Source organism: Peribacillus kribbensis DSM 17871, assembly GCF_000430765.1.
Classification (GTDB): domain Bacteria; phylum Bacillota; class Bacilli; order Bacillales; family DSM-1321; genus Paraperibacillus; species Paraperibacillus kribbensis.
In genome coordinates this window covers 1-57,671 of sequence record NZ_AUMQ01000022.1, presented here as the reverse complement: position 1 = coordinate 57,671, position 57,671 = coordinate 1, and the positions used below count along the sequence as shown (strand labels likewise).

The window sequence follows — 57,671 nt, the reverse complement described above, 5'->3', positions numbered from 1 at the left end:
ACTAACGGAAAGACAACCACCAGCCATTTGATAGAAAAGATCCTTCGTGATGCCGGGGGCAAGACAGGCTTAATTGGAACCATGTACACAAGAATTGAAGATGAAACCCTGGAAACTAAAAATACGACTCCAGATAGTCTCACCCTGCAAAAAATCTTTGGGCAAATGGCCGGCCGCGGTGTTACCGATGCGGTCATGGAGGTTTCTTCTCACTCATTAGAGCTGGGAAGGGTTAACGGGTGCGATTATGATATTGCAGTCTTTACGAATTTGACTCAGGACCACCTGGACTTTCATGGAACGATGGAAAACTACAAATTTGCCAAGGGCCTGCTTTTTTCCCGTCTTGGGAACAGCTATGACGAGAAGCCTAAGTTTGCGGTGCTGAATGCTGATGACCCTGCTTCCGGGGATATGATGAAGTATACGGCTGCACATGTCATAACATATGGCATTGATCAGGAAGCGGATGTAAGGGCCTCAGATATTGCCATCTCTGCTTCAGGAACTGTATTTACCCTGCATGCGGGGGGCAGACAGATGGAGATGAAAATCAAGCTGGCAGGTAAATTTAATGTATACAATACGCTTGCTGCCCTTGCTGCCGGACTCTGTGCGGGTCTCGGCCTTGAGGAGATGAAAGCCTCCCTGGAAGCCGTTCCAGGTGTATCAGGGCGTTTTGAGCTTGTGGATGAAGGACAGGAATTTGCGGTGATTGTTGACTATTCACATACCCCGGATTCTCTGGAAAATGTCATCTCAACGGTTAAGGAATTTGCCAAAAAGAGAATCTTTGTCGTTGTCGGCTGCGGGGGAGATCGTGATAAAACCAAGAGGCCCCTCATGGCAAGGATTGCTTGCAGCGAGGCCACAGACGCTATCTTTACCTCTGACAATCCACGGAGCGAGGATCCGCATGAAATTCTGAAGGATATGGAAGCGGGCGCTGCCGGTGACGATTATAAGGTCATCCCTGACCGTAAAGAGGCAATCGGGTATGCGATATCTAATGCGGCTGCGGGAGATGTAGTCATCATTGCGGGTAAAGGGCATGAAACTTACCAAATCATTGGTAGTCAGGTCTATGACTTCGATGACCGCCTTGTCGCAAGAGAATTTCTTTTGAACAGTCAGTAACTTTTGAAGAGCTTGACTATGAAGCAGAAGAAGCTGCGATCGGTCATTCAGGATGGATTTACAATCCAATTTCTTTATATTATTCTGAACAAAGAGAGCGAAACATATCTTATTCTTGGTAACTTTGATTTATTGAGAAGGAAAGAGGGTACCATTTCATGTTAGTGCAAGTGTTACTATTTACAATATTATTGGGATTCATTATAACGGTCCTTCTCTCTCCGGTATTTATCCCTTTTTTAAGAAGGTTAAAATTCGGACAGAGCATTAGGGATGAAGGGCCAAAATCCCATCAGAAAAAGTCGGGAACCCCAACGATGGGCGGGATCATGATTTTGGCTGCCGGATCTGCCGCAGCTCTTATCATGGCATCCAAGTTCTCTGAGATTACAGTGGAGATCTATCTGCTCCTGCTTGTGACTCTTGGGTTCGGACTTTTAGGGTTTTTGGATGACTTCATTAAAGTGGTCATGAAGAGGAACCTTGGTCTTACTTCCAAACAGAAATTGCTGGGACAGATCATTATAGCTATCATTTTTTATCTTATCTTTAAAGGGACCGACCGGTTTACGCCCGAAATTTCCATCCCAGGTACAGAGGTTTCTTTTAATTTGGGCTGGCTGTACATAGCGGTCGTCATCTTCTGGCTAGTCGGGTTCTCCAATGCAACCAATTTAACAGATGGCCTTGACGGCCTTCTGTCAGGAACGGCAGCTATTGCTTTTGGTGCTTTCGCGGTCCTGGCGTGGAACCAATCCCAATTTGATGTCGCCATTTTCAGTATTGCCATGGCAGGGGCTGTTCTTGGCTTTCTGGTATTCAATGCCCATCCCGCAAAAGTGTTTATGGGGGATACGGGCTCGCTGGCTCTGGGAGGAGCTTTGGCGACAGTCGCGATGCTGACAAAGCTGGAACTGCTTTTAGTCATCATCGCAGGGGTATTTGTAATAGAAACCCTTTCAGTAATACTTCAGGTTATTTCATTTAAAACGACAGGGAAGAGAATTTTCAAAATGAGCCCCCTCCATCACCATTATGAGCTCGTTGGATGGTCTGAGTGGCGAGTGGTAGTTACCTTTTGGTCTGTCGGCTTTTTATTTGCAGTTTTAGGAATCTATTTAGAGGTGTGGTTATAAGTGAAAGAAGTAACGGCATATTTAAGAAAAAAAATCCTAGTGCTGGGGCTGGCAAAAAGCGGTGTCAGTGCTGCTTCACTGCTGCATAAGCTGGGAGCGTTTGTGACCGTAAACGATAAGCGGCCCGTTTCCGAAAATCCGGAAGCCCAGGAGCTGGTTGAACAGGGAATCAAGGTGATCTGCGGCGATCACCCTATCGAACTTCTGGACGAGGGGTTTGAATTAATTGTTAAAAATCCGGGAATCCCTTATTCCATCCCTCTTGTAAAAGGAGCTATGGAGAGAGGAATCCCTGTGATCACGGAGGTCGAACTTGCGTACCAGATTTCCGAAGCACCGTTTATCGGAATAACTGGGACAAACGGGAAAACGACTACGACCACGATTATTTATGAAATACTGAGGGAAGGGAATAAAAATCCTTTGATTGCCGGGAACATCGGAACAGTTGCCTCCGGCGTAGCCGAAAAGGCATCCAAGGACGATACCATTGTGATCGAGCTGTCATCCTTCCAGCTGATGGGGATTAATGAATTCAGGCCGCGTATTGCTATCCTGACAAATATTTATGATGCCCATCTGGATTATCATGGTACCAAAAAGGAATATATGCAGGCAAAGGCAGCTATTGGGAAGGCTCAGACTGAGGATGACTATTTTATCTTCAATGCCGATCAGGAAGAAGTGATCGGGCTTGCCCGTCAGTCAAAAGCCATTCAGGTTCCATTTTCCACTCAGAGAGTCATGCTCGATGGTGCATATATAGAAGATGGATATATGTGTTTCAGGGGAGAAAAAATAATAGAATTGTCTAAGGTGGCACTTCCGGGCAAACACAATCAGGAAAACATTCTTGCCGCCATCGCTGCTTCCAAGCTTAGCGGTGTATCAAATGAGGCAATTGAAAGCATCCTCACTGCGTTCACAGGAGTGAAGCACCGCCTGCAGTTCGTTAAGGAAATCAACAGAAGAAGATTTTATAACGATTCGAAGGCTACCAATATCCTTTCTGCAGCCGCTGCTCTGCGTTCTTTCAATGGTCCTACAATCCTTCTTGCAGGGGGGCTTGACAGAGGGAATGAGTTTGATGAATTGATACCTGCACTGCAGAATGTTAAAGCTTTGGTTACTTTTGGGGAAACAGCTCCGAAAATCGAGCGCGCAGCAAGAGAAGCAGGAATAAGTATCATAAAACGTGTCCATAATGTAGTGGATGCGGTTCCTGCAGCATATTCCTTCTCAGAGGAAGGAGATACAATCCTTCTTTCCCCAGCTTGTGCAAGCTGGGACCAATATAAAACTTTTGAGGTCAGAGGAGACATGTTTATGGAGGCTGTGCATAAACTTAAGTAAGAGCTTGGTTACAGAAAAGAAGCAGATTCCGGTTCCTTAGAGCTGCTTCTACTCCTCCTTTGAATAGCATCGGATTAACTAAGACGATAGAGTTCTGCTTTATCGTCTTTTGCTTTGTCCAAACCAGTCAATGCTTACAGCTTGCCGGCTCAAATTTATCAGCCAGAGGGTGTATTCCATGCCTTATAAAAAGTCAAACCCGGATTTCATTTTAATCATCGCAGCCCTGGGGCTGCTGGCTGTCGGCCTGATCATGGTATACAGTGCAAGCGCAATTTGGGCAGACTACAAATTCAATGACTCGTTTTTTTTCGCAAAGAGACAGCTTCTCTTTGCAGGTGTAGGGATTCTGGCCATGTTTTTTATCATGAATATTGATTATTGGACATGGCGTTCATGGGCCAAAATTCTTTTGATCATCTGCTTTGTCCTTCTGATCCTGGTTCTGGTCCCGGGAATCGGCATGGTCCGCAATGGATCGAGAAGCTGGATCGGCGTAGGGGCTTTTTCCATTCAGCCGTCAGAATTCATGAAGCTGGCCATGATCGCCTTTCTTGCAAAATTTCTTTCAGAAAGGCAGAAATACATCACTTCATTTAAAATGGGACTGCTGCCAGCTTTGGCTCTTGTATTTACTGCCTTTGGATTCATCATGCTTCAGCCTGATCTGGGGACAGGCACGGTTATGACAGGGACCTGTATCGTAATGATCTTTGTATCAGGAGCCCGGCTGAAGCATTTTGCCTGGCTTGGCTTGTTGGGAGCCGGAGGGTTTGTTGCGCTGATTGCGTCAGCACCCTATAGAATTAAAAGGATCACCTCCTTCCTAGATCCGTGGCAGGATCCTCTTGGAAGCGGTTTTCAGATCATCCAGTCTCTGTATGCTATAGGGCCGGGCGGCTTGTTTGGGCTAGGCCTGGGACAGAGCCGGCAGAAATTCTTTTATTTGCCGGAACCGCAGACAGATTTCATTTTTGCTATTCTTTCAGAGGAGCTTGGCTTTATCGGAGGTTCTTTCGTCATCCTTCTTTTTGCCCTGCTGCTCTGGAGGGGGATCAGGATTGCCTTGGGTGCACCGGATCTCTATGGAAGCTTTTTGGCGGTGGGAATTATCGCTATGGTGGCCATCCAGGTCATGATCAATATCGGGGTGGTCACAGGTCTCATGCCAGTTACAGGAATTACCCTTCCGTTTTTAAGTTATGGAGGTTCTTCACTGACGCTTATGCTGATGGCCATAGGAGTGCTGCTGAATATCAGCCGGTATTCGAGATATTGACCCTTATCAGGGGCTTTCATACTGTTTTTTTTCAAACAAAGAGCCCTGCAGCTTACTGCAGGGCTTCTTTACTAGGACTAAAATTGCCTGTCAGCAAATATAAGGAAAGCCTGCCATAAGTTAGACAGATAAATAGTCATATTTGAGTTGGAAATGAAGCTCTGTTTAGAATATAGTAGAATAGGGTAAACCGACAAAGCTGCAAGATTGGCCAGACTCCCCAATATGCGGGACAGATTTTGCCGGGCATAAGAAAAAGCATAAAATATTGGGTTCTTAATACATATATTTCATATCCTTATCCAAACAACATTTTAAAAATGATAGGTAATATTGTATGATAATGAAGGTGTAAATTTATATGAGGGTTCAAGCCACTTGGCGCTGCTGGAAGCAGCATGGGGTAGGAAACTATACTCAGGCCTTCTTAAAACTCTAGAGGTGACATTGATCAATGAAAATAGCTGTGAGCGGCGGTGGAACAGGAGGACATATTTATCCTGCACTCGCTTTAATCAGGGAAATAAAAAAAAGGGACAAGAATGCCTCGTTTCTTTATATTGGAACAGAAAATGGACTTGAAAGCAATATCGTCCCGAGAGAGGACATTCCTTTCAAATCCATTCATATTACAGGCTTCAAAAGGAAAGTATCCTTTGAAAATATCAAAACAGTATTAAGGTTTTTAAAAGGAACAAGGGACTCAAAAAGAATGCTGCGTGAATTCAAGCCTGATGTGGTAATCGGTACGGGAGGGTATGTCTGCGGACCTGTCGTGTATGCTGCAGCCAAACTGGGAGTGCCGACCATCATCCATGAGCAGAACAGCATCCCTGGCCTGACCAATAAATTCCTGAGCAGATATGTCGATAAAATCGCTGTCTGTTTTGAAGAAGCTCGGCCCTTCTTTCCTGAAGGCAAGACCCAGCTCACTGGAAACCCCAGGGCTTCTGAGGTTGTTAACTATAAGGGGAAAAGCGGAATTACCGCTCTGGGACTCGATCCTGCAAAAAAAACCGTTTTGATCTTTGGGGGAAGCAGGGGTGCGCGTCCAATCAATAATGCAGTCATAAAAACGCTTGGCGAGCTTAGAGGAAAACCGTACCAAATCCTATACATCACTGGAGATGTACACTATGAATCCATCCTTAAAGAAACAGAGCTCCATTCAAATCCCGAAAATGTGGTGATCAAGCCGTTTGTACACAATATGCCGGAGCTCCTGCCGGGAATTGACCTTGCTGTTACGAGATCCGGGGCAACCACGCTGGCAGAACTTACAGCGCTTGGAATTCCGAGCATTCTTATTCCCAGCCCATATGTAACAGAAAATCATCAGGAAAAAAACGCAAGGGCGCTAAGCAATGAAGGGGCCGCCGAGCTTATCCTGGAAAAAGACCTGACTGGCGGCAGCCTGGTCAATGCCATTGATTCGATCATCCTGGATCCTTCCAGACTGATGGAAATGAAGCAGGCAGCCAAAAAGATGGGTGTGCCTGATTCGGCAGACAGGCTCTATACATTGATGAATCAGCTGATAAAAAAATAATGGCAGAATAACCGGAACACCCGGGCTGACCGCCATCATAAACTAGAGTACTTCATGCCCTGCCTGGCTGACAGCTGGTAAATAAATGAAAGTGCCATACTTTGGATGAAGCAGATGTTTCTCTGAGCCATGGGAAATGAGAAGCTCTGCTTTTCCTATGGCATCGCAAAGGAAAACAGCTTTAGAAAGGAACGAAGATAAAATGAATGAAATCATTCAAGAGCTTTCGGACTTAAATGTTGGCAAGGTGTCCGAAAACGAACCTCTTGCAAATCATACAACGATGAAAATTGGCGGACCTGCGGATCTTTTTATTGAACCATCGTCAGTAGAAAACCTTGAAAAAACCATGCATGTCATCAGAAAACATCATATACCCTGGAGGGCCATAGGCCGCGGCTCCAATCTTCTTGTCAGTGATAGAGGAATTGAAGGGGCTGTCATCAAGCTTGGAACCGGGATTTCCGAATTGGAGATATCCGGATGTGAAATCAAGGTATCAGGTGGATTCTCTTTAGTGAGCCTGGCGACACAAATAAGCAAAAAGGGACTGTCCGGAATGGAGTTTGCCGGCGGTATTCCTGGTTCAGTCGGAGGAGCTGTCTATATGAATGCAGGGGCTCACGGCTCTGACATTTCCAGGATTCTTGTGAAAGCCAGGGTGTTATTTGATGATGGAGAAATCAAATGGCTGACAAATGAAGAAATGGAGTTCTCATATCGAACCTCGGTTCTTCAGACTAAAAGACCCGGCATTGTGATTGAAGCGGTATTCCGCCTTGAAGAAGGTGACAAAGAAAAAATTGTCCAGGAAATAAAGGGGAATAAAAATTACCGCAAAGATACACAGCCATATAATCTTCCTTGCGCAGGGAGCATCTTTAGAAATCCCCTTCCCAAGTATGCAGGTCAATTAATACAGGAAGCTGGACTAAAGGGACATTCTATTGGAGGAGCAAAAATCTCTGAAATGCATGGCAATTTCATTGTCAATGCAGGAGGAGCTTCTTCAGAAGATGTGCTTGCCCTGATTCAGCATGTGAAGGATACCATCTTTGAAAAATATGGTGTGCGAATGGAAACTGAAGTTGAAATCATTGGAAGAAAATAGCGGAGAAGGGCCAAAACAACAGGGAATTGTGCTATAATTCATTGAATCACTTTTTTCTGAAAATAAACCTGATAAATGAATATGAGTGCTAGTCGAAAATATAGATTTTATGATTCAGCCTTCGTTTTGGGAGAGGTGGAATAATTGGAGAAAGGCAACATTGTGTCAATAGAGGACCGCATTCCCAAGCTCAAGCAAGTCCGAAAAAGGAAGGCGAACAGGCGCCTTACCTTGCTGCTTTCGTTTTTCTTCCTTATGATTGCAACCGTCATTTATCTTCAATCTCCCCTGAGCCATGTAAAAGAAATTCGGATCGATGGAAATAAGTACATAGCGTCTGAACGGCTTATTAAGGAGAGCGGAGTGTCCAAAGGGGAAAATATCTGGAAGGTGGATAAAAACGGAGTTCTCAAACGGCTGAAAGCCAATCCGCAGATTAAATCTGCGAAGGTCTCCGTGACCTTCCCAAACTATATCTCCATTTCGGTGAAAGAGTATAGACGTATCGGCTATCAGGCAGATGAATCACGGTACTCTCCTATACTGCAGAATGGAAAGCAGCTTGCTCCTTTGAAAAAAGGAGAACTTCCAGGCTATGCCCCGATCCTGATCGATTTTAAGGAAGGGGGCACACTGACCCAGCTTGTAGGGGAGTTGGCCAAACTTCCCCAGGAAATATTGAATTCCGTCTCCGAGATTCATAATGATCCGACAAAAACAGATCCTTATCATTTGATTATCTATATGAATGATGGATTTGAGGTAAATGCCACAAGCAAGGGACTTGCGGACAAGCTGGTTCATTATCCTTCGATAGTCAGCCAGCTGGACCCTGGAGTGAAGGGAGTCATCGACCTTGAAGTGGGTTCTTTTTTCAAGGCATATGAAAAGAATGCAGGAACGGGGAAAAAAGAATAGCAAAGATTGAAAGGGGAACGGCGGAAGTTGAAAATTAGGAGCAAGCACTTTGTCCTTTCCCTTGTCGCTCTTGTATTAGGCTTTATGGTTGCTTTTTCTTACAGCCTGACAAAAAAAAACACGGATAGGCACAAGCTTTCTGATCAGAGCTGGGACCGGGAATATAGTTTGAGGAAGAAGCTGGTGGAAGAGGAAGAAAAGACCCGGAAGCTGCAAAAGGAGCTGTCTTACAGACAGGCGGAGATCACCAGGGTGGAGAACCGATTTTCCTCTTCTGAACAGAATTTTGCAGCCATTACAAAAGAAGCCGAAAAATATCGGATGTTCTTAGGTAAGGTGAAGGTCAAGGGGGAAGGGGTAAGGGTTACCCTGGAAGATGGCGAGTATAGGTCCGATAGTGATGTGAACAGTTATATCGTCCATGAACAGCATATTTTTAAGGTTGTGAATGAACTCTTCATATCAGGTGCAGAGGCTGTCGCCATAAATGGACAGAGGTTTACCCGCCGTTCTTATATTGTTTGTAACGGTCCGGTCATCACAGTTGATGGCAGCCAGCATCCGGCTCCCTTTGAGATAACGGCGATCGGTGATCCGGATGTCTTGGAGGCAGGCTTGAACATCAACGGAGGAGTTAAGGACCAGCTGGTCAATGAAAATATTACCTTTTCCATAGAAAAGGAAGATGAGCTGGAAATGAATCCTGCCCTTGGCGGCAGCTAGCGGGCCGCAGGAAAGTTGGTGAATAGGATGAATAAACAAACAAAATGGGGAGTCACCGTCATCTCTGTCATTGCTGGATTCATGCTTGCTGTTCAGTTTCAAACAATGAGGTCACCGAAATTAAAGGATAACAGAGATGCGTGGGAGCTTCGTTCAAGTATCCTGGATGAACAGCAGAAGCAGTCAAAAATACTTGCGGAAACAACCAGGCTCGAACATCAGCTTGAAAACTATGATGTGAAGCAGAATACAGGCAAAGAACAGGCTTTAAAACAGACGCTGGCAGAACTGAAAAGAGAGGCTGGTTTAACCGAAACTGCGGGCGGCGGAATCCTGATCCGTATCAGCCCTCTTAAGGAAGCAGAGCTCTTGGGTGAAGATTTCCATTCCATCTCTCCTGATCTCTTGAGGCGGTTAATCAATGAGCTGAATATGTATGGTGCTGATTCAATATCCATAAACGGCCAGCGGGTCATTAATAATACGGTGATCAGGGATATAAACGGCGAGCCAAAAATCGACGGCTATTCACTTAAGAATTATCCGATTGAAATCAAGGCAGATGCCGAGGATGCACAGTCGCTTTATGACCGAATGAAAGTATCGGAGATTATTGAACAGTTCTTCGTTGATAACTTAAATGTAGAGATTTCCTCTCCAATCAAAAACCTGGTTATCCCTGCCTATAAAAATAAGCTGGAAATTGATGGCATGGAGCCATCAGAACAGGATGAAAAGGGGGATTCTTGATGTGGCTTCCCATTTTTGGATTAATAGTAGGAGTGTTTTTAGGGCTGATGACAGATATCCGGATTCCAGCTGAGTATTCCAATTATCTTTCAATTGCTGTTTTGGCAGCGTTAGATACTTTGATTGGTGGAATGAGGGCCTATCTCCAAAACTTGTATGATGAAAGGGTATTTGTCTCCGGTTTCTTTTTTAATATTATATTGGCCGCAAGTTTAGCTTTTCTAGGTGTTCATCTTGGTGTAGACTTGTACTTAGCTGCCGTGTTTGCCTTCGGAGTCAGACTCTTTCAAAATATAGCAGTCATAAGAAGGATTCTGCTGGCAAAATGGTCTAAATCACCAGAAAAAAGTTTATAGAAATAAAAGGGTTTATACTGCTTTTGACGAATTGTTTTTAATAGTAATTTATTAGCGTATATACTATTCTATATATTATATAAATCAAGTTTGTTGTTCGAAAAAATACTTTTTCTATCAAAGGAGGTGCCATAGAATGAACAGCAATGAAATATACGTAAGTCTTGACATCGGTACATCCAGTGCAAAAGTTATCATTGGTGAAATGGTCAATGACACATTAAACATAATTGGCGTTGGGAACGTTAAATCCGAAGGGATAAAAAAGGGTTCCATCGTAGATATAGACGAAACAGTTCATTCTATTCAAAGAGCTGTTGAGCAGGCTGAACGAATGGTAGGTATTGAAATTAAACGGGTAGTCGTTGGAATCAGCGGCAATCACATCGGCCTTCAGCCATGTCACGGTGTAGTAGCTGTCTCCAGCAGCAACAAGGAAATAACAGAGGAAGACGTGGCACGGGTAAGAGAGGCTGCAGAGCTTCTGACTATTCCTTCTGACAGGGAAATCATCGATGTGATTCCCATCCACTATAAGGTCGATGAACTGGACGAAATCAGCGACCCGCGCGGCATGATCGGTGTTCGTCTTGAGATGAAAGGCATACTTATTACAGGATTAAGAACATTACTACATAACACACTGCGCTGTGTAGAAAAAGCGGGCCTTGAAATCACAGATATAGCCCTGCAGCCGCTGGCAGCCGGTTCTCTGGTTTTATCGAAAGATGAAAAAGAGCTTGGAGTTGCATTGGTTGATATCGGGGGCGGATCAACAACTCTTGCCCTATTTGAGCAGGGGCATTTAAAATCAACCTTTGCCATCCCTATCGGCGGTGAAACGCTGACAAAAGATCTTTCTATTGTATTAAGGACAACAACAGATGATGCGGAAAAGATTAAAATCACTCATGGGCATGCATTTTATGATGATGCTTCTGAAGATGATATATTCAATGTTCCAATCATCGGCAGCGATCAGCTTCAGCCATGCAATCAGCTGATGATTTCTGAAATCATTGAAGCAAGGCTTTCTGAGATATTTGATCTGATCACGGATGAAATCCGCAGGATGGGGTATCAGGATCTTCCCGGCGGTTTTGTATTGACTGGAGGAGCTGTTAAAATGCCAGGAGTCCTGGAGCTTGCACAGCTTGTGTTCCAGAACCGCGTCCGAATGGCAGAGCCTAACTATATAGGTGTTCGGGAACCTCAGTACACAACGGCTGTCGGCCTTATAAAGCATGCCTGCAGAAAAAGCAGAATGCAGGGAACCTCATTAGGTACTCCTGTGGAAGCAGCAATCCCGGCGGAAAAATCAGAAAGAAGATCCCAAAAGCCTGCCCAGCCGAAAGAGCGCGTTGAAAAACAGCCGGCTGAAAAAGGGGATTCCAAATTTAAAAAGTTCCTCGGCTACTTTTTTGAATAGGCTTATAGCCAATAAGTAATGATACATCTTTGTAGATCGTTAAAATAGGAGGATTGTTATGTTAGAGTTTGATAGTAATTTAGATTCGTTAGCAACGATAAAAGTCATTGGCGTAGGCGGCGGCGGTAACAATGCCGTTAACCGAATGATAGAGCATGGGGTCCAGGGCGTGGAGTTCATTGCAGTTAATACAGATGCCCAAGCCTTAAACTTATCAAAAGCAGAGATTAAGATGCAGATAGGCGGTAAATTAACCCGCGGACTGGGTGCAGGTGCAAACCCGGAAGTCGGCAAAAAGGCGGCAGAAGAAAGCAAAGAGCAGATTGAAGAGGCTCTCCGCGGCGCGGATATGGTATTCGTAACGGCCGGAATGGGCGGCGGTACTGGAACCGGTGCAGCCCCCGTTATTGCTCAGATCGCAAGGGACTTAGGTGCCCTAACGGTCGGTGTTGTCACACGTCCGTTTACCTTCGAAGGCAGAAAGCGTGCCACGCAGGCCCAGGGCGGTATCTCAGGCATGAAAGAAGCAGTCGATACGCTGATCGTTATACCGAACGATCGTCTGCTTGAGATCGTAGACAAGAGCACTCCAATGCTTGAAGCCTTCCGTGAAGCAGATAATGTACTTAGACAAGGTGTTCAGGGTATATCTGACCTTATCGCCGTTCCTGGTTTGATCAACCTCGACTTTGCAGATGTTAAAACCATAATGTCAAACAAAGGTTCAGCGCTCATGGGTATCGGTGTGGCAACTGGTGAAAACCGCGCCGCTGAGGCAGCCAAAAAAGCCATTTCCAGTCCGCTTCTTGAAACGTCCATTGACGGCGCTCAAGGCGTATTGATGAACATTACCGGCGGCACCAACCTAAGCCTGTTTGAAGTTCAGGAAGCAGCCGATATCGTTGCTTCAGCCTCAGACCAGGAAGTAAACATGATTTTCGGATCTGTAATCAATGAAAATCTTAAAGATGAAATCGTCGTGACTGTCATCGCGACCGGATTCAGCGAAGCTGAGATCCAGCAGCAGTCCAGGCAGCAAAGACCTTCAATGAACCAGCAGCAACAGCAGCAGCCTTCATCTTCTTACAGCCAGCAGCCTTCTTTCGGCTCACAGCGCCAGCAGCAGCCGATAAAGCGCGAAGTGAAAAGAGAAGAGCAGATGGAAAACAACAGGCAGCAAGGTGAAGATGCATTGGACATCCCAACATTCCTGCGAAACAGAAACCGCAGAAGATAATAACCAAACTAAATCCGGCTCCCATCGAGGAGCCGGTTTATTTTTTTCGACAATGGGATTCAGAATTCTTACATTCTGAATCCCTTTATTTTATTCTGTGGTAAATCAGAGGGGCTTTAATTATTTCTAGTTTGAAAGGCACCGCTTTCCGCTTTTCTTGATGTCCAGCTCCAAGCTGAGACCCTCGAGTCATAAGTCAGACAGTCTATGGGGAGAAGGGCACTCCCCACAGCCTGTCCGCCTTATGCTTGTCGGGTCTCTGCCTTTCAAATGGTATAAGTTTTTGAATAAGATTTGTAAATCATAGGGGCTTTAATTATTTCTAGTTTGAAAGGCACCGCTTTCCGCTTTTCTTGATGTCCAGCTCCAAGCTGAGACCCTCGAGTCATAAGTCAGACAGTCTATGGGGAGAAGGGCACTCCCCACAGCCTGTCCGCCTTATGCTTGTCGGGTCTCTGCCTTTCAAATGGTATAAGTTTTTGAATAAGATTTGTAAATCATAGGGGCTTTAATTATTTCTAGTTTGAAAGGCACCGCTTTCCGCATTTCAGTTGACAAGAACCGGAAAAAAGTCTAAAAAAAACTGTTAAATCCATCTCAAAAAGTGACAGATTTCAGAAGGGATGTACGATATACTTTCTTAAAAACATACCGGATTTACGTTTAGCGGGGTGGTAGGTTTTTGGTTATGTATGCGGATGTCATCTGGCTGTTGAATTGGTTATTTGACACCATGCTCCTTGCGGGCACAGCCATCCTGTTAAAGAGGAATTATTCCCTGATCAGGGCGGCTGCCGGTGGGTTCATCGGCTCTATCATAATTGTATTGAACTTCTCCCCATTGTATGCATGGGCAGAATATCCACTGATTAAGCTTTTATTTTCTGTGCTTATGATTCTTGCGGTTTTTGGTTTTAAGAGGTGGAAGTACTTTATCAAGGGACTGCTGGCATTATATCTAATTACGTTTCTAGTAGGGGGTATGATGATCGGAGTTCACTTTTTCTTTCAATCCAATTGGACATCTGTTGAGACCAAGGCCGCTTATCTGATGAAGGGCTATGGAGATCCGGTAAGCTGGCTGTTCGTCATCATTGGGTTCCCTATTGCCTGGCTGTTTTCAAAGAAGAACCTGGAAAGCCTTGAGATGACTAAGATTAAATATGATCAATTAGTCAAGCTGAAAGTAAAGCTGGGCAGCTTTGAAGCAGAAGCTTTGGGACTGGTCGACAGCGGTAATCAGCTGTACGATCCCCTGACGGGTGCACCTATCATGTTCTTATCAATTAAAGGGATGGAGGAGCATCTTCCGCCCATCATCTTTGAACTGCTGGCGCATCCGGAAGACATCATGGAAATTGCAGAGGATCCAGATTTTCCATGGAGAGACAGGCTGCGTCTCATACCAAGCAAAGTAATTGGGGTGGATCAGCAGCTTCTTCCGGCATTTAAGCCGGACTCTGTCCGTATTTTCATGGATGGAAAACCAGCCCCAATTTCAAAGTGCCTGGTTTCGTTTACTCTTCAGCAGCTTTCCCCGGATTCTGAATATCAGGCCATCCTGCATCCTAAAATGATCGCTGCCGCTGCTGGAAAAAGTGCTTCATAGTCCCATATTGAAGGAGGAAAAGAGATTGAAAAAGTGGCTGCTTCGACTGCATTACTACTGGTATAAATTATTAATGAAACTGGGTTTAAAGACCGACGAAATTTTTTATATCGGGGGAAGTGAAGCACTGCCGCCTCCTCTCAGCAAGGAAGAAGAAGAAATTTTGATCAATAAGCTTCCTGGAGGCGACGAGGCTGCAAGGTCCATGCTGATTGAAAGAAATCTAAGGCTTGTCGTTTATATTGCCAGGAAATTTGAAAACACGGGCATCAATATTGAGGATTTGATCAGCATTGGGACAATCGGTTTAATTAAGGCAGTGAATACATTTAATCCCGAAAAAAAGATTAAGCTTGCTACATATGCATCCCGCTGTATTGAGAATGAAATTCTTATGTACTTAAGGAGAAACAATAAAATACGGTCTGAGGTAAGCTTTGATGAGCCTTTGAACATTGACTGGGATGGCAATGAACTGCTCCTTTCCGATGTATTGGGCACCGAAGAGGACATCATTACAAAGGACCTGGAAGCCAATGTGGACCGGAAGCTTTTGACCAAAGCGCTGCTGCAGCTGTCTGATAGAGAGAAGCAGATCATGGAGCTCAGGTTCGGTCTTTTAGGCGGAGAGGAAAAAACGCAGAAGGATGTTGCGGATATGCTTGGGATTTCCCAATCATACATTTCACGGCTGGAAAAGAGAATCATCAAAAGATTGAGGAAAGAATTTAATAAAATGGTCTAAAAAAATATTTTTCCTAGTGAAAATCCCTTAATAATACTGGCTTTATATGGAAGTGCACCCCATGCAGGCATTGGCTGGGGTGCATATTTTTCCCTCCCGGGGAGATACTGTTTTTTGTACAGCAGCTCCTGTTAGGAGGGAATGGATTGACTAGAAATAAAGTTGAAATTTGTGGTGTGGATACATCCAAATTACCGGTTCTTAAAAATGAAGAAATGAGAAAGCTCTTTAAAGAAATGCAAGAAGGGGATGACTATGCCCGTGAAAAACTGGTAAATGGAAATCTCCGGCTTGTTCTAAGTGTGATCCAAAGATTTAATAACCGTGGAGAATATGTGGATGACCTGTTTCAGGTTGGCTGCATCGGATTGATGAAATCCATTGATAATTTTGACCTGAGTCAGAATGTGAAATTTTCTACGTATGCTGTGCCGATGATTATCGGAGAAATCAGAAGGTATCTAAGGGATAACAACCCAATCAGAGTTTCCCGTTCATTGAGAGATATCGCATATAAGGCTCTTCAGGTAAAGGAAAGGCTTATGAGCGAGGCATCGCGGGAACCGACTGCTGAAGAAATTGCAAAAGTGCTAGAGGTGCCACACGAGGAAATTGTATTTGCCCTGGACGCCATCCAGGACCCTGTTTCCTTATTCGAGCCGATCTACAATGACGGCGGCGATCCCATATATGTAATGGACCAGCTCAGTGATGAAAAAAATAAGGACAACCTCTGGATTGATGAGATTGCCCTAAAAGAAGGCATGAGAAGGCTGAACGAAAGGGAAAAAATGATCCTTCGAAAAAGGTTCTTCCAGGGGAAAACACAGATGGAGGTTGCTGAGGAAATTGGGATTTCCCAGGCTCAGGTTTCCCGTCTTGAAAAAGCAGCCATCAAACAAATGAATAAAAATATCCAGCACTAATATAAATATCCTTCTGAGAAATGTTTTGCTGCCTTATGGGGATAGGCAGGACAGTTTTAAGAAGTCAGGAAGAATCATCCAATTATAAACAAGCCCGCCTTGATGTCCGATCATGGCTTTCCTTTTAGGGAAGCGGTGATTGGACATTCATGAGGCGGGCCTTTTAATGTACAAAACAGACCCCCGATTGTTTTCATGCCTGCATTTATTGGAGCATATACATGATAAAAAGCCTGGAGGGTGCCGCCATGTTTAGAATTTCGGAAATGCAGATGAAAGACATTATTTCAATAAGTGACGGGAAAAAGCTTGGTTCCATTTTAGATCTTGAAGTGGATATTGAAAAGGGGATAATCGAAGGGCTGATTGTCTCAGGATCTCAAAAGCTTAAGGGAATTTTTAAAAAAGAGGAAGATGAACAGATTCCATGGAACAGGATCATTAAAATCGGTGAAGATGTAATTATTATTAAAAATCATACATCCCTTAATCCCTTTCAAGAATAGAGGTTCCTGTATGCCCATTTATTTACAGCTCCTAATAAAAGCTTTTTAACGAAAATGTTCTGGAAGTTATTAATCCGGCCAGGTTCTGTGTTACACTAAAAAAAAATGTAAAATGAGGGTGTTTCATGACAGAACCATTTATCCTTAGGAATGAACGCTATTTCACATTAGCGGATTTCGAGGAAATATGTCCTGGAATAAAAGCAGGATTTACGACAAAGAACGGCGGTGTCAGCACCGGGGAATATCAGACGCTGAATACTGGGTTTCATGTTGGGGATTTTCCCGGGCATGCCGCCGAAAACAGGAAGCTTGTCGCGGACTCTCTCGGGTTCGGACTGGGGCAATGGGTCGGAGCAGAGCAGACGCACGAGACAAAGGTGCTGAAGGTAACTGCTGAAGATAAAGGAAAAGGATCGGCTGATTATGAGTCCGCCATAAGGGCAACCGATGCATTCTATACAGAGGAAGCAGGGATTCTCTTAACACTCTGCTATGCAGATTGTGTTCCGCTTTATTTTACAGCGAGGGGCCGCTCTATTGTGGGGGTTGCCCATGCAGGGTGGAAAGGAACCGTCGGGGGGATAGGAGAGAAGATGGTCCTTGCCTGGGAAAAGGAAGGCATCCAGCCATCTGACATCATCGCAGCAATCGGCCCGTCCATTTGCGAAGACTGCTACATAGTAGACGACAGAGTGATTGAATTCGCTAAAAACAGACTAGAAGAAACTGACAAAAAGCCCTATAATCAAATTAGTGAGGGACAATACAGACTGGACCTTAAAGAGCTGAATGCCATGATTCTTGAAAAGGCAGGCGTTCCAAGGTCGAATATTCTCCTCACGGATTATTGTACAAGCTGTCATGGCGACTTTTTCTTCTCCCATCGGAAAGATCAAGGGAAAACAGGCCGTATGCTGGCTTTTATCGGCTTGAAGGAGGACGCATCAGTTGAAGGTTAGTGAAAATTTAAAGTCCATAATTGAAAAAATCGAGGAATCCTGCCGCAAAAGCGGAAGGGACCCGAGAGACGTCAAGATTGTGGGAGTTACAAAATATGTTTCAGAAGAACGAGCAGTGGAGGCGTTTGAGGCCGGAGTCCTTCATTTTGGGGAAAACAGGGATGACGGGCTTGACAGAAAGCGGGCAGTGCTGGGCGATAAGCCTGTCTGGCACTTTATAGGAAGTCTGCAGACCAGGAAGGTAAAATCGGTCATTGGCAAGGCTGACTACATTCACTCGCTGGACAGGCTTTCCCTTGCTGAGGAAATTCAAAAAAGGGCTGCCTTGCCCCAAAAATGCTTCGTCCAGGTGAATGTATCCGGTGAAGAGTCCAAGCATGGCTTAAAGCCTGAGGAAGTGCTGGATTTTATCAGAGAGTGCAGCGAACATGATAAAATCATCCTGGAAGGCCTCATGACCATGGCGCCTTTGACAGAAGATCAAGAATTAATCCGTAAATGCTTCAGAGAGCTTAAAGAACTTCAAGAAAAGATACAGCAGCTTGGCATTAAAAATGCTCCTTGTCATGAATTATCAATGGGAATGTCCAATGACTACCAGATTGCAGTGGAAGAAGGAGCCACTTTCATTCGGATAGGCACTGCATTAGTTGGCTAAAATTTTTAAGGAGGTATCATAATGACCCTTGTATCAAAGTTCAAATCATTTTTTGCTCTTGATGATGAAGTGGAATATAAAGAAGAAATCATGGAAGAGGAATTTGAGGATAAGAGGCCGCAGAGAGGGTTTAAGCAGACTGGACAGAATGTCGTGAGCCTTCAAAGTGTGCAGAAGCCGAATGCAAAGGTATACCTTGCAGAGCCAAGAGCCTATTCGGAAGCCCAGACTGTGGCGGATGAACTGAAAAACCGACGTTCTGTTGTGGTCAACCTTCAAAAAATTGACCATGACCAGGCAAGAAGAATTGTAGATTTCCTTAGCGGGACGGTCTATGCCCTCGGCGGTGACATCCAAAGGATCGGAACCAATATATTTCTGTGCACCCCGGATAATGTTGATGTTTCAGGGACTATTACCGAGTATGCCGCAGAACAAGATTATGATGAAGCGAGGTGGTAGACCTTAATGGAATTCATTTTGAGCATCATCAGTAAATTAATCAGCATTTATTCGTATGCGCTGATCATTTATTTACTCATGTCCTTCTTTGGAGGGGCGAGGCAGACTCCTGTGGGCCAATTTCTGGCAAGGATATGCGAGCCATACTTAGAACCGTTCAGGAAGATCATTCCGCCTATCGGGATGATCGATATTTCTCCTATCCTGGCATTTATGGTGCTGAGATTTGCCTCTTCAGGTCTGCGCCAGCTCTTTTACTGGATTGCCTGAAACAGGGATATATAAATATTTCAAAAACCTTGCCGGAATAGCAAGGTTTTTTGTTGAATTGGATAGACTTCCAAAAGTGTGTTATAAAAAAATTAGTAGAATCAAGGTGAAATCATGGATATATACCAGCATTTCCGTCCAGAGGAAAGGGAACTGATCGACCTGTTTACAGGCTGGAGGGAGCAGGTTAAAGACCTGTATGCCCCTAAGCTGACCGATTTCCTGGATCCAAGGGAATTATTTATCCTCCGTTCCATCATAGGTGCTGATGAGGAGGTCCAGCTCCATGTATTTGGAGGAAGTGAACACGCGGAAAGAAACCGGGCACTGCTCTGTCCGTCCTATTTTTCCCCTTCCCAGGAGGATTTTCAGATCAGCCTGTATGAAATCTCTTATCCCAAAAAATTTGTTTCCATCGAACATCGGCAGGTTTTGGGAAGCTTAATGTCCCTTGGTTTAAAAAGGGAGAAGTTTGGAGATGTTCTGATGAACAGTGACAGGATCCAATTTATTGCTGCAAAGGAAGTGGACTCCTACCTTAGGGCTAATCTAGAAAAGATCGGTAAAGCTTCCATCAAGCTGGATGAACTCCCTTTCTCTGAGGCTGTGGAAACTGAAGAAGTCTGGGAGGAAACCTCACTTACGGTCAGCTCAATGAGACTGGATGCTGTCATTTCCGCTCTAACCAAGCTCTCAAGGCAGAAAGCCCAGCTCCTGATCGAACAGGGCAGGGTAAAGGTGAATTGGAGACAGACTGATCAGGCTTCCTTTGAAATTCGGGAGGGGGATATCCTTTCCGTCAGGGGCTTTGGCCGTCTCAAGATTATTTCCTTAGAAGGGAAAACAAAAAAGGATAAATGGAGGATCATTGGCGGCAGGCAAAAATAATTTGAAATGAAGAAGGGTTTATAAAAAAAGCTGTCGAAAATTAGTATAGTATTATATGATTATGATAGACAAAAAAGTTCTGGAGGTGCGAGAATGCCTTTAACCCCGTTAGATATACATAATAAGGAGTTTAGTAAAGGATTCCGTGGTTATGATGAAGATGAAGTGAATGAATTTCTGGACCAGATCATTAAGGATTATGAAATAATCATCCGTGAAAAAAAGGAAATGGAAGAACGGGTGGCGGGGCTGGAAGAACGTCTGAACCATTTCACCAATATTGAAAATACCCTGAACAAGTCCATTGTGATTGCCCAGGAAGCTGGTGAGGAAGTCAAGAGGAACGCCCAGAAGGAAGCGAAGCTCATCTTGAAAGAGGCTGAAAAAAATGCTGACCGGATTGTGAATGAAGCCCTTTCCAAGGCAAGAAAAGTAGCTCTTGACATCGAAGATCTTAAAAAGCAGTCCAAGGTCATCCGGACGAGGTTCAGAATGCTGATCGAAGCGCAGCTGGATATGCTGAATACAGATGACTGGGATCAGCTGATGCAGTACGAAATCGATGCATCGGACCTTGAGCTCAGCAAAGAGTAAGGACGCCTTGACTTCAGGATGATATTTATCTTATAATTTCTCAATAAGCTATTATATTAGTTTTTATTACGATGTAATTCTATATGCAGACTGCTACGATGAGAGGGACAGTATATTTCTTATGGTCATTCAAAGCGAGCCAGGGCTGGTGGAAGCCTGGCATGAACGAAGAAATGGAACATCACCCTTGAGTACCGAATTGAACCTTAACCGGAAGTAAATGAGGCGCTTCATCCACGATAAGGATGCTAAAGAGGACAATGTGTCATTGTCTATTAGGGTGGTACCGCGGGAAATCAAGCCTTCTCGTCCCTTTTTGGGATGAGAGGGCTTTTTTATTTGCCTGTAAATAAGGACTGCACGTGATCTGCTTTTAAAGTATGTATTGAATGGAGGAATAAAATATGGAGTATAAAGATACTCTCTTAATGCCAAAGACAGAATTCCCTATGCGCGGCAATCTGCCAAACAGGGAGCCGGAAATCCAGAAAAAATGGCAGGAAATCGATATTTATAAGCAAGTTCAGGAACGTACGAAGGACAGGCCGATGTATGTCCTGCATGATGGGCCTCCATATGCAAATGGAGATATCCATATGGGCCACGCTTTAAATAAAATCCTTAAGGATTTTATCGTCCGCTTTAAATCCATGTCGGGCTATCAGGCTCCATATGTTCCTGGCTGGGATACACACGGCCTTCCGATTGAGCAGGCTTTAACTAAAAAGGGAGTTAAAAGGAAAGAAATGAGTGTGGCTGATTTCCGCAGGCTTTGTGAGGAATATGCCTATGAGCAGATCAACAGCCAGCGCGAACAGTTCAAACGCCTTGGAGTAAGAGGAGACTGGGAAAATCCATATATTACCCTGAAGCCTGAATACGAAGCACAGCAAATCAAGGTATTCGGTGAAATGGCGAAAAAGGGCTATATCTATAAGGGACTTAAGCCGGTCTATTGGTCTCCATCCAGTGAGTCTGCTCTTGCCGAAGCTGAAATCGAATATTATGATAAGCGTTCAGCATCCATCTATGTAGGCTTCCCTGTTAAGGATGGCAAAAATGTTCTTGAAGAAGGAACGGAGATTGTCATCTGGACAACCACTCCTTGGACCATTCCAGCAAACCTTGGGATCTCTGTACATCCTGACCTGGAGTACAGTGTAGTGGCTGTCGACGGAAAGAAATATGTCATCGCAGAAGCCCTTCGTGAGGAGGTAACAGAAACCCTTGGCTGGGAAAGCCCTTCAGTTGAAAAGAAAGTGAAGGGTTCTGATCTCGAATACATCATTGCCAAGCACCCATTATATGGCCGTGATTCCCTTGTCATGCTTGGTGAGCATGTAACGACAGAAGCTGGAACAGGGTGTGTCCATACGGCTCCGGGCCACGGGGAAGATGACTTCATTGTCGGACAGAAATACAATCTGGATGTTCTTTGTCCGGTTGATGAAAAAGGGGTCATGACAAAAGAAGCTCCTGGCTTTGAAGGTTTATTCTATGATGAAGCCAACAAGCCAATTACCCAAAAGCTTGAAGAAGCGGGGGCATTACTGAAGCTTAACTTCATTACCCACTCCTATCCGCATGATTGGAGAACCAAAAAGCCGACCATTTTCCGTGCGACCGCACAATGGTTCGCTTCCATTAAAGACTTCAGATCTGACCTGCTGAAAGGCATCGAAGATACAAAATGGGTTCCTGCATGGGGCGAGACCAGGTTGTTTAACATGGTCCGCGACCGTGGTGACTGGTGTATTTCCCGCCAGCGTGCATGGGGTGTTCCAATCCCGGTATTTTACGCCGAAAATGGTGAGCCGATTATCACAGACGAAACGATCCATCATGTTTCTGATTTGTTCCGCAAGAACGGTTCAAATATCTGGTTTGAAAAAGATGCAAAGGACCTCCTGCCAGAAGGATTCACACATGAAGGCAGCCCGAATGGAACGTTCACGAAAGAAGTGGACATCATGGATGTATGGTTCGACTCAGGTTCATCCCATCAGTCCGTTCTGGAAGAGCGGGATGACCTGCAGCGTCCTGCAGACTTATATTTGGAAGGCTCTGACCAATACCGCGGCTGGTTCAACTCATCTCTCTCCACAGCCGTTGCGGTGACAGGAAAACCGCCATATAAAGGCGTATTGAGCCATGGATTTGTATTGGACGGCGAAGGAAGAAAGATGAGTAAATCAATAGGCAATATTGTCGTACCAGCCAAAGTCATGAATCAGCTTGGTGCAGATATTCTTCGGCTATGGGTTGCTTCTGTGGACTATCAGGCGGATGTGCGTGTATCCGATGCGATCCTGAAGCAGGTTGCTGAAGTTTATAGAAAAATCCGCAACACATTCCGCTTCCTTCTTGGGAACCTGGCTGACTTTATTCCTTCCAGGGACTCTGTAGAGTATGATTCACTTCGCGAAGTGGACCAATTCATGCTTGTCAAGCTGAATAAGCTGGTCAAGCAGGTGAAGCAGGCTTATGACAACTATGAGTTTGCAGGAATTTATCATGCGATTAATAATTTCTGCACCCTTGATTTAAGTGCGTTCTATCTGGATTATGCCAAGGATATCCTGTATTGTGAAGCTATGGAAAACCCTGAACGCAGAGCTATTCAGACCGTTTTATATGAATCTCTTGTCAGCCTGGCGAAACTGGTGTCTCCTATTCTTTCACACACAGCCGATGAAGTCTGGGCACATGTACCGGAAGCTGCTGAAATCAGCGTCCAGCTTACAGATATGCCGGAAGAAAAGGAACTTCCTAATGCACAGCAAATTGAACAGAAGTGGAATGGCTTCCTCAAGCTGCGCAATGATGTCCTAAAAGCATTGGAAGTGGCAAGAAACGATAAGGTCATTGGAAAATCTCTTAATGCGAAAGTATCCATCTATGTGGATGCTGACGGCAAAGAACTGCTTCAAAGCATTGAAGAAGATTTTGATCAGCTGTTCATTGTCTCCAAGTTTGAAATCGCAGGAAATCTCAGCGAAGCCCCAGAGAATGCCTTAAAGCTGGAGCAGTCTGCTGTAGTGGTTTCTAAAGCCGAAGGTGAAACATGCGAGCGCTGCTGGAACGTGAAAGAAGAAGTGGGTACAATAGAAGAGCATCCAACTCTTTGCTCACGCTGCGCATCCGTGATTAGTGAGATTGAATAAAACTGGCTGATTCCGATCAGTCTCAAAACTGCAGGGCAAACTCAGATGAAATCTGGTTTTCCTGCAGTTTTTTTATTCTCAGATATATTTTAGGAGCTGTACGGGGGACTTTAAACAGTGGGGTTCCATGCCGCGTACATGCCCGAGATGATTATGATCCGGAATTCTAAATATATGATCCAATCTTCCACTTTTATGATCTGTATCATTCAAAGAATGATCCGAAACTGAAAATTAATGTTCCAAACGGCAGTTGCGGAGGGTCAGGGGGATAGGAAACGATCCGGTTTAAACGATAATGCTCACAAAAAGGCCCGAATGGTCCGGCCGTTGAAACATGATAGATGAATAGTAACAATGATCCGCTCTGCACTTAAATGATCGTAAAAATGCCTGAATGATCGTCATTGCCATCTTATGACCGTTATTCTGCGGTATGGATCCAAGCAGCCATAAATGAATTGCCGCATTTGATTTACCGGCGATTGTCCAAAATTTAAAGGATATGCTAAAATGCATAAGTAGACTATAGGCATAAACGGGAGACCGAAGGCCTATTTTCATTTACAGGAGCGGGGGAGAGATTGTGGTTTACTTTTTGATAGCACTATTTGTCATTGCGCTGGATCAACTAACAAAATGGCTGATTGTGAAGAATCTCTATTTAGGAGAAAGTGTTGAAATCATCCAAAATGTATTTTATATCACATCACACCGTAATACAGGCGCAGCTTGGGGTGTGCTTGCCGGCCAGATGTGGTTTTTCTATATTATTACGATCGCGGTGATAGCAGGACTTGTTTATTATCTGCTGAAGCATGCAAGAAACAATATCCTTCTCGGTGTTTCCCTGGGCCTTATGCTTGGTGGAGCAGTCGGGAATTTTATTGACCGTATTTGGAGAAAAGAAGTAGTAGACTTTATCCACGTATACATTGTGAATTATAACTTCCCGGTTTTTAATATTGCTGATTCAGCTTTATGCATCGGTGTTGTATTACTCGTTATTTATATGCTGTTTGAAGAGAAAATTGCGAAGGAGAAAAAGAATGCCTAATTGGGATATCACGGTTAAGGAAGAACATAAAGGAGAGCGCATCGACAAGGTGTTGTCTGCCTCCAATGAGGAATGGTCCAGATCGCAGGTCCAGCAGTGGATTAAAGAAGGTCATGTGCTTGTGAACGGTAAGGCCGTAAAGACCAATTATAAATGCAGCGGGGGAGACGCAATCACAGTAGAAATTCCTGAACCGCAGGAGCTGGATGCTGAAGCGGAAGAAATGGATCTCGATATTTATTATGAAGACGCTGACGTGCTGGTGGTCAACAAACCAAAGGGGATGGTCGTCCATCCTGCTCCCGGCCACATGAGCGGAACACTTGTAAACGGCCTGATGGCGCACTGCAAGGATTTATCAGGCATTAACGGAGTTCTCCGTCCCGGGATTGTCCACCGAATCGATAAGGATACATCCGGTCTACTGATGGTCGCAAAGAATGATATGGCCCATGAAAGCCTTGTTCAGCAGCTCGTCGATAAAACGGTAACCAGAAGATATAATGCGATTGTCCATGGAGTGATCCCTCATGACCACGGCACCATTGATGCCCCAATTGGAAGGGATAAGAAGGACCGGCAGAGCATGACCGTTACAGAAGAAAATTCCAAGCATGCGGTCACTCACTTTAATGTGCTCGAACGCTTTAAAGACTTCACCTTTGTCGAATGCAAGCTGGAGACAGGGAGGACACACCAGATCAGGGTACATATGAAATATATCGGCTATCCATTGGCGGGTGACCCCAAGTATGGTCCGCGGAAGACGCTTGACCTGGGCGGCCAGGCCCTGCATGCTGCCGTCCTTGGATTTACCCATCCAAGAACCAAAGAGTATCTTGAATTCTCGGCACCTCTGCCAGAGGATTTTGTAGAACTTCTTTCAATGCTACGACAAAACTCTTGACAATATTCCAGAATAGCTTTAGGATAAATGTAACATAATATGAACCTTTAACACAGTCCAGAGAGGCTGAGAAGGAATCGTTTAGGCTGAGGTGCAGTATGCCCCTTATTCAGCCGCGGAACCCTCCTGCTCTTTCCGGCAGGAGGGTTTTTTGCGTAAATGAATTCCTGTGAAAGAAGGATGAATCATGTTAGAAAAAGCTGTTGTTCTTGATGAACAGGCAATCCGCCGCGCTTTGACAAGGATCGCCCACGAAATTATCGAACGTAATAAGGGAATCGAACACTGTGTCTTAGTAGGCATCCGTACCAGAGGGATTTTTATAGCACGGAGGCTCGCAGAACGGATCCACCAGATTGAAGGGAAAGAGATTGCTGTCGGTGACATTGATATTACCTTATACCGCGATGATTTATCGAAGAAGACAGAGACGGGCGATCCTCTAGTGAAAGGATCAAACATCCCTCTTGAAATATCAGGCAAAAAAGTCATTCTCATTGATGATGTGCTTTACACAGGAAGGACTGTGCGGGCAGCACTGGATGCCTTGATTGATATCGGCCGTCCGTCCCAGATCCAGCTTGCCGTACTGATCGACCGCGGCCATCGGGAGCTCCCGGTCCGTGCAGATTTTGTAGGGAAAAATGTACCTACCTCTCAATCTGAAAAAATCTCGGTGAAGCTTTCTGAAGTGGATCAGATTGATCAAGTAAGTATATTAGAATAAAAAAATAACCAGCCTTTAAAGACAGTCCTGTGAGACTGAAAAGGAAGGATCCATTCAGCATGAAAATTTTATGGATCCCGCCTATAACCTTACAAAAGGGCTAAAGTAGGGGGAAAATATAATGGAAACAGAAAAGAGAAACTTTGTACTGGATGTCAATGAAGTCCCAAAGGCTGGTCAATGGATTACCTTAAGCCTTCAGCATCTGTTCGCCATGTTTGGATCTACGGTGCTCGTACCGTTTTTAGTAGGATTAAGTCCTGCTGTCGCCTTGGTTTCAAGCGGACTGGCCACACTGGCCTATCTCTTGATCACAAAAGGGAAGATTCCTGCATATCTTGGTTCTTCCTTTGCGTTCATAGCTCCGATTGCGGCTGCTAAATCACTCGGCGGTCCTGAATCGGCGATGCTCGGCTGTTTTGCTGCCGGACTAATTTATGGAATTGTAGCGCTTATTATTAAAAAGGCTGGAATGAGATGGCTGATGAATCTGCTGCCTCCTATCGTAGTGGGCCCGGTCATTATGGTAATCGGTCTAAGCCTTGCCAGTACGGCTGTTGGAATGGCGATGTACAAAAATCCGGGTGCAGAGCATCAGATCTACAGCACAAAGCACCTGATCGTGGCTTTGATCACTCTTGCAGCCACCATCCTCTTTAATATGTTTGGCAAAGGCTTCATCGGTGTCATTCCCATTCTGCTCGGAATCATCGTCGGATATATCGCCGCCTGCATCGCAGGAATTGTGGATTTCAGCGGAATTATCGCAGCGAAATGGATTCAAGCCCCTGATTTCATGGTTCCATTTGCTACCTATACACCGCATTTTTCCCCTGCGGTCATCCTGGTCATGGCCCCGGTTGCCCTGGTCACTCTATCGGAGCATATCGGCCACCAAATGGTGCTGAGCAATGTTGTGGGCAGGAACTTCCTTGAAAAGCCGGGCCTTCACCGCTCGATAACAGGAGATGGTGCCGGGATTATTATTGGATCTCTTATCGGCGGTCCTCCCATTACTTCTTACGGAGAGAATATAGGAGTTCTTGCAATTACCCGGGCCTTCAGCGTATTCGTCATAGGCGGAGCAGCTGTGCTCGCTGTGGTGTTCGGATTCATCGGTAAAATATCTGCGGTGCTTCACTCGATTCCCCAGGCTGTCATGGGCGGAATCTCCATCCTGCTGTTTGGGATCATTGCGTCAAGCGGCTTAAGAATGCTGATTGATAGCAAGGTTGATTTTGAAAACAAGCGCAACTTGATCATTTCTTCGGTGATTTTGGTACTTGGAATCGGAGGAGCATTTATCAGGCTGACTGATCAGGTTTCTCTTTCAGGAATGGCTTTATCTGCCTTAGTCGGAGTGGTGCTGAACCTTATCCTGCCTGGCAGGCAGAAAGCAGGCGGAGAAGGATTAGACCAATTAACACAAGCTAAATAAGCACACCTTTTAAGCGAAGTCCAGAGAGGCTTCCAAGGGTGTAAAATGGCAGGTCCATGCAGGCTTGGCGGAAAACATTCATTGTATTCCGCGGGCTTTCGCATGCTGATGAACCCTGCATTTCACACCCTGGCTTAAAGTCAGGGTGTTTTTTTATACAAACAACGAGCAGAGTATCTAGAAAAATCCGGGAGGTAATGAATATGTCAACTGTAATAAAGAATACGAATCTCTTAATGGAAGATGGAAGCTTGGAGCCATCCGATATTCTGATCGAGGATGGGAAAATCAAACGGATAGAACAAGGGATTGCAGAAACAGGACATGAGGTCATTGATGCCAAAGGGCTGCTGGCTGCTCCGGGATTTGTGGATCTGCATGTCCACCTTCGTGAACCGGGAGGGGAGAAAAAAGAAACGATTGAAACAGGTTCAAGGGCAGCGGCAAAAGGCGGGTTTACAACCATAGCACCCATGCCGAATACCCGACCAGTCCCGGATACAAAAGAACAGATGGAATGGCTGATGGGAAGAATTAAGGAAACATCATCCGTAAGAGTCCTCCCTTATGGTTCCATAACGATCAGGGAACTGGGACAGGAGCTCACAGACTTTGCCGCCTTAAAGGTAGCTGGCGCATTTGCCCTGACAGATGATGGCGTGGGCGTGCAGTCAGCAGGCATGATGCTGAATGCAATGAAACAGGCTGCTCTCCACGATATCGCAATCGTGGCTCACTGTGAAGAAAATACCTTAATCAATAAAGGTTCTGTCCATGAAGGGGCATTCTCAAAAGAGCATAACATCAATGGTATCCCTTCGGTATGCGAATCGGTCCACATTGCAAGGGATGTACTGCTGGCCGAGGCGGCCGGCTGCCATTATCATATCTGCCATATCAGTACAAAGGAATCCGTAAGAACAGTTAGGGATGCAAAAAGGGCTGGAATTAAGGTAACGGCAGAAGTAACGCCTCATCATCTCCTATTATGTGAAGAAGACATCCCGGGTCTTGATCCGAATTTTAAAATGAATCCGCCGCTTAGAGGAAAGGATGACCAGAAAGCGCTGCTTGAGGGCCTGCTGGACGGTACCATTGATTTTATCGCCACTGATCATGCACCACATACTGATGAAGAAAAGGCAGAGGGCATGCAGCTCGCTCCATTTGGAATCGTCGGGCTGGAAACCGCCTTTCCGCTGCTATACACACATCTTGTGAAATACGGAGAATTGACATTGAAGCAGCTGGTAGATTTTCTTACCATCAAGCCTGCGGAGAGCTTCGGCCTTCCTTATGGAAGACTTGAAGAGGGCAGTGCGGCCGATCTGGTTTTAATAGATTTAGAGAATGAATTTGAAATAGATCCAGAAGAATTTTTATCAAAAGGTAAAAATACACCGTTTAAGGGCTGGAAGTGCTTTGGCTGGCCGGTGATGACATTTGCTGAAGGAAAAAAAGTCTGGGATAAACAAGGGTGAAGGAGTGTCAGGGATGAAGAGAAAGCTTGTACTTGAAGACGGAACGGTATTTATAGGGGAAGCATTCGGAGCAGATGTTGAAAAAATAGGGGAAATCGTATTTAACACGGGGATGACCGGATACCAGGAGATCCTGTCTGACCCATCCTACTGCGGACAAATTGTGACTCTTACGTATCCGCTGGTGGGGAATTATGGAATTAACCGGGATGATTTTGAATCAATCAATCCCGCTATCCATGGATTCATTGTCCGGGAGGCGGCTGAATTTCCTTCGAATTGGCGCAGCCAGCTTTCACTGGATGAATTCTTTAAGCTGAAGAAAATTCCGGGAATTGCAGGAGTCGATACTAGGAAGCTGACCAGAATCATACGCAAATATGGGACATTAAAGGGTGCCCTTTGCTCATATGAGAAAGCGGATGAAGAAATTCTTTCACATCTGAAGGCGGCCGTTCTTCCGATAGACCAGGTAAAAAGGGTTTCTACTAAATCCTCATATCCAAGCCCTGGCAGGGGAAGCCGCGTTGTATTAGTGGACTTTGGCATGAAGCACGGGATTCTCAGGGAATTAAATAAGCGGGATTGCGATGTTATTGTGGTCCCTTATAATGTGACAGCTGAAGAAATTCTAAACTTAAGCCCGGATGGAATCATGCTCTCCAACGGACCTGGGGATCCAAAGGATGTGCCTCAAGCCATAAAGATGATTCAGGAGGTTCAGGGAAAAGTACCGTTATTCGGAATTTGTCTCGGACACCAATTATTTGCACTGGCCAATGGAGCCAACACCGAAAAAATGAAATTCGGCCACAGGGGATCCAACCATCCGGTTAAGGATTTAACAACCGGAAAAATTGCCATCACCTCGCAAAACCATGGATATACCGTAGAAGAAGAGTCTATTAAACATACAGATTTAGACATTACACATATCGCCATTAATGATGGGACCGTAGAAGGTCTGAGACATAAAAAACTTGACGCCTTCACCGTTCAATACCACCCGGAGGCATCTCCTGGTCCGGAGGATGCGAATGTCCTGTTCGACCAGTTTATGGAAATGATTGAAGCTGCAAAACAGAAAGGGGTATCACCATGCCAAAGCGTACTGATATAAAAAGCATCTTAGTAATAGGTTCAGGTCCGATTGTGATCGGCCAGGCTGCAGAGTTTGACTATGCAGGCACACAGGCCTGCATCGCATTGAGGGAAGAGGGATACAGAGTCATCCTGATTAATTCTAACCCTGCAACGATCATGACGGATACAGAGATTGCGGATGCCGTTTATATTGAGCCGCTTACGCTGGAATTCGTCAGCGGGATCATCCGAAAAGAACGTCCGGATGCCCTGCTGCCGACCCTTGGCGGCCAGACAGGATTAAACCTTGCCGTTGAACTCCATAACTCAGGAGTCCTTCAGGAATGCGGCGTGGAAATCCTCGGTACAAAGCTGTCAGCGATTGAAAAGGCTGAGGACCGCGATCTGTTCAGAAGCTTGATGAATGAATTGGGAGAGCCTGTGCCAGACAGCGAAATTATCCATACACTTGAAGAAGCATATGCCTTTGTTGAACAGATCGGTTATCCCATTATCGTACGCCCGGCCTTCACACTTGGAGGGACAGGGGGAGGAATCTGCACCAATGAAGAAGAACTGATCGAGACTGTAACAAGCGGGCTTAAATACAGCCCTGTCACACAGTGTCTCCTTGAAAGAAGCATCGCCGGTTTTAAAGAAGTCGAATACGAAGTGATGCGTGATTCGAATGACAACGCCATTGTGGTCTGCAATATGGAAAACATTGATCCGGTAGGAGTCCATACAGGTGACTCCATTGTTGTGGCGCCAAGCCAGACGCTAAGTGACAGGGAGTATCAGATGCTCCGGAACACGTCCCTCAGAATCATCAGGGCACTGGAAATCGAGGGTGGCTGCAACGTGCAGCTGGCACTTGATCCTGACAGCTTCAACTACTTTGTCATTGAAGTGAATCCGCGGGTCAGCCGTTCATCCGCGCTTGCCTCCAAGGCTACAGGCTATCCGATTGCAAAGCTTGCTGCCAAGATCGCGGTTGGATTAACTCTTGATGAAATGATGAATCCTGTTACCGGAAAAACTTACGCAAGCTTTGAACCTGCCCTTGATTATATCGTATCAAAGATTCCCCGCTGGCCATTTGATAAATTTGAATCGGCCAACCGCAAGCTCGGAACACAGATGAAGGCAACGGGGGAAGTCATGGCGATTGGCCGCACCTTTGAAGAATCCATGCTGAAGGCAGTAAGATCGCTGGAGTCAGGTCTGCATCATATTGAATTAGAAGAGCTGAGAGACTTTGAGGATGCCTTGGTTGAAAAAAGGATCCGTAAAGCCGGAGATGAAAGACTGCTTTATCTAGCAGAAGCTTTGAGAAGAGGCATCACAATTGAAACCATCCATGAGTGGAGTAAAATCGATTTATTCTTCTTAAAGAAATTTGAAAATATCATTCGTTATGAATCCATACTTAGAGATCATCCGTTTGAGCTGGATACTGCTGTGAAAGCCAAGCGGATGGGCTTTTCAGATCATGCCATGGCATCCCTCTGGGAGGTGCCGGAAAGAGATGTGTACGAGTGGCGAAAGGTAAATGGCCTGATACCGGTCTATAAAATGGTCGACACCTGTGCGGCTGAATTCGAGTCAGAAACTCCGTATTTCTACGGCTCCTATGATGAAGAAAATGAATCCATCGTGACAGACAGGAAAAGTGTGGTCGTTCTGGGTTCAGGGCCGATCCGCATCGGGCAGGGAGTAGAATTCGATTATGCAACGGTACATTCTGTCTGGGCGATCAAGCAGGCAGGCTATGAAGCAATCATCATCAACAACAATCCGGAAACCGTATCAACCGACTTCAGCATATCCGACAAGCTGTACTTTGAACCGCTGACCATTGAAGATGTAATGGGCATTATTGATCTGGAAAAGCCCGAAGGAGTCATCGTCCAGTTTGGCGGACAGACTGCGATCAACCTGGCAGACAAATTGGTTGAACGCGGCGTGAAAATTTTAGGTACCACTTTAGAGGATCTGGACAGGGCAGAAAACCGGGATAAATTTGAGCATGCCCTGACTGAGCTTGGAATCCCTCAGCCAAAAGGCAAAACAGCGTTTTCTGATGAGGGGGCGGCTGCCATTGCAGGGGAAATCGGATATCCGGTGCTTGTCCGCCCGTCCTATGTGCTCGGCGGAAGAGCAATGGAAATCGTATATAAGGAAGAAGAACTCCTTCATTACATGAAAAATGCGGTTAAAGTAAATCCAGAGCATCCGGTCCTGATCGACCGCTACCTGACCGGCAGGGAAATAGAAGTGGATGCCATCTCGGATGGAAAAGATGTTGTGATTCCAGGAATTATGGAGCATATCGAAAGGGCGGGAGTCCACTCAGGTGATTCGATTGCCGTTTATCCTCCTCAGAGCCTGACGCAGGATCTAAAAAAACAGATCATCGAATACACAACCAAGCTTGCAAAGGGGCTCAATATCATCGGCCTGCTCAACATTCAATATGTGATATCCAAAAATGAAGTCTATGTGATCGAAGTGAATCCCCGCTCAAGCAGGACTGTACCATTTTTAAGCAAGATCACGAATGTGCCGATGGCAAACGCAGCAACCAAAGTCATCCTGGGACAAACGCTTTCTGAACAGGGCTATACCTCAGGGCTGGTCCCCGAAAAGACTGGAGTGTATGTAAAGGTGCCTGTCTTCTCTTTTGCAAAATTAAGGAGGGTGGATATCACGCTTGGTCCGGAGATGAAATCCACAGGTGAGGTAATGGGGAAAGACATTACCCTTGAAAAAGCGTTATATAAAGGTCTGGTGGCGTCCGGCATCAAAATCCAGGGACATGGCTCAGTCCTTCTTACCGTTGCTGATAAGGATAAGGAAGAAGCACGGTCCATTGCGGGAAGATTTTATAATCTCGGCTTTAAGCTCCTGGCAACCAGCGGCACAGCCCAGTACCTGGCGGAAGCAGGCATTCCTGTAAGCACGGTGGGGAAAATCGGCTCAGAAGGACGTACACTGTTAGATGTCATCCGGAATGGAGAGGCACAGTTCGTCATCAATACCCTTACAAAAGGCAAGCAGCCAGAGAGAGATGGCTTTAGGATCAGACGCGAATCTGTTGAAAACGGGGTGGCCTGCCTGACATCCCTGGATACTGCTGCGGCCATCCTGCGCGTCATTGAGTCCATGTCCTTTTCAACGGAAGCCATGAAGCCTGCCGAAAGAGTGAATGAGGTGATCACAGTATGATCAGGAAGGAAAAAATGGAGATCATCTCACAGAAAGAGATTGCTGCCTCCATCTTTGAACTGACTCTTGCTGGTGAACTGGCAGCAGAGATGAAGAACCCGGGTCAGTTTGTTCATATAAAGGTGTCTGAGGGCTTTGATCCTTTACTGAGAAGGCCGGTCAGCATAGCTTCCATTGATGAGGTAAACAAGCAGTTTACAATGATTTACCGGAGTGAGGGAAGAGGCACATCCCTGCTTTCAGAGAAGGCAGCCGGCCAGAAAGTGGATGTGCTCGGCCCTTTGGGAAACGGCTTCCCGGTTGAGGAGGCAGCCGCCGGGGAAACGGCTTTATTGGTGGGCGGAGGAATTGGGGTTCCTCCCCTTTACGAGCTGTCCAAAAGGCTGACGGAAAATGGAATTACTGTGATTCATCTCTTAGGTTTTCAAAATAAAGAGGCCGTTTTTTATGAAAAAGAATTTTTACAGCTTGGGGAGACGTATATAGCCACAGCAGATGGCAGCTATGGAACAAAAGGCTTTGTTACAGATGTACTCGATGCCCTTCATCCCGGCTTTGATCTTATCTATACCTGCGGGCCGACAGGGATGCTTAGAGCACTTGAAAAACGCTATGAACATGAAAGGCTCTTCTTATCCCTGGAAGAGAGGATGGGCTGCGGCATCGGTGCCTGCTTTGCATGCGTATGTCATACGGCTGATGATCCGTCGGGATTTTCGTATAAAAAAGTTTGCAGTGACGGCCCTGTATTCAGGGCAGGGGAGGTTTTGATATGAAGGGATTACATATAGAACTGCCAGGCCTGCAATTAAAAAATCCAATCATGCCGGCCTCCGGCTGCTTCGGATTTGGACGCGAGTTCAGCAGGCTGTATGACTTAAGCATCCTCGGATCGATCATGATTAAAGCGACGACAGAAGAACCTCGCTTCGGCAACCCGACACCAAGGGTGGCCGAAACATCAGCAGGCATGCTGAATGCCATCGGACTGCAGAACCCGGGCCTTGATAAAGTGTTGAACGAGGAGCTCCCCTGGCTTGAACAATTTGATCTTCCAGTCATTGCGAATGTGGCCGGCTCCAAAGAAGAGGACTATGTAACGGTGGCAAGAGAACTATCAAAAGCCCAAAATGTCCACGCTCTTGAACTCAATATCTCCTGCCCTAACGTTAAAGAAGGGGGGATCGCATTTGGGACCATTCCGGAGGTGGCAAAAAGACTTACCAGAATGGTAAAAGAAGTTTCAGAGGTTCCGGTATATGTGAAGCTCTCCCCAAATGTTTCGAATATAGTGGAGATGGCGAAGGCTGTCGAGGACGGCGGTGCTGACGGCCTCACCATGATCAATACACTGCTCGGGATGAGGCTTGATCTTAAAACAGGAAAACCGGTCCTGGCAAACCGGACTGGCGGATTATCCGGCCCGGCCGTAAAGCCTGTAGCCATTAGAATGGTATATGAAGTATCACAGGCAGTCTCCATCCCGATTATTGGCATGGGAGGAGTAGAAAGTGCCGAAGACGTAATCGAATTTTTCTACGCGGGAGCAAGTGCCGTAGCGGTAGGCACTGCAAACTTCGTGGATCCTTTCATCTGTCCAGGCATCATTCAAGAGCTGCCGGAGCTCCTGCACCGTTTAGGATATGAACATATTTCCGAAAGCAGAGGAAGGAGCTGGAATAACCATGGCCATTTTGCCTATCATCGCGCTTGATTTTTCAAATAAGCAGGAGGCAGACTCCTTTTTAGATAGATTTCAAGAAGAAAAACTGTTTGTAAAGATCGGCATGGAGCTTTTCTATCAGAACGGTCCTGATATCGTTTGGGATATAAAGGAGAAGGGCCATCAAATATTCCTTGATCTTAAGCTCCATGACATCCCAAATACAGTAAAGCAGGCCATGAAGGGTCTTGCTTCCCTTGGCGCTGATATGGTGAATGTCCATGCAGTAGGCGGCAGGAATATGATGGCCGGTGCCCTGGAGGGGCTTGATGCAGGAACTCCTTCAGGAGCTAAGAGGCCGCTTTGCATTGCGGTGACCCAGCTGACAAGCACCACTGAAGAACAGATGAATACAGAACAGCTGATTCAAGTGCCTCTGGAGGAAGCTGTCCTTTCTTACGCTAAGCTTGCCCACGAGGCAGGTCTTGACGGTGTCGTATGCTCAAGTCATGAAGTCAGGAGAATTCATGAACAGCTGGGGAATGATTTCTTAACTGTCACTCCGGGAATCCGCAATTCGGGAGATGAAGCCCATGATCAAAAACGAATCGCTTCACCCGAGAAAGCAAGGCTGCTTGGAACAAACGCGATCGTAGTAGGACGCTCGATTACAAAAGCAAAGGATCCATTCAAAGCTTATAGAGAAATAAAAACAGCCTGGGAGGGAATTAAAGCATGAAACACGAACTAGCCGAGAAGTTATTAGAAATTAAAGCTGTTTTTCTGCAGCCGAATGATCCATTCACCTGGTCTTCCGGGATTAAGTCCCCCATCTATTGTGATAACCGCTTAACCCTTTCATATCCTTCTTTAAGAAAAGAGATTGCGGAAGGTCTGTCAAGCCTCATCCAAGAGCATTTTCCCGAGGCAGAGGTCATTGCAGGAACGGCTACAGCGGGTATTCCGCATGCAGCCTGGGTGAGTGATGTCCTGAACCTGCCAATGTGCTATGTCCGCTCAAAAGCGAAAGGGCATGGAAAAGGAAAGCAGATAGAAGGGAAAGCAGAACCGGGGCAGAAGGTCGTGGTTGTGGAAGACCTCATTTCAACTGGAGGCAGCGCGATCACAGCTGTAAAAGCCCTCCGTGAGGCTGGCTGCGAGGTGCTTGGGGTTGCGGCGATCTTTACCTATGAGCTGACAGAGGGCAGAGAAATGCTTGAATCAGAACAGGTGAAGGCTGTATCGCTTAGCGACTATACCTCTCTAATCCAGGCCGCAAAGGAAAAAGGCTATATCGAGGAACGTGATTTAAACAAGCTCTCTCAATGGAGAAAAGATCCTTCAGATCTTACTTGGCTGGAGGCATAAGAAAAAAGCAAGGGGCTGCCTGAAATGTCAGGTAAACCGATTTTCTGGACAGTCCCTTTTAAAATGGGGCTGCATCTGCTGATCCTCCAATCGGTAAAATCCTAGATAGAGCAGTCAGCTGAACAAAAATAAAAGCAGGTGGAGAAAACGTTTTGTTTTTCTCCACCTGCATTATTTTAGGGACTTATGGGACAGCCGCTCTTTTTGCAGTGATTTAACTCTTAACCAGTGTGTTTCTTTTAAGCTCCATGACTTTTTCGGTCGCAGGAGTGACAAAAAGTGTCTGCTGGTTGTCATAAATGACGAATCCAGGTTTCGCGCCATTGGGTTTTTTTACATGCCGCACCAAAGTGAAATCTACCGGTACAGAACCGGATTCCTTCGCTTTGCTGAAATACGCTGCTAGGACGGCCGCTTCCTTCAGGGTCTTCTCGGAGGGACTGCCATTCCGGATCACTACATGTGAGCCGGGGATATCCTTCGTATGGAGCCAGACATCGTCACGGCGGGAGAATTTGTTCGTCAAATAATCATTTTGAGTATTATTTTTTCCTACAAATATCTCATCACCATCAGAAGACAGATATTTCTCCAGAACAGGCTTTTGGTTCTGTTTGTTTTTAGAGCCTTTTTTCTGTTTGGATCGTATATAACCGCCCTCTTGAAGCTCTTCCCTGATCTCAGCTATATCCTTGGGAGAAGCAAACTCCAGCTGCTGAAGGAGATTGTCGAAGTAAGCTATTTCATCCAAGGCAAGACGGATTTGCTCTTTTACGATTTCAACCGAGTTCTTGGCTTTCTGATATTTGACAAAATACTTTTGTGCATTTTCAGAAGGAGTCTTTTGGGGGTCAAGTTCAATGACCAGGGTTCCCCCATTTTCATCATAATAATTCAAGACCTCAATTTCTTTCATGCCTTTTTCCATGGAGTACAGATTCGCTGTAAGCAGCTCGCCGCTAAGCTGGAAATCCTTCGCTTTTTCACTGTCTGCGAGGGTTTCCTCCAGCTTGCCGACTTTCTTTTCGTTTTTCTTCTTCTCGTTCAGCATGAACCGCTCAAGGTCGTGGGCCTGCTGCTTAACGCGGTCCCGCTCGGCTTTTCCAAAGTAAAACCGGTCGAGAAGCATCGAGAGCGAAGGGTAGCGGGTCTTTTCTCCTTTGATATGCTCTAGCGGCAGGAAGTAGAAGTATTCCCTTCCCTCTGAAACGATTAGCGTTGGTTCATAATTTCCAGCGCGCACTCTGTCAATCAATTCGAAAAATGCATTAGGAAGGGTGGACCGGTTTGCCAGGCCTGCTTTAAATAGAACTTCTTTGGAAAACAGCGGTGAGATTCCTGCGAATCTGTTCATTAGCTGCTTGTCCAGACGTCCTTCATTGAAATCAAGGCCTTTAAGCAGATCATCCTCTGATGACTCCAGTGGATTCAGTTTTTCCTGGGCAGGCGGCTCCACATACGGCTGGCCGGGCAAGATCGCCCGGTACGTATTTACGGCATGGGAGATATGCTTGATGCTGTCCAGGATCATATTCCGGCTTTTATCTACAAGCACAATATTGCTGTGCCTTCCCATGATTTCAACAATTAATTTCTTGTGGGAAATATCCCCTAATTCGTTTCTTCCTTTGACTTCGATAACCAGGACACGGTCTATTCCTGTCTGATAGATATCCTCCAGAATATAACCCTCCAGATGCTTCCGCAGGAGCATGCAGAACATCGGCGGCTCAGAAGGATTATCATAGCTCTCGCCGGTCAGCTGAACCCGTGCATAGCTGGGATGGGCTGAAATCAGCAGCTTTTGATTTTTGCCGCCCGCCCGGACCACCATCAGAATTTCATTTTTTGATGGCTGGTGTATTTTATTAATTCGTCCTCCTTTTAGGAGGGAAGAAATTTCTTCGCTCATCGCTTTCGTGAATAAACCGTCAAATGACATAAAAAAACATCCTTTACATATTGCTTATTTATAGATTGGATCATTGCTTGATTTTTTAAATTCTTATAATCATTTATTACCCTAAAGTTCTATAAAGTAGCAGATTGATTTTCAATCTAGGGCCTCTGCCTTCCTAAATAGTACCCGGAAATAAGGGAATAGGATAATCATGCATCTTTCAAGAAAACACTGCTGGAAGGCACAGCTTTCCGCTTTTCTTGGGATCCAGCTCCGAACTGACACCGCGGGTCTAGCCAATCAGTCCATGGGAAGGAAAAGCACTTCCCATGCCTGCTTGTCTTATGCCTTTCAGGTGTCTGCTTTTCAATAAGTCCTATCACCCAAATAGGTTTAGATCAACATGGATCTTTCCATTATTTTTTAGTTGAAAAGCACCGTTCTCCGCTTTTCATATAATTATATCATTTTTTCTTCTCTCTCTACATATTCATGGGAGGAGAGGGACAAGTCTTTGTAATTATGAGGGGGAAGTGAGATGCTGAATGAAGTTCCGGGAGATGGATAGGGAAGAGGTCGAAGCGGCTCTTCAGACTAGTATAATGGACGGGCTTTCGGAGGAGGAGGCGGTCAGGCGCCAGCAGAAGCGGGGGTTTAATGAGCTTAGGGAAGGGGAGAAGCAGTCTGCCATCCTGCTGTTTTTTGCTCAGTTTAAAGATTTTATGGTATTGGTTCTGCTTGGAGCCACCTTGATATCCGGCCTGCTTGGCGAATATATAGATGCGATTGCGATTATTGCCATTGTCATTGTAAACGGAATCCTGGGGTTTTATCAAGAGAGGAGGGCTGAAAGGTCGCTTCAGGCCCTTAAAAGTCTTTCGGCTCCCCAGATTCAGGTGAAAAGGGACAAGGTGTGGGTAAAAATTCCTTCCAGAGAAGCTGTCGTCGGGGATATCATCAAGTTCTCAAGCGGGGACCGGATCGGTGCTGATGTAAGGATCGTGGAAGTAAGCGGCCTTGAAATTGAGGAATCTGCCCTGACTGGTGAATCTGTCCCGGTGGCCAAAAAAACTGAAGCGATCAAGCAGGCTTCCGATCAGATCGGAGACCAGGAGAACCTGGCTTTTATGGGCACCATGGTGACCAGGGGAAGCGGGATTGGGACCGTCATTGCGACCGGTATGGATACGGCTATGGGCAAAATCGCAGATCTGCTGCAGTCTGCTGAAACCATGGAAACGCCTTTACAGAGAAGGCTTGAACAGCTTGGGAAAATTCTCATCTCCGCGGCTCTTATCTTGACAGTGATTGTAGTGGCCATCGGGGTCATTCAGGGCCAGAGCTTTTATACGATGTTCCTTGCAGGAGTATCCTTAGCCGTCGCCGCCATTCCAGAAGGCCTGCCGGCTATCGTGACCGTTGCCCTCTCCCTTGGCGTTCAGAGGATGATCAAGCAGAAAGCCATTGTGAGGAAGCTTCCTGCCGTTGAAACGCTTGGATGCGCTTCGGTCATCTGTTCCGATAAAACCGGAACCCTGACCCAGAATAAAATGACGGTCACCGCTTTATGGAGCGGGGGGAAAACATGGAATGTTACGGGAACCGGGTATGATCCGCAGGGGGAGTTTATCTCGGACGGCCATTCTGTTTCAGCCGACAGGGATAAATCTTTGAAACAGCTGTTATCCTTCGGCATGCTCTGTAATCACGCTAATTTGATAAAGGGTGATTCAGGTTACATCCTGGATGGCGACCCGACAGAGGGGGCTTTGCTGGCAGCTGCGATGAAGGCAGGTTTTACGAGAGAAAGCCTGGCCAGGCAGTTCAGTATCATAAAGGAGTTCCCCTTTGACTCTGCAAGGAAAATGATGAGCATGATTGTCAAAGATGAAAATGGCCGGTCATTCGTGGTAGCCAAAGGAGCCCCTGATGTTTTGGCAGGAAGATGCTCCACCATTCTCTGGGATGAGAAGCAGCAGCATCTGTCTCCTGATCTTCATCAAAAAGTGGGGGATGCTGTGAACGGGCTTGCGGCCCTGGCATTAAGGACCATAGCGATCGGTTTTAAGCCCTTAAGGAGCAGCACCATTATTCTGGATGAAAAGGAAGCCGAATCAGAACTTACTTTGATCGGGCTTCAGGGCATGATTGACCCGCCGCGTCCTGAGGTGAAGGATGCTGTTAAAGAGTGCCGGGATGCGGGAATTAAAACAGTCATGATCACAGGAGACCATGTAACGACAGCAAAGGCCATAGCCTCCCAGCTCGGGATTTTAAAGAAAGATGACTTGGTCCTTGATGGAGCGGCACTTTCCGCCATGGAAACGGATGAACTGGAGAAGGTCGCAGACCGAGTTTCGGTATATGCCAGAGTATCGCCTGAACACAAGCTGAAGATTGTCAAGGCACTGCAGAAAAAGGGACATGTTGTAGCTATGACGGGCGATGGAGTGAATGATGCACCTGCCATTAAATCTGCAGACATTGGGATCGCCATGGGCATAACAGGGACGGATGTTGCGAAGGAAGCGTCGGCGCTTGTGCTGCTGGATGATAATTTTGCCACCATTAAGGCAGCCATTAAGGAAGGCCGGAACATTTATGAGAATATCCGGAAGTTTATCCGATATCTATTAGCCTCCAATGTAGGGGAAATACTGGTCATGTTTTTTGCCATGCTTCTCGGCCTGCCCCTTCCGCTCATCCCGGTTCAGATTTTATGGGTCAACCTTGTGACGGACGGACTTCCGGCAATGGCCCTCGGCCTCGACCAGCCGGAGGAAAACGTCATGAAGCGGAGCCCGCGGCTGCCGAACGAAGGAGTATTTGCCAGGGGACTGGGCTGGAAAATCATTTCCCGCGGCTTTTTAATCGGGGCAGTGACCCTTGCCGCCTTTATGATCGTGTATAAGTCCAATCCAGAGAACCTGGTTTATGCCCAGACGGTTGCTTTTGCTACACTTGTGCTTGCCCAGCTGATCCATGTGTTTGACTGCCGGAGTGAAAAGTCCATTTTTGCGAGGAACCCGTTTGGGAATCTCTATCTTGTGGGTTCTGTCATTTCCTCTGTTCTGCTGATGCTGGCTGTCATCTACTATAAGCCTCTTCAGCCGATCTTCCATACCGTGCCTATACGTTCGCGTGAATGGCTCTTGATCGTCGGAATGGCTTCAATCCCAACTTTTTTACTGGCCGGAACATTTTTAGCAAGAAAAACAAAATAAGTTATGATATAATCTTTAAGGTAGTAGGGGTGGATCTCTATTACCTTTTTATTTTTTTGGAACTTTTTCGGGCTAAAGGCAGCCTTTTTTTTGACTGGGAAATAAGACACCTCTATTATTCTAAATAGCAGCTGTGTCTGTTTCTTTGAAAAAGGTGCAATAACAGCCTTTTTTATATAGCAGCTGCAAATGTTTTGTTCAATTAGACGCCAGGGGTGAAGAATGTGGTACTAAGCATGACTGGGTACGGAAGGGGAACTGCAGATCCGGATGAGATGCAGGTCCGCGTCGAAATAAAAACGGTAAACCACCGTTTCACCGAATATCAGGTGCGAATGCCTCGTGAGCTGCTTTATTTAGAGGACGCCATAAAAAAACAGATAGGCCAATACATAAAAAGAGGAAGAGTGGAAGTTTTTATCAACCTTGAAGGAAGCGTCCTGCACCAGCGGAAAATCGAAGTGGACTGGGATCTGATGGACGATTACTTTGCTGTGGTTTCACAGGTCAGGGAAAAATATAACCTCGACTCAAGCCCGGCTTTGCAGGATATTTTGAAACTGGAAGAACTGGTTTCCATCGTGGAGGGGGAAGACCTCAATCCGATGCTCGAGCCGGCTGTGATGTCTGCGGTCAAGGAAGCGGCCGCTAATCTGTATGAGATGAGGAAGCAGGAGGGTATGCTGCTTGAAAAAGACATCGCGGATCATCTGCGGAAAATCCGCGCGGCGGTGGAGCTTCTAAAAGAACGTGCTCCTCTCGTATCTGAAAGCTATAAGAACAGGCTCCTTGAACGTATGGCCTCCTTTACGGAAGGATTGATTGACGAAACCAGGGTGCTCACGGAAACGGCGGTTTTTGCCGAGAAGGCCGATATCAATGAGGAACTTTCAAGGCTGTTCAGTCATATGATTCAATTTGAGCAGAACATCGCTTCATCAGAGCCGGTCGGGAGAAAGCTGGACTTCCTTGTCCAGGAAATGAACCGGGAAATCAACACCATTGGTTCAAAGGCAAATGATGCCTCCATTGCTGCTGAAGTGGTGGAAGTAAAAAGTCTGCTTGAAAAAATTAAAGAACAAGTTCAAAATATCGAATAGGGTTCGTTTATATAAATATATGCAAGGCCAAAATAGTATAGGGATGGATGGGGGATCGCTGGTGCCTATCAAGCTAATAAATATAGGGTTTGGGAATATCGTTTCTGCAAATAAGATTGTTTCGATTGTAAGCCCGGAATCTGCTCCGATTAAAAGAATCATCCAGGATTCCCGAGACAGAGGCTCCCTGATAGATGCAACATATGGCAGGAGGACAAGGGCCGTTATTATAACGGACTCGGATCATGTCATTTTGTCCGCCGTGCAGCCTGAAACAGTGGCGGCAAGGCTGCATGACAGAGATGAAAATGTGGATGAAGGGTAGGTAAAGTTAATTGAAAGAAAAAGGGTTGTTAATTGTATTGTCCGGCCCATCCGGCGTGGGCAAAGGGACAGTTAGGAAGGCGATATTCTGCCGCCCGGACACAGCATTTGAATATTCCATTTCGATGACAACAAGGAATCCTCGTGAAGGTGAAATACACGGAGTGGATTATTTTTTCAAATCCAGAGAGGAATTTGAAGCTTTGATTGAACAGGGGAAGCTTCTTGAATATGCCGAGTTCGTCGGCAATTACTATGGCACCCCGGTGGACTATGTCCGCGAAACATTGGATTCAGGCAAGGATGTCTTCCTTGAAATCGAAGTCCAGGGTGCACGTCAGGTTCGGGAAAAGTTCCCGGATGGATTATTTATCTTCCTTGCGCCGCCTAGTCTATCCGAGCTTGAGAACAGGATCACAACCAGGGGGACAGAAACCGAGGAACTGATTCGGCAGCGGATGAATGCTGCTAAGGAAGAAATTGAACTGATGCATCTATACGACTATGTGGTAGAGAATGATACAGTGCAAAACGCCTGTGAACGCATTAATGCGATTGTCATTGCGGAGCACTGCCGCCGTGAACGGGTGGAGCGACGCTATAAAACTATGCTGGAGAGTGAATAATATGCTATATCCTTCTATCGATTCATTATTAAATAAAATTGATTCTAAATATTCCCTTGTTTCTGTTGCGGCTAAGAGGGCCAGACAGCTGCAGGAAAAGGACGATTCCAAGCTGCAAAATGTAGTATCCCACAAGAAGGTTGGAAAGGCCTTGGAGGAAATCAATGCCGGCATCCTTGGCTATACCAACAAGCCGGAAGAATCAAACAGCTGAGGTGTTTATGTAAAACACCCTGCACATCTACAACAGCAGATAAACCTGCCCGATAACCTGCCTGCCGCAGGTTTTTTCTGTTTTCCAAGGGGGGGAGTCCCCCTGCCCCGTGCGTAAGATCAAGAGGTAAATAAGGTGAAAAATGCCTGTATATCCTTCATAATAAAATCAGTTAAATGCTGGAGGAAACCTTATGTTAATGAATAAAAAAATCGTATTGTGTGTGACCGGCGGAATTGCCGTTTATAAAGCTGCTGCACTTACAAGCAAACTGACGCAGGCGGGTGCTGAAGTCAGGGTCATGATGAGTGAATCAGCAGCAAAATTTGTAACACCCCTCACGTTCCAGGCACTGTCCAGAAATGATGTATACACAGATACATTCGATGAAAAGATACCCAAAAAAATCGCCCATATTGAGCTTGCAGACTGGGCAGATCTCATTCTAATCGCACCGGCTACCGCGAACATTATCGGTAAGATTGCCGGGGGCATAGCGGATGATATGATTACCACCACATTGCTTGCCTCCGAGGCTCCTGTCTGGGTGGCGCCTGCTATGAATGTGCATATGTATCAGCATCCTGCTGTCCAAAAAAACATGAAGATTTTAAGCGGATACGGGTATGAATTTATTGAGCCCTCCGAGGGATATCTTGCCTGCGGGTATGTCGGTAAAGGCAGACTTGAGGAGCCGGAAAGTATTGTGGAAAAGCTGATTCAATTCTTTTCAGGATCCAGGCCGTTAACAGGAAAGAGGATTCTGATCACAGCAGGTCCTACCAGGGAACGCATTGATCCCGTCCGATTCATTTCAAACCGGTCTACTGGGAAAATGGGATATGCCATAGCGGAAGAAGCCCAAAAGCTTGGGGCAGAGGTTACCCTCGTTTCAGGACCTGTATCACTGATTCCCCCAAAACATGTCAATCTGATTTCTGTAGAATCGGCTGAAGAAATGTATCAGGCAGTCATGGCGAATTATGAGGGTGCTGATGCCGTCATTAAAACAGCTGCCGTATCCGATTACCGCCCTAAACATTATTCCCCGCAGAAAATGAAGAAGATGCCTGGAGATGAGGTCATCGAACTCGAACGGACCAAAGACATTCTGATGGAGCTTGGGGCCAGGAAAGGGACGAAGATGCTTGTGGGCTTCGCGGCAGAAACAGAGCATATCGAGGACTATGCGAGGTCAAAGCTGAAACGGAAAAATACCGATATGATCGTGGCCAATAATGTTACAGCAGAAGGTGCAGGATTCGGGACCGATACAAACATTGTCACCATTTTTACAAAAGAAGGCGAACCAAAGGCACTGCCATTACAATCAAAATCCGGGGTGGCCAGAGATATACTGAACGAGGTTATCGAATTCTTAAATAAAAAGGAATGATGGTCTATGAATATAGCTTCTGTGATTGTCGATGTACCGGCTAAGCAGACGGACCGTGAGTTTGATTATAAGATACCAGAAAAATGGCGGAATGTGATTATACCTGGAATGAGGGTCATTGTCCCATTCGGTCCGCGCAAGGTCCAGGGCTTTGTATCCGGGGTAAAGGACCATTCGGAGTTTGATAAGCTGAAAGAGATTATTGAACCCATGGATCTTGAACCGGTATTGAATGAGGAGCTCCTCAGGCTCGGGAACTGGCTGACAGAAGAAACCCTGTGCTATAAAATATCCGCCTACCAAGTCATGCTTCCTGCCGCGCTGAAGGCAAAGTATGAAAAGCATCTCCGCCTTTCGGATGATATCGACAAAAACGAATTGCCAGTCTCAATTCAAGAGCTTTTTAAACATAAAGATACAGTGGAATGGAACGATGTGCTGGCAAGCTCCTCTCCAGCCCATATTCAGAGCGAAGCAGTAAAAGGGAATGTAGAAGTCATTTATCAGGTGAAGAATAAATTAAATAAAAAGCGACTGAAATTCATCAAGCCGGTCATGGACACAGCCGCCCTGGAAAGCTACCGGGATTCCCTTCCACAAAATGCAGCTGGACAGAAGAGGGTGTGCGGATTCTTTATCGAGCATGAATCGGAAATCAGTTTAAAGGCACTTCTTGAGGAAACAGGGGTCTCCGCCCAGACAGTCAAGTCGCTCGTTCAAAAAAAAGTTCTGGAGGAGCGGGAAAGAGAAGTGTACCGTGATCCATTTAAGGACAGAAGCTTTGAAGCCACCGTTCCCTTTACGCTGACGGAAGAACAGAATGAGGCCCTTATGCCGCTCTTGGATTCTATCCATTCACACAGGGATGATACCTTCCTCCTATATGGAATCACAGGAAGCGGCAAGACGGAGATCTACCTTCAGGCAATCGACTCGGTCTTGAAGGAAGGAAAGGAAGCCATCATGCTTGTCCCTGAAATATCGCTGACACCCCAGATGGTCCAGCGTTTTAAAGGGCGTTTCGGAAATGAAGTGGCAGTGCTTCACAGCGGACTTTCAGCCGGAGAAAAATATGATGAATGGAGAAAGATCCAGCGCCGGGAAGTCAAGGTAGTTGTAGGGGCACGTTCAGCGGTATTCGCTCCTTTTGAAAATCTTGGAATCATCATCATTGATGAAGAGCATGAATCGAGTTATAAGCAGGAAGAAAATCCACGCTATCATGCCAGGGATGTTGCTATTAAACGAAGTGAATTTCATGGCTGCCCGGTGGTACTGGGAAGTGCCACTCCCTCGCTAGAGAGCTTTGCGAGGGCACAGAAAAACGTCTACAGGCTGCTGACCCTCAGAAACCGCCTGAATCACTCCGTCCTGCCAAGTGTGGATATTGTAGACATGAGGGAAGAATTAAGGTCCGGGAATCGATCCATGTTTTCAAAGAAGCTTTTTGAAAAGATTAAGGACCGGCTGGATAAAAACGAACAGATCGTCCTCTTCTTAAATAGGAGAGGCCATTCTTCTTTTGTCATGTGCCGGGACTGTGGAAATGTAATGAATTGCCCGCATTGTGATATATCTCTTACCTATCACCGGCACAGCAATCAGCTGAAATGCCATTACTGCGGCTTTGAGACGGCCATGCCCACCCATTGCCCTGAATGCCAAAGTGACTATATCCGCTTTTTTGGGACTGGTACCCAAAAGGTGGAAGATGAACTTGGGAAGATTCTCCCTGAGGCTAGAGTCATACGGATGGACGTGGATACGACCGGGAGAAAGGGATCGCATGAAAAGCTCCTGAATGCTTTTCAGGAGGGGAAGGCGGATATCCTGCTCGGGACCCAGATGATCGCAAAAGGACTTGATTTTCCCAATATCACCCTAGTGGGTGTCCTGACAGCAGATACGATGCTGCATCTTCCTGACTTCCGTGCTTCTGAAAAGACTTTTCAGCTCCTAACCCAGGTAAGCGGAAGGGCAGGCAGGCATGAGCTTCCAGGGGAGGTAGTCATCCAGACATATACTCCCGAGCATTATAGTATAGAGCTGTCCGGGGAACAGGATTTCGATTCTTTCTATCAGCATGAGATGCTGCTGAGAAAAATGAATAAATATCCCCCTTATTACTACCTCGCCCTTGTGAATGTATCCCATGAAGATCTGTTAAAGGCCGTTTCCGTAACAGAGAAGATCACCAAATTTCTCGGCACGGGTCTGGGCAGCGGTGCTGCCGTACTGGGGCCGGCGGCTTCGCCCATCAGCAGGATGAATGATAGATATAGGTATCAATGTCTGATAAAATACAAACGTGAGCCTCAGCTGAAAAAAATGCTGAAGAAAGTGTTGGACCATTATCAAAAAGAAACGGCCCAGGACGGCTTGCAAATATCAATTGATTTAAATCCTTATATGCTTATGTAAGGATATCTGGCAGGAGGATCTTTTTTGGCTATTTTACCGATCGTAATGTATCCAGATGAAATTCTGGAAGAAAAATGTGAAAGAGTAACAAGTTTTGATAAGAAGTTGGCAAAACTTTTAAATAATATGTATGATACTATGATTGAAGCCGATGGTGTGGGCCTTGCAGCACCCCAGGTCGGAATCCGGCAGCAGGCTGCCGTTGTGGATATCGGGGACGAGTCCGGCACGATTGAAATGGTGAATCCGGAAATTATAGAAACCGGCGGCGAGCAGACAGGGCCGGAAGGATGCCTGAGCTTTCCAGGGCTCTATGGAGAAGTTTCCCGGCCGTATTGGGTGAAAATAAAGGCTCAGGACCGTAAAGGCAGATCCTATAAATTAAGGGCCGAGGATTTTCTGGCCCGTGCGATTCTTCATGAGATCGATCACCTGCATGGTGTGCTGTTCACTTCCAAAGTGAAGCAGTATCTGAACGAAGAAGAACTTGAAAGGTATGAAGAAGAATGACAAAGATCGTATTTATGGGAACCCCTGACTTTTCAGTGCCTGTACTCAGAAGGCTCATAGATGAGGGCTATGAAGTAATAGCGGCGGTCACCCAGCCTGACCGTCCCGTTGGCAGAAAGAGGGTATTGACTCCGCCGCCGGTTAAGGTGGAAGCGTTAAAGCATGGGATTCTGGTGCTGCAGCCTGAGAAGGTGCGCGAGGAAGAGGAGCTTAACAGAATCCTGGAGCTTAATCCAGACTTAATTGTAACGGCTGCATTTGGGCAGATTCTTCCCAAAAAACTTCTTGATGCACCGAAACATGGTTGCATTAATGTCCATGCATCCCTTCTTCCTGAACTGAGGGGAGGCGCCCCTATCCATTATGCGATCCTCCAGGGCAAAGAAAAAACAGGAATAACTATCATGTATATGGCTGAGAAGCTGGATGCAGGGGATATCCTGACCCAGGTTGAGGTTCCTATTGAAGAAGAGGATAATGTGGGAACTCTATTTGATAAGCTTAGTGCTGCCGGAGCAGATCTGCTTTCAGAAACCCTCCCTAAGCTCCTCGCAGGCGGGCTTGCACCGATCCCGCAGGACGAAGAGAAGGCCACTTTCGCTCCAAACATTAAAAGGGAGCAGGAAAAGCTGGATTGGAATAGGACTGGGGAAGAAATCTATAACCATATCCGCGGTTTGAATCCTTGGCCCGCTGCTTACACGACTTTTAAGGGCGAGGTATGGAAAGTCTGGAATTCCCAAAAGATAAACAGCAAAAAGGCTGCAGCCCCAGGTGAAATTGCCGATCTTGCAGAGGATGGCCTGATCGTTGGAACCGGAAATGACTGTTTTATTAAAATTACCGAGCTCCAGCCTGCCGGCAAAAAGAAAATGAGCGCACGCGATTATCTGCGCGGCTCCGGTTCCTCGCTCCAGCCGGGAATAAAGTTAGGAGACAGCGATGAAAAATAACCAGAAAACGGTCAGGGAAATAGCGCTTGATGTCCTGGAATCTGTAGAAAAAAATCAATCATACAGCAATTTGCTTTTAAATACGATGATCACCAAACATAAGCTTACAGGGTCTGATGCTGGCCTTCTTACTGAACTGACATATGGAACCATACAGCGCAAAATGACACTGGACTATTATCTTGAACCTTTTGTCAATTTCAAAAAAACTCAAGGGTGGGTGGTCAATCTATTGAGGATGTCCCTTTACCAGCTCGAGTTTTTAGATAAAATACCGGATCATGCTGTTCTTTTTGAAGCAGTGGAGATTGCTAAAAAACGCGGACATAAAGGCCATACTTCGATGGTAAATGGAGTTCTTCGCAACATTCAGCGCAAAGGGCTGCCTTCTCTGGAAGATATTTCTGACCCAATCGAGAGAATCTCGGTTGAGACGAGCCATCCAAAGTGGATCGTTCAACGCTGGATCGAACAATTCGGGTATGATAAAACATTTGGAATGTGCAGATCCAATCTGATTGCGTCTGTTCAGACAGCCAGGGTAAATATCAGGAAAACCAGCCGGAATGAAGTAATCAGCCTGCTGGAGCAAGAGGGATATATGGTGGAACCGAGCGTGGTCGTACCAGATGGCATCAAATGTTTAAAAGGCAACCTGGCAGGGTCAGAAGCGTATAAGATGGGGTTCTTGACCATCCAGGATGAAAGCTCTATGCTAGTTGGATACGCACTCGGTGCAGAGGGAGAGGAGCAGATCCTGGATACCTGTGCAGCACCGGGAGGCAAATCGACGCATATTGCTGAACGTCTGTCAGATCGAGGAAGGGTAGTATCACTCGATCTTCACGAACACAAAGTGAACCTCATTACCCAGCAGGCCGAACGTCTTGAATTAAACAATATTAAGACAAGGGCTTATAATAGTAAAAAAGTACAGGAAATCTTCGGCCTGGGCCAGTTTGACCGTATCCTGGTCGATGCACCATGCTCGGGACTCGGGGTCATGCGCAGGAAGCCGGATATAAAATATACAAAAAAAGAAGAAGATATCCATTCTCTGTCCGAAATCCAGCAGGAGCTGCTTGATGCAAGCAGCCCGCTTGTGAAAAGAGGCGGTGTACTTGTATACAGCACCTGTACGGTCGACAAGGAAGAGAATGAAAGAACGGCCCTCAAATTTTTGGAAAATCATCCTGAATATGAGGGTGATGAAACCATTAAGGACAGGCTGCCGGAAGCGGCTCGGGCATTGGTAGACCGCTTCATGATCCAGGTATTTCCCCAGGATTTTGGCAGTGATGGCTTCTTTATAGCATGCTTTAAAAGGAAGGTGAAGTAATTGGAAACTTCAATGAGAAAAAACACACAGCAGGAAAACCAAAAGCCCTCCATCTATTCACTAGAGCTTCATGAAATAAAAGAATGGCTGGAAAACAATGGAGAAAAGCCATTCAGGGCAGAGCAGATTTATGACTGGCTTTATAAAAAAAGGGCCGTTACATTCGAGGATATGTCAAACCTCTCAAAAGATCTGAGGAGCAAGCTGGAAGAGAGTTTTTCCATAACTACCTTAAATACCTTGATCCAGCAGACCTCAAGCGATGGAACGATCAAGTTCCTGTTCGAGCTTCATGACGGATATTCCATTGAAACGGTCCTTATGAGGCATGAATATGGAAATTCGATCTGCGTTACCACCCAGGTAGGCTGCCGGATCGGCTGTACGTTCTGTGCATCTACACTTGGCGGGCTGAAACGTAATCTGCTAGCAGGAGAAATCGTTGCCCAGGTCGTAAAAGTACAGAAGGCACTGGATGAAACTGATGAGAGAGTCAGCTCTGTCGTCATTATGGGAATCGGCGAACCGTTTGATAATTATGACGAAATGCTTTCTTTCTTGAAAATCATCAATCATGAAAAAGCCCTGAATATTGGCGCGCGCCATATTACAGTATCCACCAGCGGGATCATCCCGAAAATCTACAAATTCGCAGACGAACAGATGCAGATCAACTTTGCGATATCCCTGCATGCGCCTAATAATGAAATCAGAAGCAGGCTTATGCCGATCAACCGCGCCTACAACCTGCCGGATCTTATGGAAGCTGTTAAATACTACGTCGAGAAGACAGGCAGGAGGATCAGCTTTGAGTATGGTTTATTTGGCGGCGTAAATGATGGAGTGGAGCATGCCAGAGAATTGGCTCAGCTCATTAAAGGGCTGAAGTGCCATGTGAACTTAATTCCTGTTAATTATGTACCTGAACGCGACTATGTGCGGACACCTCGAGAAAAAATCTTTGAATTTGAAAAAACGTTAAAGGACGCCGGCGTTAATGTGACAATTCGAAGAGAACAGGGCCATGATATCGATGCTGCCTGCGGCCAGCTGAGAGCGAAGGAGAGAAAAGAAGAGACGAGGTGAAAGGATGGAAGCGGTTTTTAAAACAGACCGTGGAAAAATCCGCCTGCACAATGAAGACAATGGCGGAGTTTTCACAAACAAGGACGGCAGCATACTTGCAGTAGTAGCAGATGGAATGGGAGGACACCGGGCTGGGGATGTGGCTAGTGAAATGGCTATTTCCCAGCTCAGTGAGCTTTGGAAGGAAACCGGAAGCATGACTGATCCGGAAGAAGCAGAAGACTGGCTCAGAATTCATATCGTAAAGGTCAATGACCGGATTTATCAGCATTCCCTGGCCAATCCAGAATGTGAGGGGATGGGGACGACGCTGGTAGCGGCAGTCTGCACCAAAGCTTATGTAATGATTGCACATGTTGGGGACAGCCGGTGCTATTTATTGTCCCAAAACAGCCTCCGTCAATTGACAGAGGACCATTCCTTAGTCAATGAGCTTGTAAGATGCGGACAAATCAGCAAGGAAGACGCTGAGCACCATCCTAGAAAAAATGTCCTTCTCCGGGCGTTAGGAACAGAAAAAAATGTGGAAATTGATGTGTCAGAGCATAAAATCAGCCAGGGAGATGTGCTGATTCTTTGCTCTGATGGATTAACCAATAAAGTAAATGATTCCGCCCTTCAGGAAATAATAGAATCAGAAACTGTAATGGAATTAAAATCAGAAGAACTCATAAGACTTGCCAATGAAAACGGCGGCGAAGACAATATCACCCTTGTACTTGTGCATTTTACAGATGAAAGTGAAAGCGGGTGATTTAAATGCTGATTGGAAAAAGAATCAGCGGCCGTTATAAAGTTTTAGAGATGATAGGCGGCGGAGGAATGGCGAATGTCTATCTTGCACGGGACATGATCCTGGAACGCGAGGTAGCGTTGAAAATTCTGAGAATGGATTTTTCCAATGATGATGAATTCATAAAGAGATTTAACAGAGAAGCCCAGGCAGCGACAAGCCTTGCGCATCAAAATATTGTCAGCATTTATGATGTAGGTATAGAGGATGATATTTATTATATTGTCATGGAATATGTAGATGGGCTGACACTGAAACAATACATACAGAGAAACTTTCCAATCCCTGTTGATAAGGCCTTGGATATTATGGAACAGATTGCTTCAGCTATTTCTCACGCTCATCAATATGGAATTATTCATAGGGACATTAAGCCCCAGAATATATTAATAGACGGACAGGGCCAGGTGAAAATCACAGACTTTGGTATCGCCATGGCACTCAGTGCTACGAATATTACCCAGACGAATGCCGTGCTTGGCTCCGTGCATTATTTATCTCCTGAACAGGCAAGGGGCGGGATGGCCAATAAAACTTCTGATATCTATTCCATGGGCATCGTCATGTTTGAGCTTCTGACGGGCAGGCTTCCTTTTTCCGGAGAATCTGCCATATCAATTGCCTTAAAGCATCTGCAATCCGAAATGCCGTCCCCGAAAAGATGGAATCCGGATATCCCGCAGAGTGTGGCCAACTGTGTCCTCAAAGCTACGAGCAAAGATCCTTTTTACAGATATGCGAGCAGCGAGGAAATGGCTGAAGATCTAAAAACCGGCCTGGACCCCGGCCGGAGGAATGAAGCTCCCTTTGTCCTTCCGGAGGATAAGGATGCCACCAAGGCCATTCCAATCATTCCTAAGGATATCAAGGCTGCGGAATTCGATGAAACTCTGATTAGAGGGGCCGAGCCTGCTGTTGTACAGAAAGGCAAACCTGCTAAAGACAAAAAGAAGAAAAAACCGGTGAAGGCCAAGAAAAGAAAAAGATGGCCGATGATCTTGGTATCTACCTTTTTATTTTTGCTCCTGCTGAGTGCCTTATCCTTTACAGTCCTGCCTGATATGACGGCACCAAAGGAAGTCAAAATTCCGGATATTAAAAACAAAAAGCTGGATAATGCCATGACAAGCATGCTTGACCACGGCTTCAAAATTGGGAAAACCATGGAGCTGGAAGATGATGAAGTCCAAATGAATTCCGTCATTAAAACAGACCCGGAAATCGGAAGCGTTGTGAAAGAAGGCACGACGGTTGATATTTATATCAGCAGCGGAAAGAAAAAGATCACTCTTTCCGATTTCATGGGCGCAAATATCGATGACATCCAAACCATCGTTAAAAGTCAGGGATTTAATGAACCGGAGATAACGAAAGAGAATGATGATAGTGTGGCTGGGACCATATTGCAGCAGGACCCTGCACCGAATGCGGAAGTGGTCCCGTCGGACACGCAATTGAAGTTCACGGTCAGCTTGGGCCCTGAAAAAATCACCCTTAAAGATTTAAAAGAATTTAATCAGCAGAACTTGGATGAATATAGCAGTAATAACGGACTGGTGATTAATACAAAGTCAGAGGAATACAGTGACACGGTTCCAAAAGGCTTTGTCATTTCTCAGGATCCGGCGCCTTCCACACAGCTGGAGAAGGGAAGTACAGTCAATGTCGTCATTTCTAAAGGCAAAAAGGAACTGCCGCCAAAAACCGTACCAGTTGATGTAAACATCCCATATGATCAGAGTGCGGGAGGCAAGGAGCAAATGATCAGGATTTATGTAGAGGATATGGAAAATAGCCTATCTGAACCATTTTCACAATTTAGAATAACGGCGGCAGAAAAAAGGACGATAAACCTTATAATTGCACCCGGTAAAAAAGCTGAATACAAAGTAGAACGAGATAATGAAGTCATTCAGGATGAAACTGTATCCTATCCAGAATAGCTAAGAACAGAAGACATATGCAGCCCTTGAAATGCGGTTTAAAGGGGAATGAAGGAGGGAAACTATGCCAGAAGGCAGAATAGTCAAGGCTCTGAGCGGATTTTATTATGTGCTTGATGGAGAGCAACTCATACAATGCCGAGGCAGAGGGATTTTTAGAAAAGATAAAATTACCCCTTTGGTAGGGGATGAAGTGGTCTATCAGGCTGAGAATCCGACCGACGGCTATGTATTGGAAATTAAGGAGAGGCATAATGAGCTGGTGCGTCCGCCCATTTCGAATATTGACCAGGCTATCCTTGTTTTTTCAGCATTGGAGCCAAACTTCAGCACGGTTCTGCTTGACCGGTTTCTAGTGCTGATTGAGTCGAAGGATATACAGCCGATCATTTGTATTACAAAAATGGATCTGTTGGAGGAAGAGGCAAAGAAAGAGATTCATACCTTCATCGGGGATTATGAAAATATCGGATACAGCGTCCTCGCTACTTCCTCCGTGACTCAGGAAGGAATTGATATGCTCCTTCCGTACTTTAAGAACAAAACCAGCGTGTTTGCCGGCCAGTCTGGTGTAGGCAAGTCTACATTGCTGAATGCGCTGCGCCCTGAGCTTGAATTAAAGACCAGTGGTATTTCACAGCATCTTGGCCGGGGAAAGCACACGACAAGGCATGTGGAGCTGATTCATATAGGTGATGGCCTTGTGGCCGATACCCCTGGATTCAGTTCCCTTGAATTCACCGAGATTGAAACAGAAGAACTGACCTTTTGTTTCCCGGAAATTCAGGAAATAAGCGAAGGATGCAAGTTCCGCGGCTGCCTGCATGATAAAGAACCCAAATGTGCAGTAAAGGCAGCTTATGCAGAGGGCACTCTTCCAGCATACAGGTATGAACATTATCATGAATTCCTGCAAGAAATAAGAGATCGAAAGCCGAGGTATTAATTATGGTAAAAATAGCACCATCCATCTTATCAGCTGATTTTTCAAAGCTGGGAGAAGAAATTAAAGACGTAGAAAAAGGCGGGGCGGATATCATCCATGTAGATGTCATGGACGGCCGTTTTGTCCCCAATATTACAATCGGGCCGCTGATCGTTGACGCCATACGTCCGATCACCAAACTGCCGCTTGATGTTCATTTGATGATTGAAGATCCTGATAACTATATAGAAGCTTTTGCTAAGGCGGGAGCCGATTATATTTCCGTACATGTTGAGGGCTGCCGCCATCTTCACAGGACCATCCAGCTTATCAAATCTTACGGGGTGAAGGCTGGCGTCGTATTGAATCCGGCAACACCTGTAGAGAGCATCCAGCACGTCATTCAGGATGTGGATCTTGTCTTGATTATGTCCGTTAATCCGGGCTTCGGCGGACAAAAGTTCATTGACAATTCTCTGAAAAAAATCCGCCAGGTAAAAGAGATGGGCGATTCAATCGGACATACCTCACTTGAAATCGAGGTAGACGGAGGAGTGAATGAGCAGACCGCTAAATTGTGCATTGAGGCTGGCGCAAATGTGCTTGTTGCTGGTTCTGCCGTTTATAATAACCCGGATCGTGCAAAAGCCATCAAGGCTTTAAGACCAGAGTGATTTGAAGAGCTGTCCTGCAAGGCTGCATTCGGATAGAGTGCTTCCTTTCGGGACAGCTTCTTTTCTTATAAAAAAGAAAAATTTTATACAATACAGAAGATGGGAATGAACATATTATGATGATTTACATTCTCGCAGGAGGCCCTCTGGAGCTTGTGCCGGATCTTTTGAACTACAAAAACAATAAAGAAATTATATGGGCAGGAGTGGACCGCGGGGTCTATTCTCTTCTGCAGCTTGGCATAACCCCAGACAAGGCATTCGGGGACTTTGATTCTGTCACAGGTAGTGAACTTGAGCTCCTGCAGACCACCCTTTTCAGCATGGACATCTATCCTGCGGAAAAGGACCTCACCGACCTGGAGATCGCCTTGGAATGGGCAAGGGCCCAGAATCCGGATGGCATCAGGATATTCGGAGCTACCGGCGGTCGTGCTGACCATTTCCTGGCCAACATCCAGCTCCTCACCAAAAGTCACCTGCAGAGAAAAACCGACATACCTATATACATAGAAGACAAAACCAATATCATATATGTGAAAACGCCCGGATCCTGGAATATCGAAAGCATACCCGAAAAAAAATATATTTCATTCATCCCTCTCACCCTTGAAGTAAAAGGAATCACACTTAAAGGCTTTAAATATCCCCTGGATAACAGGAATATTACCATGGGCTCAACACTATGTATTAGTAATGAACTTCTTTCTAATATTGGTACTTTTTCATTCATCGAAGGCATAATATTGGTGGTAAGAAGCAATGATTAAAACTCTCTTATAGGAGGATTGCTCCAGATCCGCTGATAAGTTGAATACTGTATCAGATTCACTGAGGAGGGGCTGTATGAAATTTTATACCATTAAACTACCACGTTTTCTAGGCGGTTTGGTAAGAGCTTGTTTAGGAGTCTTAAAGAAGGATTAAGATTTATAGATCCAGGCGTGACACCCTTATTTCAGGGTGTTTTTTTTTGGAGGCGGTGAGCGTCTGCTGATCAATATGCAATTAATCAGAAATGGGCGCAATAATGATGAGTAAAGACGCAATAATTATAAAAACGGCGCAAATCATTGGGGAAATGACGCAAAAACTTTTAGGGCATGCGAAGATTGGTATTGGAATACCCTTCTCCGCATGTCTGGCTTATCCTTGTCGGGCCACTGCCTTCCAACAAATTTCCATTAATAAAAAGTCCGGATATCATTGAGTTAGTCTCAAAAGTGGACACGTTAAAACGGTAATTCATATACTTGAATTAACTTTAAAGAGGACGTGTTCTTATGGGGAAACATTTTGATCATGAATATAAAGAGTATGTTGCGAAACTAATTGTTGAAGAGGGGCGGGTCGCCAAGGAGCTTGCTTTCGAGCTTGAGATCCCCTACTCAACCATTAGAAAGTGGGCGAGTGCCTACAAAGAGAAAGCAAATAGACAGGTCAACAAAGAAAACTATATGACTCCCGGCGAGCTGGAAAAGTTAAAGAAACAACATGAAAAGGAGCTTCAACAGCTGCGGGAGGAGAAT

The 57,671-nt window shown here is 45.7% G+C and carries 53 protein-coding genes and 1 other annotated feature (1 of these 54 running past the window's edge); of the genes, 52 read left to right on the top strand and 1 reads right to left on the bottom strand.

The window, feature by feature from the left end; genetic code table 11:
* The 34 genes from H539_RS0102075 to pyrE all read left to right on the top strand — a co-directional run.
* On the top strand, positions 1–1,137 hold the 3' portion of the coding sequence (locus H539_RS0102075; protein ID WP_026692125.1) for a UDP-N-acetylmuramoyl-L-alanyl-D-glutamate--2,6-diaminopimelate ligase. The gene continues 324 nt to the left of window position 1, outside the view; only the last 1,137 of its 1,461 coding nucleotides appear in the window; its start codon lies off the left edge, out of view; its stop codon occupies positions 1,135–1,137.
* A gap of 158 nt (positions 1,138–1,295) precedes the next feature.
* Entirely contained in the window at positions 1,296–2,273 is a 978-nt protein-coding gene (gene mraY, locus H539_RS0102065) for a phospho-N-acetylmuramoyl-pentapeptide-transferase (protein ID WP_026692124.1), read from the top strand.
* The gene (murD, locus tag H539_RS0102060) at positions 2,274–3,626 is read left to right on the top strand and encodes a UDP-N-acetylmuramoyl-L-alanine--D-glutamate ligase (RefSeq protein ID WP_026692123.1); all 1,353 of its coding nucleotides are present in this window, start codon (positions 2,274–2,276) and stop codon (positions 3,624–3,626) included.
* A gap of 178 nt (positions 3,627–3,804) precedes the next feature.
* Positions 3,805–4,905: a stage V sporulation protein E gene (gene spoVE / locus H539_RS0102055; protein WP_026692122.1), complete on the top strand. Its 1,101-nt coding sequence runs from the start codon at positions 3,805–3,807 to the stop codon at positions 4,903–4,905.
* Positions 4,906–5,359: 454 nt separating this feature from the next.
* On the top strand, positions 5,360–6,454 hold the full coding sequence (gene murG, locus H539_RS0102050; protein WP_026692121.1) for an undecaprenyldiphospho-muramoylpentapeptide beta-N-acetylglucosaminyltransferase: 1,095 nt from the start codon (positions 5,360–5,362) through the stop codon (positions 6,452–6,454).
* A gap of 202 nt (positions 6,455–6,656) precedes the next feature.
* Positions 6,657–7,565 carry a UDP-N-acetylmuramate dehydrogenase gene (murB, locus tag H539_RS0102040; protein ID WP_026692120.1) on the top strand — a complete coding sequence of 303 codons (909 nt, stop codon included), beginning with the start codon at positions 6,657–6,659 and terminating at the stop codon, positions 7,563–7,565.
* Positions 7,566–7,709: 144 nt separating this feature from the next.
* Complete coding sequence (locus H539_RS0102035; protein ID WP_026692119.1) at positions 7,710–8,483, top strand: cell division protein FtsQ/DivIB; 774 nt, start codon at positions 7,710–7,712, stop codon at positions 8,481–8,483.
* 27 nt (positions 8,484–8,510) lie between these two features.
* On the top strand, positions 8,511–9,206 hold the full coding sequence (locus H539_RS0102030; RefSeq protein WP_342663990.1) for a DUF881 domain-containing protein: 696 nt from the start codon (positions 8,511–8,513) through the stop codon (positions 9,204–9,206).
* Positions 9,207–9,233: 27 nt separating this feature from the next.
* The gene (locus H539_RS0102025; protein WP_026692117.1) at positions 9,234–9,956 is read left to right on the top strand and encodes a DUF881 domain-containing protein; all 723 of its coding nucleotides are present in this window, start codon (positions 9,234–9,236) and stop codon (positions 9,954–9,956) included.
* Positions 9,956–10,312 (top strand): small basic family protein, encoded by a 357-nt coding sequence (locus tag H539_RS0102020; protein WP_026692116.1) that lies wholly within the window; start codon positions 9,956–9,958, stop codon positions 10,310–10,312. Before H539_RS0102025 ends, H539_RS0102020 begins: the two co-directional genes overlap by 1 nt.
* A 136-nt stretch (positions 10,313–10,448) precedes the next feature.
* Positions 10,449–11,741, top strand: a complete 1,293-nt coding sequence (ftsA, locus tag H539_RS0102015; protein ID WP_026692115.1) for a cell division protein FtsA — start codon at positions 10,449–10,451, stop codon at positions 11,739–11,741.
* 58 nt (positions 11,742–11,799) lie between these two features.
* Positions 11,800–12,978: a cell division protein FtsZ gene (gene ftsZ / locus H539_RS0102010; RefSeq protein ID WP_026692114.1), complete on the top strand. Its 1,179-nt coding sequence runs from the start codon at positions 11,800–11,802 to the stop codon at positions 12,976–12,978.
* A 688-nt stretch (positions 12,979–13,666) separates the two neighbouring features.
* Positions 13,667–14,587: a sigma-E processing peptidase SpoIIGA gene (spoIIGA, locus tag H539_RS0102005; protein WP_245602116.1), complete on the top strand. Its 921-nt coding sequence runs from the start codon at positions 13,667–13,669 to the stop codon at positions 14,585–14,587.
* A 25-nt stretch (positions 14,588–14,612) separates the two neighbouring features.
* Complete coding sequence (gene sigE, locus H539_RS0102000; RefSeq protein WP_026692112.1) at positions 14,613–15,332, top strand: RNA polymerase sporulation sigma factor SigE; 720 nt, start codon at positions 14,613–14,615, stop codon at positions 15,330–15,332.
* A gap of 104 nt (positions 15,333–15,436) precedes the next feature.
* Positions 15,437–16,258: an RNA polymerase sporulation sigma factor SigG gene (gene sigG, locus H539_RS0101995; RefSeq protein WP_180321040.1), complete on the top strand. Its 822-nt coding sequence runs from the start codon at positions 15,437–15,439 to the stop codon at positions 16,256–16,258.
* A gap of 248 nt (positions 16,259–16,506) precedes the next feature.
* Entirely contained in the window at positions 16,507–16,764 is a 258-nt protein-coding gene (locus H539_RS0101990) for a YlmC/YmxH family sporulation protein (protein ID WP_026692110.1), read from the top strand.
* A 125-nt stretch (positions 16,765–16,889) separates the two neighbouring features.
* The gene (gene pgeF, locus H539_RS0101985; RefSeq protein WP_026692109.1) at positions 16,890–17,726 is read left to right on the top strand and encodes a peptidoglycan editing factor PgeF; all 837 of its coding nucleotides are present in this window, start codon (positions 16,890–16,892) and stop codon (positions 17,724–17,726) included.
* Positions 17,716–18,384, top strand: coding sequence for a YggS family pyridoxal phosphate-dependent enzyme (locus tag H539_RS0101980; protein ID WP_026692108.1), 669 nt, complete (start codon positions 17,716–17,718; stop codon positions 18,382–18,384). The genes pgeF and H539_RS0101980 overlap by 11 nt, the downstream gene beginning before the upstream one ends.
* A gap of 21 nt (positions 18,385–18,405) precedes the next feature.
* Entirely contained in the window at positions 18,406–18,846 is a 441-nt protein-coding gene (locus H539_RS0101975) for a cell division protein SepF (protein WP_026692107.1), read from the top strand.
* Positions 18,847–18,852: 6 nt separating this feature from the next.
* On the top strand, positions 18,853–19,116 hold the full coding sequence (locus H539_RS0101970) for a YggT family protein (RefSeq protein ID WP_026692106.1): 264 nt from the start codon (positions 18,853–18,855) through the stop codon (positions 19,114–19,116).
* 114 nt (positions 19,117–19,230) lie between these two features.
* Entirely contained in the window at positions 19,231–20,004 is a 774-nt protein-coding gene (locus H539_RS0101965; RefSeq protein ID WP_026692105.1) for a YlmH family RNA-binding protein, read from the top strand.
* Between the two features lie 93 nt (positions 20,005–20,097).
* The gene (locus tag H539_RS0101960) at positions 20,098–20,598 is read left to right on the top strand and encodes a DivIVA domain-containing protein (RefSeq protein ID WP_026692104.1); all 501 of its coding nucleotides are present in this window, start codon (positions 20,098–20,100) and stop codon (positions 20,596–20,598) included.
* A gap of 89 nt (positions 20,599–20,687) precedes the next feature.
* Positions 20,688–20,915 (top strand) — a binding site (T-box leader).
* Positions 20,916–21,002: 87 nt separating this feature from the next.
* Positions 21,003–23,762, top strand: coding sequence for an isoleucine--tRNA ligase (gene ileS, locus H539_RS0101955; protein WP_026692103.1), 2,760 nt, complete (start codon positions 21,003–21,005; stop codon positions 23,760–23,762).
* A 586-nt stretch (positions 23,763–24,348) separates the two neighbouring features.
* Positions 24,349–24,819, top strand: coding sequence for a signal peptidase II (lspA, locus tag H539_RS0101950; RefSeq protein WP_026692102.1), 471 nt, complete (start codon positions 24,349–24,351; stop codon positions 24,817–24,819).
* Entirely contained in the window at positions 24,812–25,726 is a 915-nt protein-coding gene (locus H539_RS0101945; protein WP_026692101.1) for an RluA family pseudouridine synthase, read from the top strand. Before lspA ends, H539_RS0101945 begins: the two co-directional genes overlap by 8 nt.
* A 187-nt stretch (positions 25,727–25,913) precedes the next feature.
* Positions 25,914–26,453: a bifunctional pyr operon transcriptional regulator/uracil phosphoribosyltransferase PyrR gene (pyrR, locus tag H539_RS0101940; RefSeq protein ID WP_026692100.1), complete on the top strand. Its 540-nt coding sequence runs from the start codon at positions 25,914–25,916 to the stop codon at positions 26,451–26,453.
* Between the two features lie 121 nt (positions 26,454–26,574).
* Positions 26,575–27,891 (top strand): solute carrier family 23 protein, encoded by a 1,317-nt coding sequence (locus tag H539_RS0101935; protein WP_026692099.1) that lies wholly within the window; start codon positions 26,575–26,577, stop codon positions 27,889–27,891.
* Between the two features lie 203 nt (positions 27,892–28,094).
* Positions 28,095–29,372 (top strand): dihydroorotase, encoded by a 1,278-nt coding sequence (locus tag H539_RS0101925; RefSeq protein ID WP_026692098.1) that lies wholly within the window; start codon positions 28,095–28,097, stop codon positions 29,370–29,372.
* Positions 29,373–29,385: 13 nt separating this feature from the next.
* Complete coding sequence (locus H539_RS0101920; protein ID WP_026692097.1) at positions 29,386–30,492, top strand: carbamoyl phosphate synthase small subunit; 1,107 nt, start codon at positions 29,386–29,388, stop codon at positions 30,490–30,492.
* Complete coding sequence (gene carB / locus H539_RS0101915) at positions 30,471–33,683, top strand: carbamoyl-phosphate synthase large subunit (protein WP_026692096.1); 3,213 nt, start codon at positions 30,471–30,473, stop codon at positions 33,681–33,683. The genes H539_RS0101920 and carB overlap by 22 nt, the downstream gene beginning before the upstream one ends.
* Entirely contained in the window at positions 33,680–34,459 is a 780-nt protein-coding gene (locus tag H539_RS0101910; RefSeq protein WP_026692095.1) for a dihydroorotate dehydrogenase electron transfer subunit, read from the top strand. Before carB ends, H539_RS0101910 begins: the two co-directional genes overlap by 4 nt.
* On the top strand, positions 34,456–35,397 hold the full coding sequence (locus H539_RS0101905) for a dihydroorotate dehydrogenase (protein ID WP_026692094.1): 942 nt from the start codon (positions 34,456–34,458) through the stop codon (positions 35,395–35,397). The genes H539_RS0101910 and H539_RS0101905 overlap by 4 nt, the downstream gene beginning before the upstream one ends.
* Positions 35,369–36,085 carry an orotidine-5'-phosphate decarboxylase gene (gene pyrF / locus H539_RS0101900; RefSeq protein ID WP_026692093.1) on the top strand — a complete coding sequence of 239 codons (717 nt, stop codon included), beginning with the start codon at positions 35,369–35,371 and terminating at the stop codon, positions 36,083–36,085. Before H539_RS0101905 ends, pyrF begins: the two co-directional genes overlap by 29 nt.
* A complete protein-coding gene (gene pyrE / locus H539_RS0101895; RefSeq protein ID WP_026692092.1) occupies positions 36,082–36,714 on the top strand; it encodes an orotate phosphoribosyltransferase in 633 nt (210 codons plus the stop codon). Before pyrF ends, pyrE begins: the two co-directional genes overlap by 4 nt.
* Before the next feature lie 214 nt (positions 36,715–36,928).
* Here the strand turns inward: pyrE and H539_RS0101885 are convergent, their stop codons facing one another.
* Positions 36,929–38,656, bottom strand: coding sequence for an Rqc2 family fibronectin-binding protein (locus H539_RS0101885; protein ID WP_026692091.1), 1,728 nt, complete (start codon positions 38,654–38,656; stop codon positions 36,929–36,931).
* 503 nt (positions 38,657–39,159) lie between these two features.
* Here H539_RS0101885 and H539_RS0101875 point away from each other — a divergent pair.
* The 18 genes from H539_RS0101875 to H539_RS0101785 all read left to right on the top strand — a co-directional run.
* The gene (locus H539_RS0101875) at positions 39,160–41,838 is read left to right on the top strand and encodes a cation-translocating P-type ATPase (protein WP_026692090.1); all 2,679 of its coding nucleotides are present in this window, start codon (positions 39,160–39,162) and stop codon (positions 41,836–41,838) included.
* Positions 41,839–42,062: 224 nt separating this feature from the next.
* Entirely contained in the window at positions 42,063–42,938 is an 876-nt protein-coding gene (locus H539_RS0101870) for a YicC/YloC family endoribonuclease (RefSeq protein WP_026692089.1), read from the top strand.
* 61 nt (positions 42,939–42,999) lie between these two features.
* On the top strand, positions 43,000–43,263 hold the full coding sequence (remA, locus tag H539_RS0101865; protein ID WP_026692088.1) for an extracellular matrix/biofilm regulator RemA: 264 nt from the start codon (positions 43,000–43,002) through the stop codon (positions 43,261–43,263).
* 10 nt (positions 43,264–43,273) lie between these two features.
* Complete coding sequence (gene gmk / locus H539_RS0101860; RefSeq protein ID WP_026692087.1) at positions 43,274–43,888, top strand: guanylate kinase; 615 nt, start codon at positions 43,274–43,276, stop codon at positions 43,886–43,888.
* A 1-nt stretch (position 43,889) separates the two neighbouring features.
* Entirely contained in the window at positions 43,890–44,102 is a 213-nt protein-coding gene (gene rpoZ, locus H539_RS0101855; protein WP_026692086.1) for a DNA-directed RNA polymerase subunit omega, read from the top strand.
* Between the two features lie 193 nt (positions 44,103–44,295).
* On the top strand, positions 44,296–45,498 hold the full coding sequence (gene coaBC, locus H539_RS0101850; protein ID WP_026692085.1) for a bifunctional phosphopantothenoylcysteine decarboxylase/phosphopantothenate--cysteine ligase CoaBC: 1,203 nt from the start codon (positions 44,296–44,298) through the stop codon (positions 45,496–45,498).
* Between the two features lie 6 nt (positions 45,499–45,504).
* Entirely contained in the window at positions 45,505–47,919 is a 2,415-nt protein-coding gene (gene priA / locus H539_RS0101845) for a primosomal protein N' (RefSeq protein WP_026692084.1), read from the top strand.
* Between the two features lie 24 nt (positions 47,920–47,943).
* Positions 47,944–48,429, top strand: coding sequence for a peptide deformylase (gene def / locus H539_RS0101840; protein ID WP_026692083.1), 486 nt, complete (start codon positions 47,944–47,946; stop codon positions 48,427–48,429).
* Positions 48,426–49,382, top strand: a complete 957-nt coding sequence (gene fmt / locus H539_RS0101835) for a methionyl-tRNA formyltransferase (RefSeq protein WP_026692082.1) — start codon at positions 48,426–48,428, stop codon at positions 49,380–49,382. Before def ends, fmt begins: the two co-directional genes overlap by 4 nt.
* A complete protein-coding gene (gene rsmB / locus H539_RS0101830) occupies positions 49,372–50,721 on the top strand; it encodes a 16S rRNA (cytosine(967)-C(5))-methyltransferase RsmB (protein WP_026692081.1) in 1,350 nt (449 codons plus the stop codon). The genes fmt and rsmB overlap by 11 nt, the downstream gene beginning before the upstream one ends.
* Before the next feature lie 12 nt (positions 50,722–50,733).
* The gene (gene rlmN / locus H539_RS0101825; RefSeq protein ID WP_035321832.1) at positions 50,734–51,807 is read left to right on the top strand and encodes a dual-specificity RNA methyltransferase RlmN; all 1,074 of its coding nucleotides are present in this window, start codon (positions 50,734–50,736) and stop codon (positions 51,805–51,807) included.
* Between the two features lie 4 nt (positions 51,808–51,811).
* The gene (locus H539_RS0101820; protein ID WP_026692079.1) at positions 51,812–52,561 is read left to right on the top strand and encodes a Stp1/IreP family PP2C-type Ser/Thr phosphatase; all 750 of its coding nucleotides are present in this window, start codon (positions 51,812–51,814) and stop codon (positions 52,559–52,561) included.
* A 5-nt stretch (positions 52,562–52,566) separates the two neighbouring features.
* On the top strand, positions 52,567–54,543 hold the full coding sequence (gene pknB, locus H539_RS0101815; RefSeq protein WP_026692078.1) for a Stk1 family PASTA domain-containing Ser/Thr kinase: 1,977 nt from the start codon (positions 52,567–52,569) through the stop codon (positions 54,541–54,543).
* A gap of 64 nt (positions 54,544–54,607) precedes the next feature.
* Positions 54,608–55,489, top strand: coding sequence for a ribosome small subunit-dependent GTPase A (rsgA, locus tag H539_RS0101810; protein ID WP_026692077.1), 882 nt, complete (start codon positions 54,608–54,610; stop codon positions 55,487–55,489).
* 2 nt (positions 55,490–55,491) lie between these two features.
* Positions 55,492–56,142: a ribulose-phosphate 3-epimerase gene (gene rpe, locus H539_RS0101805; RefSeq protein WP_026692076.1), complete on the top strand. Its 651-nt coding sequence runs from the start codon at positions 55,492–55,494 to the stop codon at positions 56,140–56,142.
* Between the two features lie 116 nt (positions 56,143–56,258).
* The gene (locus H539_RS0101800; protein ID WP_026692075.1) at positions 56,259–56,912 is read left to right on the top strand and encodes a thiamine diphosphokinase; all 654 of its coding nucleotides are present in this window, start codon (positions 56,259–56,261) and stop codon (positions 56,910–56,912) included.
* Between the two features lie 76 nt (positions 56,913–56,988).
* On the top strand, positions 56,989–57,069 hold the full coding sequence (gene spoVM, locus H539_RS27555; RefSeq protein WP_035321795.1) for a stage V sporulation protein SpoVM: 81 nt from the start codon (positions 56,989–56,991) through the stop codon (positions 57,067–57,069).
* A gap of 356 nt (positions 57,070–57,425) precedes the next feature.
* On the top strand, positions 57,426–57,671 hold a 246-nt coding region (locus H539_RS0101785), incomplete at its 3' end, for a transposase (RefSeq protein WP_026692074.1).

What these genes read in the sequence shown, in the direction of transcription:
- ileS (WP_026692103.1), top strand. Translation starts at nt 21,003, where the DNA reads ATGGAGTATAAAGATACTCTCTTAATGCCAAAGACAGAATTCCCTATG.
- carB (WP_026692096.1), top strand. Translation starts at nt 30,471, where the DNA reads ATGCCAAAGCGTACTGATATAAAAAGCATCTTAGTAATAGGTTCAGGT.
- H539_RS0101905 (WP_026692094.1), top strand. Translation starts at nt 34,456, where the DNA reads ATGAAGGGATTACATATAGAACTGCCAGGCCTGCAATTAAAAAATCCA.
- H539_RS0101960 (WP_026692104.1), top strand. Translation starts at nt 20,098, where the DNA reads ATGCCTTTAACCCCGTTAGATATACATAATAAGGAGTTTAGTAAAGGA.
- pgeF (WP_026692109.1), top strand. Translation starts at nt 16,890, where the DNA reads ATGACAGAACCATTTATCCTTAGGAATGAACGCTATTTCACATTAGCG.
- H539_RS0101965 (WP_026692105.1), top strand. Translation starts at nt 19,231, where the DNA reads ATGGATATATACCAGCATTTCCGTCCAGAGGAAAGGGAACTGATCGAC.
- pknB (WP_026692078.1), top strand. Translation starts at nt 52,567, where the DNA reads ATGCTGATTGGAAAAAGAATCAGCGGCCGTTATAAAGTTTTAGAGATG.
- rsmB (WP_026692081.1), top strand. Translation starts at nt 49,372, where the DNA reads ATGAAAAATAACCAGAAAACGGTCAGGGAAATAGCGCTTGATGTCCTG.
- rsgA (WP_026692077.1), top strand. Translation starts at nt 54,608, where the DNA reads ATGCCAGAAGGCAGAATAGTCAAGGCTCTGAGCGGATTTTATTATGTG.
- spoVM (WP_035321795.1), top strand. Translation starts at nt 56,989, where the DNA reads ATGAAATTTTATACCATTAAACTACCACGTTTTCTAGGCGGTTTGGTA.
- H539_RS0102020 (WP_026692116.1), top strand. Translation starts at nt 9,956, where the DNA reads ATGTGGCTTCCCATTTTTGGATTAATAGTAGGAGTGTTTTTAGGGCTG.
- H539_RS0101925 (WP_026692098.1), top strand. Translation starts at nt 28,095, where the DNA reads ATGTCAACTGTAATAAAGAATACGAATCTCTTAATGGAAGATGGAAGC.
- spoVE (WP_026692122.1), top strand. Translation starts at nt 3,805, where the DNA reads ATGCCTTATAAAAAGTCAAACCCGGATTTCATTTTAATCATCGCAGCC.
- murG (WP_026692121.1), top strand. Translation starts at nt 5,360, where the DNA reads ATGAAAATAGCTGTGAGCGGCGGTGGAACAGGAGGACATATTTATCCT.
- H539_RS0101875 (WP_026692090.1), top strand. Translation starts at nt 39,160, where the DNA reads ATGAAGTTCCGGGAGATGGATAGGGAAGAGGTCGAAGCGGCTCTTCAG.
- H539_RS0101975 (WP_026692107.1), top strand. Translation starts at nt 18,406, where the DNA reads ATGACCCTTGTATCAAAGTTCAAATCATTTTTTGCTCTTGATGATGAA.
- H539_RS0101910 (WP_026692095.1), top strand. Translation starts at nt 33,680, where the DNA reads ATGATCAGGAAGGAAAAAATGGAGATCATCTCACAGAAAGAGATTGCT.
- H539_RS0101800 (WP_026692075.1), top strand. Translation starts at nt 56,259, where the DNA reads ATGATGATTTACATTCTCGCAGGAGGCCCTCTGGAGCTTGTGCCGGAT.
- H539_RS0101935 (WP_026692099.1), top strand. Translation starts at nt 26,575, where the DNA reads ATGGAAACAGAAAAGAGAAACTTTGTACTGGATGTCAATGAAGTCCCA.
- murB (WP_026692120.1), top strand. Translation starts at nt 6,657, where the DNA reads ATGAATGAAATCATTCAAGAGCTTTCGGACTTAAATGTTGGCAAGGTG.
- rpe (WP_026692076.1), top strand. Translation starts at nt 55,492, where the DNA reads ATGGTAAAAATAGCACCATCCATCTTATCAGCTGATTTTTCAAAGCTG.
- priA (WP_026692084.1), top strand. Translation starts at nt 45,505, where the DNA reads ATGAATATAGCTTCTGTGATTGTCGATGTACCGGCTAAGCAGACGGAC.
- ftsA (WP_026692115.1), top strand. Translation starts at nt 10,449, where the DNA reads ATGAACAGCAATGAAATATACGTAAGTCTTGACATCGGTACATCCAGT.
- mraY (WP_026692124.1), top strand. Translation starts at nt 1,296, where the DNA reads ATGTTAGTGCAAGTGTTACTATTTACAATATTATTGGGATTCATTATA.
- H539_RS0101990 (WP_026692110.1), top strand. Translation starts at nt 16,507, where the DNA reads ATGTTTAGAATTTCGGAAATGCAGATGAAAGACATTATTTCAATAAGT.
- H539_RS0101970 (WP_026692106.1), top strand. Translation starts at nt 18,853, where the DNA reads ATGGAATTCATTTTGAGCATCATCAGTAAATTAATCAGCATTTATTCG.
- H539_RS0101945 (WP_026692101.1), top strand. Translation starts at nt 24,812, where the DNA reads ATGCCTAATTGGGATATCACGGTTAAGGAAGAACATAAAGGAGAGCGC.
- spoIIGA (WP_245602116.1), top strand. Translation starts at nt 13,667, where the DNA reads ATGTATGCGGATGTCATCTGGCTGTTGAATTGGTTATTTGACACCATG.
- H539_RS0102025 (WP_026692117.1), top strand. Translation starts at nt 9,234, where the DNA reads ATGAATAAACAAACAAAATGGGGAGTCACCGTCATCTCTGTCATTGCT.
- H539_RS0101920 (WP_026692097.1), top strand. Translation starts at nt 29,386, where the DNA reads ATGAAGAGAAAGCTTGTACTTGAAGACGGAACGGTATTTATAGGGGAA.
- pyrF (WP_026692093.1), top strand. Translation starts at nt 35,369, where the DNA reads ATGGCCATTTTGCCTATCATCGCGCTTGATTTTTCAAATAAGCAGGAG.
- ftsZ (WP_026692114.1), top strand. Translation starts at nt 11,800, where the DNA reads ATGTTAGAGTTTGATAGTAATTTAGATTCGTTAGCAACGATAAAAGTC.
- rlmN (WP_035321832.1), top strand. Translation starts at nt 50,734, where the DNA reads ATGAGAAAAAACACACAGCAGGAAAACCAAAAGCCCTCCATCTATTCA.
- fmt (WP_026692082.1), top strand. Translation starts at nt 48,426, where the DNA reads ATGACAAAGATCGTATTTATGGGAACCCCTGACTTTTCAGTGCCTGTA.
- pyrR (WP_026692100.1), top strand. Translation starts at nt 25,914, where the DNA reads ATGTTAGAAAAAGCTGTTGTTCTTGATGAACAGGCAATCCGCCGCGCT.
- rpoZ (WP_026692086.1), top strand. Translation starts at nt 43,890, where the DNA reads ATGCTATATCCTTCTATCGATTCATTATTAAATAAAATTGATTCTAAA.
- H539_RS0101820 (WP_026692079.1), top strand. Translation starts at nt 51,812, where the DNA reads ATGGAAGCGGTTTTTAAAACAGACCGTGGAAAAATCCGCCTGCACAAT.
- coaBC (WP_026692085.1), top strand. Translation starts at nt 44,296, where the DNA reads ATGTTAATGAATAAAAAAATCGTATTGTGTGTGACCGGCGGAATTGCC.
- H539_RS0101885 (WP_026692091.1), bottom strand. Translation starts at nt 38,656, where the DNA reads ATGTCATTTGACGGTTTATTCACGAAAGCGATGAGCGAAGAAATTTCT.
- pyrE (WP_026692092.1), top strand. Translation starts at nt 36,082, where the DNA reads ATGAAACACGAACTAGCCGAGAAGTTATTAGAAATTAAAGCTGTTTTT.